Origin of the sequence: Desulfocicer vacuolatum DSM 3385 (assembly GCF_900176365.1) — a bacterium.
Lineage (GTDB): Bacteria > Desulfobacterota > Desulfobacteria > Desulfobacterales > Desulfobacteraceae > Desulfocicer > Desulfocicer vacuolatum.
Map to the genome: position 1 here is coordinate 57,672 of NZ_FWXY01000007.1, position 57,671 is coordinate 115,342.

A 57,671-nucleotide genomic window follows, 5' to 3' on the forward strand; every position below is an offset into this window, starting at 1 on the left:
CCGGCGTAGTATCCGGTGACAGCCAGGGACACTGCGGGGTTATCTTTTTCCACCAGCTCAATGTTCAGATTGAACTCCCGGTGAAGCAGGTTGTAGCAAATTTTTCCCACAAAAAAGAGAATGAAAAAAGCAATAAAATAAATTATCCCCAGAATCAGTCCGTCAATGGTCATTTTCCAGATCCCCCTGCTCTACTTCTAAGACCGGTTTTGGTTCGGCCGATTTTTTGACTTACCTTGTTGGAAAAGGAAGATTTCTTGGCATTCACCGAGGACATCCGGGAGGAATAAAAAGTGGGGCGTGTGGCTTTTACAATTTTTCCCGAGGATCCATATTGTTTGCTGCTGCCGAAAAAGGGTTTTCTTTTGGATCGATAACTTTGGTAGCTTCTGTAATCATGGCGGTGAATGGGGCTGTACCAGCCGCCAAACAGACTGGAAATCAGGGCGTATTTGCCGTAAAATTCCCAAAAGGAGCCGCCGTTGCCGTCATCCCGCCATCTGCCGTAATTTTCATCCCCCACAAACCCGTATCCCGGCGGGGAAACCGCATCGTCATATGCGCCCTCTTTTTTTGTCAACAGTGTCATTCCCAGGAAATCTATGTTCTTGTTATAATACTCCTTGGGCACCTGGAACCACTGGGTTTTGGAAGATTCATCGGGTAATACCACAAGATAACGATGAAAATAATTTTTTACAAAGGTTCCCTCTTCTTTCATGTCGTCAAGGAGCACGGAGAAAGTGGGTTGGTCCCTTAGTGTTTTTTTCAATGTTTCCAAAGGGATCTCGCCGGTTCCCCCGCCGCATCCGGCAAAGAGAATGCAAAACAGCATGACAAGGGAAAGCTTTACTGAAAAATCAATTATTTTGAGGGGAATGTATGATTTCATAATGTTTAAATTTACCAGAAAGCTTTTTACCGGGCAAGCACTTATTTTGAAATATATGTGATCTACACTAAGTAGTGCATAGTCAAGGCTAAGATTTAGGATGATACATCTTCCAGACCAGTGTGGCTCCGGCCTGTTCAGAAGCAGTTATCCTAAAATTAAGATTTGACGTTGCAGTAGATATGTTTCACAATATCATCGCTAAATTTTAAGTCAGTTTAAAACCAGAGATAGAGAACTCTATATAGTGTCTTTAAGGGCTATTTAAATATCTATATATGCAATACATATTATAAACTCAACTTTCGGTGTTCGCATTTCGTGGTGGGGTCAGGCCTTCGTTATTGACATTATCGAGGCTTTTTTCGTTGGCAAAGGCCTTGGTCGATAACATCAATAACAAAAGCCTGACCCCATCGGCACACTGACCCCATCGGTACATTTAAAAATGCCGGTTTTGAAATGAAGCCCGAAAGTTGAGTTATAAATTAAAACAAAATTGGCGAAGGTATTATTTCATAATGGTCTTTTTTTTATAAAAAACGCGTGCAAAGCATAGCTTTGTATGCTTTGTTGTGGGTGTGCAAGGTCAAAATACGATCCGCCCGTGGCGGTGATGCGTTAATTCTGTAAAATTAAAAAGGAGACACTGATGTATACATTGGACAATACAGTCTTATTGGTTATTGATATCCAGGGAAAACTGGCCACCATGATGCATGAAAGTGATGCCTTGTTTTCATCTGTTTCCACCTTGATTCAGGGGATGAAAGCCATGGATGTACCCATTGTCTGGATGGAGCAGCTTCCTGATAAGCTGGGATCGTCCATTTCCCAGGTTTCAGATTTATTGACACCTGATATTGAACCCATTTCCAAACATACCTTTAGTTGCTGTAAAAATTCCCAGTTCATGGATCGGTTTAATGCTATTAATAGGAAACAGGTATTGTTGGCCGGTATTGAGTCCCATATCTGTGTGTACCAAACCGGGGTGGACCTTTTGGATCAGGGCTGTGAAGTCCAGATGGTGGCAGATTGTGTCTCATCCCGGACCCCGGAAAATCGGCAGCTGGGCATTGATCGTATCTGCCAGGCCGGGGGAGGGGTGACCAGTGTGGAGATGATTTTCTTTGAATTGCTCCAGAAGGCCGAAGGCGATTTGTTTCGTCAGGTCGTTAAATTAATAAAATAATTGTTTTGTTGTGGGCAGACCAAGGTCAAAATATGGTCTGCCCGGGGCAGTTTTATATGAAATACTCCGTAAATATGTGGAGAATTTCTATCTTTGTTGTGGGCGGAACGAGGTCAGAATAAGAACCGCCCGTGGCGGTTTATATACAATGCAGCCTCCAAGGCAACCTCAGCAGAGCCGCCCCCCGACGGGCAATAGGAACCGGACAATTGAGCTGTCTACAGTTCCGGTCCGGGCCCATTGCCCGTCGGGGGGCGGCGGTATAATACCATTTGGCTCCGCGTCTACGACCCTATATTTGTTGTATCCCACAGGACATGCCCGTTATATACAAAGCAGGTGCTGGGTATTCACAGCAACTACTTTTTCATTGTTCGTTGTGGCTGGAGGTTACAGCCATGTGGGTTTATATGAAACTCCGTCCAAGAACCTGTAATAATTAGAGTTTCATTTTTCGTTGTGGGCAGGTCAAATCCCAATATGATCTGCCCGTGGCAGTTATATTGATCCCTGGAGTTTTTCAAGATTTGTCCTGGCAAATTCCAGGCCGGGATCAATGGCCAGTGCCATTTCATAAAAATCCATGGCTTTTTCCTTTTCTCCCATTTCCCGGTAATTGGATGCAATGCTGGCATGGTCAATGGCAGATCCGGGCTTCAGCTCCAGAACCCTGCGAAAACAGTCAATGGATTGGGGGTGCTGCTTGAGCATGAAATGGCAAAAACCCATGAGATTGAAAATGTCTTCCCGCTCATCATCAATATCAATGCCCTTTTTAAGAATGGTCAGGGCCTCTTCATATTGCTCCATTTCTTTAAGGCACACCCCGGCATAGGAGCAGATGCTGGGGATATCCTGGCGTGTGGGATTTTCTGTCAAAGCTTGTTTTAAATATCCCAGGGCTTTATCAGGAACTCCCATGGCAAGGTGACACAAACCCTGGTAAAATGAGATAAAATATTGGCCGGGGAGCATGCCAGATATTTTGTCAAGCTGGGACAAGGCCGCCACGGGGGCATTGTTTTCATAAATATGCTTGGCACAGAACATCACAATGCTGCTGTTTTCTGCCCGTTCTCTAAAACAGGTGCCCGGCACAATGGTGTAACAGGCAGGCACTTTAAGCTGGGGGTCTGTGGTGTCCAGAACCATGAGCTCAAATCCTAAACGTGACAGTTCCCGTGTGAGTGCTTTTATTTCATCCCGGATATTGGCACTGGAAATATCGGGAAGGGCTGAAAGGGGTATTGTCTCTCCTGTGTTGGTGTCAAGGGGGGTGATGATATAGTCGGCCTGGTGAAGATTGGTGAATTTGGGCAGCCCGCTGGCCACATAATTGGAAGGGGTGTTAAAATCCCCGGCCAGCTGAGCCACTTCGGTGAGAGCCCGGCTCAGGGCTTTGTCCGGGCTGGAGGCGGTGCCTGCGGTCCATACAATTTCACTGGTTTCAGGAAAAGTGGCCGGGTCGTAGGCCAGTACCCCCACTGTGGGAATTCCTGTGTTTAATGAAAAATCATTTATATAAAGCTTGATGCCTGCGGATTCAAATTTGGCAATGAGTTCCCGGGTTGAAGGATTGGTCACCGATTGTGGATCAATGTATGGAACGGATTTTTTTTCCTTGCATATGATGGCGCACACGTGGCGTTCCACAATTTCACACCCTCCTTGTAAAACCGCTTCCTCAAGACAGTTTCCCGCTGATGATCCATTGAACTCATTGATCATGAAAAACCAGTCCAGGGGAATACTCATCTCTTTGTCCCGGGTGACATTGTATGCCTTGACCCATTGAAATGGCAGTTTTGAAAAAAATTCCCTGGAGACAGCCATGGTCTCTTCCGATCGGTCATCCAGGACAGATGCGGCAATAAGGGAAAAGGGCAGGGGGGATGAAGCGTTCTCTTGTGTTTCTTTTTTGATGTTTTCCGGGGCCGTTTTAAAGCGATAAAGACTGAAGCGTTCAGCAAGCTCCATAACTGCACTGGCTTCGGCAAGGATGGGGGAAACGCCTTTGCCCATCTGTTTCTTTGTGCCGGTGAGGACGTGGGCGTCGTGGCCGCATACGCTGAAATACACTGGAATGTCCAGACGTCCGTTATCAATGCGCCGGGTTTCTTTGAGAATGTTCAGTCCTGCTTTTGCCGTGTTGTTTTTAAAATTTTCAATGGTTGCTTCGGGAGATATTATTTTATCATGATCTTGTTTTTCAAGCTTGTAAGCATCGGATAATTTTGATGTCATCGTAGTAAGAAACCTCATTTGTTGTGTGCCGTAACCCCAAAACTGCATTTTAGTACAAGCCTTACCGTTGCAAGGCTTTAGTATTTTGGACTACATATTCAAATATCCAGTATGTTTGAATATTGTACTGCATATACAGGCGTTGAACATGAATTTTAACATTTCATTGTAATGTCAACGTGTCCATGAATTGCCCTGGACGGTTAAGATCAGAATGAATGATGTTAAAAAACCGTTTGACACAATGTTATCTTTTTTTGTACATTTAAAGACTCTGTGAATTTAATGGAGATAACGGCAATAAAAATAAAGAAGTAAATATATTATAACCACTAATGCTTTGCAAGGTTAAATTAAATGGTTCGTACGGCATCACTGACAAGGGAAACCAGAGAAACAAAAATAGGTATTGAGATCAATATTGACGGAACAGGAAAATCCCGTGTGTCCACAGGGATTGGTTTTTTTGATCATATGCTCACACTTTTCACCGTCCATGGCTTTTTTGATCTTACTCTTACAGTGCAGGGAGACCTGGAGGTGGATTATCATCACACTGTGGAAGATACCGGTCTGGTGCTGGGTCAGGCAATTTCCAAGGCCCTGGGGGATCGGCATGGCATTGCCCGATATGGGGCCGGGGCTGTTCCCATGGATGAAGCGTTCAGCCGGGTCAATGTTGACCTTTCCAATCGGCCGTACCTGGTATATCATCTTCCTGAAACCATTCGATCTGTGGGGCCCTTTGATGCATATCTTGCCAAGGAGTTTTTCCGGGCATTCAGTGTTCAGGCAGGACTGAATCTTCATATCAGTTGTGATTATGGTGAAAATGAACATCATATCATTGAATCTATTTTCAAGGCCCTGGGACGTGCAATGAACGCGGCCTGCTGTCTGGATGAAAGGGTCGTAGGTGCTCTTTCCAGTAAAGGGGCACTCTAAATTCGAACAATTCCAATGGTTCAGCTGCACAAAACATGGGCTTTGGAGTGCTTTTGTATTTGTGTGGTGTATTGACATCCGGTGACCAGTAATTATTTTTAAAGTTTTGTGATGCTCCCGGTGAACCCCCCTGGGGCATTTTCGGAGTGTGTCTTGGTGCGCATTTTGTTTGCGCACATGAAACACATATCCTTACCATGATACTTAAAGATTAGTTTTTTGGAGCCTGGCCCATTCCATGCGTATTCCCGAAGAAATTATCTCCCGAATTTCAGCTGCCACAGATATTGTTTCCGTGATATCTGAATCTGTTATGCTGAAAAAATCAGGGATGAATTTTTTTGGACTATGCCCATTTCATTCTGAGAAAACATCCTCTTTTTCCGTAAGCCCCCATAAGCAGATTTTTTATTGTTTTGGGTGCGGTGCCGGAGGAAATGTGTTTTCTTATTTGATGAAATACCATGGTATCTCTTTTCCTGAGGCCGTGAAAATGGCAGGAAATAAGTGTGGCATTGCCATCGAGACCGAACCTTTAAGCCCGGAAAAAGAAAGACACATGATGCTTCGGGAGGGGCTTTATCGATTAAATCAACAGGCCATGCTTCATTATACTCATCTTTTGACCCAGACACCGTCCGGTGAACATGCCCGGAATTATCTTGAACAACGGGGTATCACCCGTGACACCATTAAAGAACTTAACCTTGGATATTCTCCCAATCGTTGGGACGACATGGTTCTGTTCTTAAAACAACACAAAGTGACAAAGGCAATGGCCCAGGCCTCGGGGTTTGTGCTCAGCCGCAGGGAAACCAAAGGGTACTATGACCGATTCCGCAACAGGATTATGTTTCCCATTTTTGATGTTACACGCCAGGTGGCAGGGTTTGGCGGCAGGGTGATGGATGATGCTGTTCCCAAGTATTTAAATTCCCCGGAAACCCCGGTATACAGCAAGGGAAGAATTCTTTACGGCCTTCATTTATCAAAAATCCATTGCAGGCAGGAAGATACTGTTTATATTGTTGAAGGATATTTTGATTTTATTTCCCTTTATCAATGCGGCATTAAAAATTGTGTGGCCACCCTTGGAACGGCATTGTCAGACTCCCATGTCAGACTCCTGAAAGGGGCGGCTTCCAGGGCCTTTTTGGTGTTTGATTCAGACATGGCCGGTATTAATGCGGCAAAAAGAAGTATTGGTACCTTCTTAAAAGAGGGGCTGGATGTTCGGATTATTATTTTACCCCAGGGCCAGGATCCTGATTCCTTTGTGCAGCAGAATGGAAAGTCAGGATTTGAGGCGTGTGCCAAAAAGGCCATGTCTGTTATTCCTTTTTTGACCCGGGCCGCCGTGGATCAGTTCGGACTTTCCGTGGAGGGGAAAATAAAGATTATCCAGGAAATGAAAGAGCACCTTGCCCGGGTGGATGACCCTGCGGCGCGCTCCCTTTATATCCATGAGCTGTCACAAACCTTGAACATTGATGAAACCGCTGTTCTGGAAAAGGTGAGGACGGCGTTTCTGGAGTCAGCCGGTGTGTCCGACATCGCTTACCTCCCCCGTCAGGATGGAGATACAGCGCCGGAAACGGGCATGGAAAAGGAGAGCGCGCGTAGAGAAAAGCAGATGATTTCCATGATGTTGCAGTTTCCTCATATCAGGAAAAAGATAGAACAAATGAGGGTCCTGGAGCGTTTTTATTCCCGGGAATTGAAAAAAATAGGTGGGTATGTGCTTGATATGGAAGGGGATGAAAATATGGTCCCCCGGCTCATGGAGGTGCTTGAAACCGATACCCAGCGACGTTTGGTGGCATCCCTTTCCATGGAGGAGGTTCCCCATGTGGATCATGTGGATGCAAAAGTGGAATTTTTGATAAATAGAATTGTAAAGATCTGGAACAAAAACGAAAACAGTCTTACAACTAAAATAAAAATAGCAGAACAGGACAGTGATTCCAGTCTTTCCTTTGACTTGCTTGCCAGGCGACAAAGGGAAATCCGGAAATTACGTGGCTATGAATAATAAAAAGACTTGGCTCCAAGGTTGGAATCCAGTCTATAAAAAGCCTTTGGGGGGCATTTTTTATGGCAGCAGCGTCGGTTAAATCCAGTGGAAAAGAGACAATATCCAGAGAAGCACTGAAGCAGTTGATTGAAAAAGGAAAAAATGAGGGGTCTCTCTCCTATGCCGAAATAAATGAGGCCATTTCAGATGATATAAAATCATCAGATCAGATTGATAACATTTTAACTATGTTTAAAAAACTGGGCATTGAACTGGTTGATCTGGAAAAAGAAAAATCAAAGCCCCGTACTGTTAAGGGGAAAAAAGGAGCCACAAAGAGCCCTTCCCGGGAAAAAACGGCCACATCTTCATCCGGTAATTCCAAGGATTCGAAACCGGCAACGGCAAAGGAAAAAACTGCACGAAAAACCTCCTTTTCCGCCGGAGGCACCGATGCTGATATGGAGTTTGGTGCGGTGACGGACCCCGTTAAAATGTATCTCCGGGAAATGGGCATGGTGACGCTGCTCAGCCGTGAGGGAGAGATTGTTATTGCCAAAAAAATCGAGGTGGGAGAACGGGAAGTTCTAAAGGTGATGCTGGCAAGTCCACTCACCGTTGTGAAACTCCTTGGTATTGGTGATAAAATGGAGGGGCAAAAGCTTCGTCCCAAGCATATTCTCCGGGATGTGGATGAAGGGGACGGCATCGCTGATGAAGCGGCCAAGCTTGAAAAATTTTTAAGCACTGTCAGTGGTATCCGGGAAATTCATTTTGAGAATCAGAAAAAAAGGGATTTGCTCATGGCCGGGGAGCAACCACCGGCATCTGTTCGGAAACTGAGAGAAGAGATCCGTAACAATAATGAAAAAATTTATGACTATCTCAAAGGCTGGCGTTTTGAATCCGGTATTTTGGACAACATTGAAAAAAGTCTCAGGGCTAATATCAAGTGGTTTGATACCATGGATGGCCTGTTAAAACGCTGTTCCGGTACTTTTAAAGCCAAACGGGATGATATGTGCCAGTTGCTGGTAGATGGTGACGAGTTTGTGGCCTGGGCCATGGATCGATCCAATATCACCCGGGAACGCGCTGTGATACTACATCAGGATCTGTCTGCCATTGTTGCCCAGATTGAAAAACGAAAGGATGATCTCAAGGGAGATGCAAGTTCCCTTCGTAAAATTATAAAAGGGGTGGACAAGGGCAGGGCCAAGGCTAAATATGCCAAAAGTGAATTGGTCCGTGCCAATTTAAGGCTGGTGGTGAGTATTGCCAAGAAATATACCAATCGGGGCCTTCAGTTCCTGGATTTGATCCAGGAGGGTAACATCGGTTTAATGAAAGCGGTGGATAAATTTGAGTACCGCCGGGGGTATAAATTCAGCACCTATGCCACCTGGTGGATTCGCCAGGCCATCACCCGGGCCATTGCAGATCAGGCAAGAACCATTCGTATTCCGGTTCACATGATTGAGACCATCAATAAATTGATCAGAACTTCCCGGTACCTTGTTCAGGAGATGGGGAAAGAACCCTCCCCGGAGGAAATTGCCGAAAAAATGGAAATTCCCCTGGATAAAGTGCGGCGGGTGTTGAAAATTGCAAGGGAACCCATCTCCCTTGAGACACCCATTGGAGAGGAAGAGGACAGTCATCTTGGTGATTTTATTGAGGATAAAAAGTTTTCTCTGCCTTCGGAAGCGGCCATTAATCTGAATCTGGCTGAACAGACCCGGAAGGTCTTGGCCACCTTGACTCCCAGGGAAGAAAAGGTGCTTCGCATGCGCTTTGGCATAGGAGAAAAAGCAGATCATACCCTGGAAGAGGTGGGGCGGGATTTTACGGTGACCCGGGAGCGTATCCGTCAGATTGAAGCCAAGGCATTACGAAAACTGCGGCATCCCACACGGAGTAAAAAATTAAAGAGTTTTATCGAAATTTAATCCTTGACAATATGAATGAAAATTATATAATTGTCGAGTTCTCCAAATCGGAGGGGCCCATAGCTCAGTCTGGTAGAGCCACCGGCTCATAACCGGTCGGTCCCTGGTTCGAATCCAGGTGGGCCCACCAAATTTTGGTTGGCAATGGATGTTAATGGTGGATTTTACCCGGGGAGCAGGCTGGGTGAGAAAAAATAAAAACAGGATATATACACTTATATGACTGTGGCAACACCTGAAAATGATGATTTTAAAAGCGTGGTATTTAAATACCACGCTTTTTTTGTTTTGGTAACCTGACAGCCTGATTAGAAAAAGATGAAGTGGTTGCAACTTTATGAGAACGATTCTCAATTTTCCCAGACTTTCGGTCACAATTCCGGCTCTTAACAGAAAATTTGAGAAAATTGGTTCTTGTTTTCATGAGATTTTATTTCGATTTTTTGATTTTTAAACAGGTTTTGACGGTTAGAAATGTAAAGAATCTGATCAGAAACTCATTTTTTAAGATTCCAGGGGGAGATGTATGACCTCTACAGTTTATGATTTTCTTGGACACCTTGATGGTATTGCTCCCTTTACCCTTGCCGAAAGCTGGGATAATTGCGGCCTCCAGGCAGGTGATGCAGATGGCCCTGTGACACGGGTCATGGTGGCACTGGATGTTACCATGGATGTGATGAATGCCGCCTTAAAATGGGGGGCGGACCTGGTATTAACCCATCACCCCCTGATGATTAAACCCCTGGCCCGGCTTAATTTTAATAAAATGCCGGGATCAGCCATTGCCATGGCAGCCACGCATCAGATAGCCATTGTTTCACTGCACACCAATCTTGATAAGGCCCGGGGGGGATTAAATGATCGGTTCGCCGCCATACTGGGCCTGGAAAACCTTTCTTGTCTTCAGCCATCCAGCCATAAAGACATGTCGGATGACTCTCTGGAAGGGCTCGGCAGGGTGGGAAACCTTTCCCGGGTCATGACATTGGAAGCACTTGCAGAACGGGTGAAATCTGTGTTTAAAATCCCCCATGTCAGGATGGTGGGGGATTTGAATATGATGGTTAAGACCGTTGCCGTGTGCACAGGCAGTGGAGAGTCTTTACTGAATGATGTCTTTTCTTCCGGTGCCCAGGCTTATATCACCGGAGATATGAAGTATCATGGTGCCCGAGACATTGAAATGTCAGGAATGGGGGGGATTGATGTGGGGCATTTTGCTTCAGAGCACATTGCCATTGACCTTCTGGTGGAAAAAGTCAAAGCGCTTTCTGTTCAGGAGCATCTGGGTCTTGAAGTGAAAGGTTATATTGGGGAAACTGATCCGTTTGTTGTAAAGTAGTCAAGCCTGTGAACCCTTGGAATATCTGGGGTGTCGGGTTTGTATCGTTGAATTATTGATTCTAAATATAGATGGTTGGCAAAAGTCAAAACAGCACAAGCCTGATCCCGATGTGACATCCGGTTAAAGGGATGGTCACATTAAAAACGGGCGTCAGTCGTTGGCTTTGTCACGCCGACGTCGCAGGGGAAAAATTATGGCAGCAATTACTAAAAACGAGATGGATGTGCTTATTCGGCTCCAGAAAGCTGAGACAGAAACCGTTCGCATACTGTCTTATCTTGAGAGTATTGATAAAGAAAAAGATGCTCTGGAATCAAAATTGACCACCTTTGTCAGGGCTTTGGACAGAAAAAAAAATACCCTTGACGCTGTTAGCAAAGAGATCAAGGATATAGAAATTGAAATCCAGACCACAGATGATCGCATTCAAAAAAGCAATGATACTTTGAGGCAGGTTAAGACCGACAAGGAATATCAGGTACTTCAGCGTGAAATAGATAATAATAAAAAGCGCCTGGAAACTCTGGAAAGTGAACTTTTGAAAAAATTTGAAGACAAAGATATCCAGGAAAAAATTGTCCAGGAGCAGATGGTTGATGTTGAACAGGCAACTGCAAAAATCAGATCTGATCAGGCAGCCATTGATAAAAAGTGCGAAGATGATCGGGAATTGCTTGAGACATATAAACTGCAACGGGAAGATATCGGAGCCTCTTTGTCCCCTGAATTTTTAAGGGTTTTTAATGAAATTTCCGACGCCAGCGGCGGTCTTGCCGTGGTGGAAGTCAAAAAAGAGGTGTGTCGGGGATGTTTCATGAATATTCCTCCCCAGCTTTACATTGAGGTGCAACGTGGGAAAGACTTGATTTTATGCCCGCAATGCAATAGAATCCTCTATTTTAATGATGCAGATGAAGCGGAATAAAAAATATACGGTGGAAGTAGACTATGCGATCGCTGGATCTTAACTGATCTGGAGGAAAGTCCGAACACTACAGGGCAGGACGCTCCATAACGTGGAGTCGCGGCAACGTGAAGGAAAGTGCAGCAGAGAATAGACCGCCCTGTTGTTTCTTCGGAAACGGCAGGGTAAGGGTGAAACGGTGCGGTAAGAGCGCACCAGTTCTCCGGGTGACCGGAGAAGCTTGGTAAACCCCGTCCAGTGCAAGACCAAATAGAGAAGCGTTTGAGGGCTGCCCGTCCGAGCTTCCGGGTAGGTTGCATGAGGTGTGCGGCAACGTACATCCAAGATGAATGATCGTGGCCCTGTGGCAGGCAACTGCCCCGGGGTACAAAATTCGGCTTACTGGCTGCTTTCACCGTATATTTTTTAACTCAACTTTCGGGCTTCATTTCAATGCCGGCATTTTTAAATGTACCGATGGGCTCAGTGTGCCGACGGGGTCAGGCTTTTGTTATTGATGTTATCGATCAAGGCCTTTGCCAACGAAAAAAGCCTCGATAATGTCAATAACGAAAGCCTGACCCCACCACGAAATGCGAATACCGAAAGTTGAGTTTTTTAAACTATATTTGTGCCATGTTTCATTCCCGTTTTACATTTTTCATGGCAATGGTTTCCATTTGGGAGTATTTTCAAAAAAGTGCAAGCTGCTTTTGGGATCTAACTATGGATATCACATTTGTTTGATTGTTTGTTGTGTCGGTGCTCGGCATGATTGACTGTAGGAAAGGACATATACATGCTACTGATTGAAGAGCTTAAGGTGGAGGTGGGAGATAAAGAGATTCTCCAGAATGTCAATCTTCATGTGCCGCCCGGAGAGACCCATATCCTTTTTGGACCCAACGGGTCCGGTAAAACAAGTCTGATGATGACCATCATGGGTTTTTCCGGATATCGAATCACCCGGGGAAAAATCACTTTTAAAGGTGAGGATGTAACCCATATGCCTCTCCATGAGCGGGCACGCTTGGGCATTGGCGTACTTTTTCAACGCCCCCCCACCATTAACGGATTGACCACCCGTCGCATGGTGGAGTTGTGTGCCGGGGATCGCTGTGTGGATGTGGATCAGCTCTCTTCCCATCTTCAATTTGACAATTTTCTGGAACGGGATGTGAACCACAATCTTTCCGGCGGAGAGATTAAACGTTCGGAAATGCTTCAGCTCATGGCCCAGGAACCGGACATGGTGCTGCTGGATGAACCGGAATCCGGTGTGGACCTGGAGTCCATTGCCCTTTTAGGAGAAAGTATCAATACTGTTTTGAACAGGGGCATTAAAAGAAACCCTTCCTGCCAAAAAGGAATTATTTCAGAGAAACCCAAATCGGCCCTGGTCATTACCCACACCGGTCATATTCTGGACTATATCACAGCAGACAGAGGACAGGTGCTCTATAAAGGACAGCTACGCTGCTCTCGAAATGCAAGGGAAATTTTAAAGTGGATTCATGAATATGGTTATGAGGAGTGTGTTGGATGCACAGTGTAAATGATAAAACCATTGTTAATTTATCTGATTTTAACAGCCGGGCCGAAAAAAACGAATATGCTTATATTGACAGCCTTGAGGCCATGGAAAAAACCGATGCAGACGAATTTGTCAAGGTGGGCATTGAAACCGATGCATCCCTGAGGGCCGGTACATTTATCCAGAAAGATAACGCGGTTGTTCACTGTAGCAACTCCTCAGACGGGACAGACGTCATGGGTATTGCCGGGGCACTGGAGGCTTTTCCCTGGCTTGAATCCCATGTGTGGAAACTGTTATCCCCTGAAAAGGATGACATGACACGGGAAGCTGCCCAAAGCCCCCTCCAGGGATTTTTCATTCGCAGTCACAAAGATGTAAAAATAGAAAAACCTCTGCAAACCTGTCTTCACATTGCCCAGGATAAATTTTCCCAGAAGGTTCACAATATTGTCATTGCCGAAGAGAATTCTGAGGTACATATCATTGCAGGGTGTTCCACCTCCCCGCACTTGACCACGGGTCTTCACATCGGTGTGTCTGAATTTTATGTAAAAAAGGGAGCCACCCTGAAATACACCATGATCCATGACTGGGGGGAGAATGTCTTTGTTCGTCCCAGAACCGCGGTGCATGTGGAAGAGGGCGGCGTTTTTATTTCAAATTACATTTCCCTGAAACCGGTGGGATCCTTAGAATCCAACCCTGTTACATATCTGGAAAAGAATGCAACAGCCACCATGAACAGTATCCTTGTGGCCGGTGAAGGCGCTCATATGGATGTGGGATCTGTGGTGGAACTCAACGGTGAAGGTGCCCGGGCGGAAATTATTTCCCGGGCCATTGTTGCCGGGGGGACCATTATTTCCAGGGGGCATCTCAAAGGCAATGTCCATGGGGTAAAAGGACATCTTGAATGCAAGGGGCTTATCTTAAAAGATGGGCTTCTCCATGCCATTCCAGAGCTTTCAGGGGCAGTGCCCGGTGTTGAAATGTCCCATGAAGCCGCAGTGGGCAAAATTGACAGGCGGGAGATAGAGTATCTCATGGCCCGGGGCCTCACCGAAGATGATGCCGTCTCCACCATTGTACGCGGTTTTCTCAATGTGGACATTGAAGGATTGCCCGAAGAGCTGGCCCAAAAGATGGACCAGGCTGTAAAAGACACAGAACAGGATATGATGTAAGGAAAGACAGGAACGAGACCATATGAGCCTTTCGTGCGATATCTCATTCAGGGAAAAAGCCAAACAGTTTTCATTTGAGTACTTGAAGTGCCTGATGTCTGTGGCAGAAATGGAATCCGAAGCCTATCTTCTGACCAAAAAACTTTATTCAAAATTGATCACTTCTTCTCATCTGCTGGAAGATTTTCTGGATTTCCACGGTGCTAAAAATAATCGAGAGTGGGTGTTCTACAGAGAACTCACCGCTGCGGTGCGGCATCTTTCCCTGGCCGGTTACTCCCAGAAACATATTTATAATCGCATAGGGTTTTATGAATTTGAAAAAAATTATGACACCTTTGCACTGGAGGCCAGGGATACACTTTTAATGATCCAGGGCTCGTTACAACTGGCAGCCCCGGTGATTCTTCAGGAGGCGGTAAAACTTGGCATAGATATTCCGTCCATGGGGTATGAACCGGGCTATTTCCCGGGTATTGCCACGGGAGAACAGCTGGAACATAATATTGATGACCAGGAAAGTCGACAGCATCAGCAGCAGAAAAACCTCACCATCATTGCCAGTGATTTTCTGGCCCTGGTGGATCGATTTGAACAGTTCGCCTTTTATGAAAGATATCCAAGCACCCAGATTCGAAAAATTGTGCCGGATAAAGTCAATGAGGTGGAGATTCGCCGATTTGAAATGCTTTTGCATAATCTCCAATCCTCCTTTGACTCCTATGTAATCCATGGCGGTTTTTTCCATGGTAACCGCAAGTTAAAACAGCTTCGGAGTCACTTTTCCATTGTATTTCATATCCTCCAGGTCATGGGACGTTTACTTCATTTCTATGAGCGACATCTCCATGATGTGGAGTACAAAGATGTGTATAAAAGTGTCAGCGAGGCCCTCACAGAACTTATTGATCCCGATGTATTACTGGACAGGGCCGTGAATTATTGTCTGTTTTATGCCTGGCAGTTTTTATCGTCGGGAAAACGTCTGGCATCTGAAGTACTCAATGAGAATATTGATCGTGACTCCATCACTGTGGGGATTCCCCAGGAAAGGGGGTTCCATTCCCGTCCCAGCCTTTTGGTGGCTAAAATTGTACAGTATTACGGCGGTGAGGTGGAATTACTGGTGGGGCCGGATCGCTTTGATGCTTCAAGTGTTCTGGATATTCAGTGGGCCGGGGGGAAAATTAAAAAAGAAGAGGTGGAGCAGGTGGTTTTTGAAGGGGATACCCGGGCGCTTGCTGATATCAAAATCCTTGCCGGTGTTAACTATGGGGAAGATCACATTGGAAAGGGCGTTCCCCTTCCCAAAGAACTGTCTTATTTGAGGTAGGTGCAAAATATGGCTCAACCCAGGGTGGCTGTTATTGTTGTGGCCGGAGGAAGCGGGCAGCGCATGAACGCTTCCATACGAAAACAGTACATGAGCCTGGCCGGTCTGCCTGTTCTGGTGAGAACTTTAAATGTATTTGCCCCCATGAACGTTCCCATTTTTCTTGTGATTCCCCAGGGGGATATGGCCTTTTGTGAAGAAACGATTTTGGCCCCCCACCTCCTTGACAAGCAAGTTCAGTTGGTCCATGGGGGCAAAGAGCGCCAGGCATCGGTTAAAAATGGTCTTGACGCTCTTCACAGTACAGGATTTTCCCGCAATGGCATTGTATTGATCCATGACGGGGTCCGGCCTTTTGTGGAAAAATCCATGCTTGATCGATGCATTGAAGGGGCTTTTACCCATGGTGCCTGCATTCCGGCGGTGGCGGTGGTGGATACTTTAAAAAGGGTGGATCATCAGGGAAAAATCGTGTCCACTGTGTCCAGGGACAATCTTTATCAAGTACAGACCCCCCAGGCCTTTCGGTTTGATTTGGTCATCAAGGCCCATGAACATGCCCTGGTCCGGGGGATCAAAGGAACCGATGACGCCTCCCTTGTGGAGGCCATGGGGGAAGCTGTGTATTTTACCCCGGGAAGTGTGGATAATATAAAGCTCACCACCCCCGGAGACCTGGAAAGAGGAGAATTTATTGCCACCCGGTTTTGAATTCTTTAACAAAGCTTGAAATATGCTTTTGATTTTCATGCGTTGTGTGTGGGAGAGCCATTACAATTTCGGCATGGCAGTGAAGAGTAGCACACGGGAGTAATTTTGAAGATTGATTCAATAATACATCATGATTTTTTCCGCTGTTTAAACGTCTTTCATACCCTTTGGGATCACTTTAAATATTGTCTGGGTATTTTTCTGACCGTATTTTTTGCCTCCATGTTTCTGTTTTTGCCATGGCAGGTATGTGCAAATGAGACCACCCTTGATCCCTTGGCATCGGCAATGGCCGAATATCTGGAATGCTATCCCCTTGAATTGTTGACATTGAAAGATCAGTTACCCTCTGCCGCATCCCAGAATTTATGTTTGGCCACCATTTACCATAAAAAAGGATTGGTCCCGCTGTGGGTGACCTCCCGGGGCCCCGGTGCCCGGGCAGCCATTATTCTTGATGTGCTGGGAAAGGCCCATGAAGAAGGGCTGAACCCTGATGATTATGAGGTGGCGCAAATCCGCGGACTGTGGCGTTCCCTGGAACCGTCGTCCCTGGCCCGTCTGGATACATTGATTACCTTTAATCTCATTAAATATATTCATGATGTGAGTCGGGGGCAGATCAAGCTTCGCCACATGGACCCGATATTGTTTGCCGAGGCCGGAGATGTTGATTTTGATCCCCTGGCCACTGTGGATGAGTCACTTGGGGTTGTGGATCTTGCTGTACACCTGGCCTCATTGCCCCCGGCCCATCGACATTACACTGATTTAAAAAAGGCTTTGAGGTTTTATCGTATCCTTGCCACGCGGGGGGGCTGGGAAAAAATTCCAACGGGTAAAACCATTCGACCCGGTGATGTGGACCATCGAATTCCTGCCATTATAAAACGGCTTGCCGTTACCAAAGATTTAGAGCTGCCCCTGGATGGAGATAAAGATGTTTATGTCCCGGAATTGATACCTTCTGTGAAAAAATTTCAGACCCGGCATGGCCTGAAAACCGATGGTGTTGTGGGACCAAACACCCTGAAAGCTCTAAATATTCCAGTACACCGAGCCATCCGAAAAATTATGATCAACATGGCTCGGTGGCGGTGGCAGGAGCACGCTCTGGGTGAGAAATATATTTTGGTGAACATCGCAGGATTTGATCTGGCCGGATTTGAAAGGGGGGAGATGAAAATTCATTTTCCTGTCATTGTGGGTAAGTTACAGCACCAGACTCCTGTGTTCAGTGATAAGGTCATGTATATTGATTTTAATCCCTATTGGAATATTACGCCCAGTATTGCCCGCAATGAAGAATTGCCTGCGCTCCGCAAAGACCCCACCCATTTGATGAAACGACATATCCGGCTGTTTTCCAGCTGGAAAGCCAATGCTGTGGAACTGGATTCCACCACCATGGACTGGCATGCAATTTCCCCGGGGAAGATGGCCGGGTTCAAACTTCGCCAGGATCCGGGACCCTGGAATGCCCTGGGAAAAGTTAAATTTATTTTTCCCAACAAATATGATGTATATATGCATGACACCCCCACCCAGCATCTTTTCAACCGCAATAAAAGAAATTTCAGCCACGGATGCATCCGGGTGAGCGATCCCCCGGGCCTTGCCCTGTTTATTCTTTCCCATGAAAACAGTGGATGGGATCGGGAAAAAATCGATGCCATTTTAAAATCAAGGAAACGAAAAGTGGTACGTCCGGATGCTCTTATCCCTGTTCACATTACCTATCAAACAGCATGGGTTGACAAAGATAAATTGGTTTGTTTTAACAGGGACATCTATGGTCGGGACAGAAAACTGGGTAGGGCCCTTTTCCCGGAAGATGTAGTGGACTGACCTTTGATAGGGCGTTTCAAATTTCGTTGTGTCCGCCGGGACATGTGGATTATAAGATAATTTAAACTTAAGGTAACCAAAAGACCTCACTCTTATGAAAATCAAAACAACTCGACGTCAATTCCTCCGGTTTTCCGCCACTGCCATGGCCGGTTTTTTTATCAGCTCACCCCTGGCTGCCATGGCAACCACCCACAGGCAACGCTCCCTTACTTTTTTTCATACCCACACCGAAGAGTATCTTAAAATTCGCCATGCCCCGGGAGTCAGGTCCATTGCCAATCAACGGAAAATAAATAAATTTCTCAGGGATTTTCGCACAGAGACAGTCCATCCCATTGATCCCGGGTTGCTTGATATCATCTGTGCCGTTCAAAATCGAGCAAGCAGTAATGGTGTCATTGAAGTGATTTCTGCCTATCGTTCCCCCCAGACCAACCGGGCATTGCGGAAAAAAAGTCGGGGGGTGGCCAAGAAAAGTCTGCACATGGAGGGCCGGGCCATTGATATCAGGATTCGGGATCTTTCCACCCGTCATCTCAGAGATGTGGCCGCTTACCTGGGTGCCGGGGGGGTGGGCTATTATTCCAAATCAGATTTTGTTCATCTGGATACCGGAGATCGTAGAACCTGGTAAACATTGGGGTTAAGTGAAGAGAAATTTTTATTTGTAACTTTTTTGTCCGTTAATTTATTGTTGTTGATTTACCATTTTGTACCCACGGGCGGATTTTATTGTGATTCCAGTCCGCCCACATCAAAACATACAAATGTTGAGACCTCTCCCGGCGCATTGCATCTTCGGTGTAGCCAAAATCAATGATTTTAAAATCAAGCGATGAAATTACTCAATTTTTTCGCAGAATTATCGTCAAATATCTCCAAAGAAGTCATTTTCCATCGCTGTTTCTCCCCATTGATCCATAATTTTTTTTGAGGGGTTTCTGATTCCTTTTTTTATTTTAAACCGCTTCAATATATTATAAAATTACGGCATTCTTTATATGAATGTTTTTTTGTTTAAGAATTTAACTGTTTAAAAATAAACAATTTTATTGATAGATCAAAATTTGATTTTATATGTAATTGACCATAATGGATATTGTATTTTAAAGGCACATATCCATGTGTGATTATCCCTTTTAGTTCAACGGTAAAACAGGCTGGCTTTAATCTCACCATGCCCCTTGCATCAATGATTGAAGAAAAATCGTGGTAGGCTGTTTTTTTGCGATACTATTTGACACTTATATATGACATTGTTATTATTTATATAACTGCCACGGGCGGACCGTATTCTGACCTCGTTCCGCCCACAACAAAGCTTGAAATACCCCCCTGTTTTGAGGTGTATTTCTTACAAAACTAAATTCAATGGGTTATGTGTTTTTCGCAAAGCACCGTCATTGAGGATAAACGTCCAAGATTCCACTACAGAGTCCCACACAATTTTCATCAAACAGGTTTTCCGTGATTTACTTTATATATGATCGGCAGCAAAAACCTCGATGCTGCCCAGGGAGGGAACAATGGATGATAACAGCACGTCAAAATCGTTTTCCAATCACATTCAACTTGTAAAAACTGAAAAAAGGACCTTTGAAGATTGCTTCCAGGGTGTTTCCCGCATGATTTTGAGCAGCGGGGTGGATAAAATCAGTGTCAAAGGCCGGACCACCTATCATTTTGATCTGTTCAGCAAAGGGAAAAAGCATCTTGTGGGGATGTACGACGAAATCAATAGTTTTGTTTCTTTTGTAAAAGATGCCTCCGAAGGGGGCTCTTCCAGGGAGATGGCTTTTGTGCTGGTGGGTGAGCCGGGGAACGGTAAAACATTTTTTGTGGATTACCTTTGTGAAGCTTATCGCAATTTTATTTTTCAGCCGGAAAATCGTAAATTTACCTTTCGATTTAAAGGGTTGGACCATTTGGAAGGATATGGGAAAATTACCAGTGTGGAATCCCAGACCTATGAAGATCCCATGATTCTTGCCATGGCCCTTGATGAAACAAGGGCAGCTTCCCTGGAATACCTGGGTGAAAAATTTGGTTTTTCAGACAGGGAGCTGGAAGTGCTCATTGGAAAATACCGTCCGTTGGGAGCTTGTTCTTCCTATATTTGGAACCAGATCCGGGAGTATTGTAATGGCGACATTGAAAAAATGCTTTCCTTTGTGGAGGTGGTTCCGGTGCCCATGATTGAAAGCATGGGTACACTGACCGGTAAATATCCGGCCAAGGATAAAATAACTTCCTCTGCCGTGGATCTTCTGGGGGAAGAGTCCATACAGCGCCTGCTCCATATCACAGACACCAATAACCCTTATCGATTTGATTTGAGGCGGGGGGCCCTTGCCCGGGTGGCCGGTGGCGGCATTCATTTCAGTGATGAGATTTATAAGAATAAAAAAGATCTGGTCCAGGTGTATCTTGGGGTGATCCAGAACAGAAATATTGAAATTGACGGGTATAAGTGGCCCATTGATACTCTTATTGTGGCCACCAGCAATAACTCTGAGTTTAATACGTTTCTTGCAGAAAAGGAAGAAGCACCCATTGTGGATCGCTGTCGCATCTGTTATGTGGCCCATAACACCGATTATAAACTCCAGAATGAATTGACTTCATATGCCATTGGGGGGGACACCAAAAGTACCTTAAACATGGAAAAACTACACCAGGACCCCAACCTGAACTATGCGGCATCCGTGGGTGTGGTGCTCACCCGTCTGCCCCGGTCGGAAAAGCTGACCCCGGTGGAGACCATGAAACTGGCTGCAGGGGAGGTGGCAGGTGAAAAAAGCCTTAAAACCCTTTCTGAACTCATTGACACTTTAAATCAGGATACAGATATCACCAAACGGTTTGGTCAAAAGGGGCTGGGCCAGAGAAATCTGGGCCGGGCCATTCAGTTGCTGCTGGAAAGTTCCGAAACCAATGAGGGCACCTGCATGTTTGCCCTGGATATTTTTACCACCCTGGAGAAAGTGGTGCTGGATTATGTAACAGAGCCTTCTGACCGTACCAAGTTCATGGAAGACCTTCACACAGCCCGGGGGCTTTACCGTGAACGCATCATGACCGAAATTTTCAATGCCTATATGGATGAACCCCTGGCCATTAAAAAAGATGTCATGAACTATGTGAATATGATCATCGGCATTGATGCCGAACATCTGGGGCCGGACATGATGTGGAAGTATAAAGATCCCCAGTCCAATGAGCTTAAATCCATGAAGATAGATGAGCGTTATATTAAAAATGTTGAAGAGCGACTGGGCCTTAAAACCGATGAGCAGCGCTCTTCTTTTCGGAACACCATTCGAAAAATTTACGGACAGAAAATCTCCGTGGATCCCAACTATGATTTCATGGACAACCTGGAACTTGTCAAGGCCATCACCGATGTGCGGCTTAAATCTGATATCGCCGGTGCCGGCAGTCTTGTGGGTGCCCTTGCCAATCGCACCAACGAGGAGAATAAAAAGCTCCATGACCGGATGATCAATACCATGATGGATAAACTGGGATATTGCAGCACCTGTGCCCAGAAGACCATTGAATACTTTTGCAGTCAGGAGGATGATAAATAATGATAACCCTGGATGAACTCCTGGAAAAGGACCGGAAGCGGGAAGAGGACGGATTTAAACGAAAAATCCGTATTGGCCGTATTGTGAAACCTGTCCAGGGCGGCAGGGAAAGGATCATTGTTGTACCCACCACGGTGGAGGAAAAGTTAGTTCATGATGAAATCGTTCTGGATGAAGAGGGTGAAGCCCAGCCCACCGGAGGCACCGGCACCGGAGAAGAGGGTGAAGTGATCGGTGAAGAACCCATTCGCCCCGAGGAAGGAGAAGGTGAAGGCACCGGAGAAGGTGATGGTGAGGGCCCGGGGGAGGGCAGTGGAGGTGAGCATGAGTTTGAATCCAATGCCTATGATCTGGGAAGAACCTTGGCCGAGGATTTTGAGTTGCCCAACCTGGTGGACAAGGGGGGGAAAAGAACCCTGGTGCGGTATGTCTATGACATGACCGACCGCAATCGCGGGTTTGGCCAGATTCTTGACAAAAAAGCCACCATGAAAAGAATTGTCCAGACCAATATCAGCCTTGGGAATATCCCGGATGTTTCCAATATTGATGCGGAAAAATTCCTGGTGGCACCTTCGGACATGATTTACCGGGTGCTCTCCAGGGAAAAACATTATGAATCCCAGGCCCTGGTCTTTTTTCTAAGGGATTATTCTGGGTCCATGGGGGGCAAACCCACCCAGACCGTGGTGTCCCAGCATGTCATGATTTATTCCTGGCTGCTGTATCAGTATGAAAAGCAGGTGGAGACCCGTTTTATCCTCCATGACACCGATGCACGGGAGGTGGCGGATTTCTATAAATACTACTCTTATAAGGTGGCCGGGGGCACCAAGGTGGTGTCTGCCTTTCGCATGGTCAATGAAATTGTGGAAAGGGAAAACCTTGCAAGGGATTACAATATTTATGTTTTCCACGGCACCGATGGGGATGACTGGGACACCGACGGCAAAGAGGCCCTGGTGGAGCTTGAAAAAATGGTCACCTATGCCGCCAGGATCGGTATCACCGTTGCCAAGCACAGTTATGCCAGAAACAAAGAGACAGAAGTGGAAAAATACATTACTGCCTCGGGGCTCCTTGAGAAACAGAAGAATCATATTCGCATGGACGTGATGCCCGAGGATGCAGAAGACAGCCGGATAATTGAAGGAATTAAAAATCTTCTGGGCAGTTAAACCCCAACCTTAACAAGGGGGGAGGTTCACCATGGAAATAGTTGATCAGCACGTAAAATCCATTATGGAGGGATGTAAAGAGCGGGCCAGGGATGCGGGCCTCTCCTTTGAAGATGAAACCCTGGAATATGTTGTCACCAATCGGGATATGGTGGAGCTGAGTCCCAAGGTGATGATGCCCACCTTGTACGATTACTGGGTGCATGATGTCCGGGTTCTTTCGGGTAAGGGAATGTATGAACTGTATCCAAATAATCCCTATGAGACTGTCATCAACACCCGCCCTGCCATCTCGTTTTACAATGATAATAATCCTGACTGGCTCAATGTGATGATTTTTTATCATGTGCTTGGACACATTGATTTCTTCCAGAATAATTTGTTTTTCAAGCACACCTGGGACATTGATTTCAATGGGCAGGCCCTGGCAGATAAAAGACTCATTGCCAGGTACCGTTCAGAAAAGGGGCGATGGGTGGATTATGTCATTGAATTTGCCCGGGGCATTGATAATCTGGTGGGATACCATGACACCATTTCCCGTACCACCCGGGAAGGCAGTCCCAGATATTTAAGCTCGCTTGATTATTATTTTGATATTTTTCTTCAAAGCGAAAAAGGGTTTTCCCAGAATGAGTATTTAAAAGAGATAGAACGGTACAATGAGATCCTTGCCACCCACCGGAATGACACAGAGGATCAATTTTTCATTGATGTGAAGATAAAATTTCCCGAATTTGATGCTTTTTATAAACGCTATCTGGACAAAAAAGAGCAGGGTCGACCGGATGTGCTCCAGTTTATCATGGATCATTCCTCCTTTTTAAACAAAGAGGAAAATAAGTGGATGAAGTCTGTGATATCGGTGGTGAGAAAGACTTCGTTGTTTTTTCAACCCCAGATTCGCACCAAGATCATGAATGAGGGATGGGCCAGTTACTGGCATGAAACGTTGTTCATGGGGGATGACAGAATTAAGGGACATGAAGTTGATTTTGCCAAGGTCAACGCCGGTGTTACGGCCATGCCCAAGGTGGGACTCAATCCCTATGCCCTTGGTATGCGGCTTTTGTATCACATTGAAGATATGGAAAACAGGGGATGCTACTCCCTGGAATATGATCAGATCAAGGATGAAGTAAAACAGAAAAACTACGATAGGAACCTTTCCATTGGCCGGAAGCGTATTTTCTCCATTCGGGAAAATTTGTGCGACTTTACTTTTATCAACACTTACATTGATCAGGAATTCATGAAACGTCATAATCTGTTTGTTACGGGCAAACGCTTGAATCCCCAACGCAAATCCTGGGAGTATTATGTAAAGTCCAGAAGTGCAGATGCCTACCGGGAGATGGTGGCAGATACCCTGTACCATCCCCCGGTCATAAAAATTAATAAAGAAAAAACCGACCAGGGGCCCCTTTATCTGGAACATGTTTTTGAAGGCAAACCCCTGAAAACCGACTTCATAGAAAATACCCTGGTGGGAATTGAATACCTCTGGGGACGCTCGGTGCGACTTGAAACCAGTGAACCCGTAAAGGCTTCCTCGCCCCAGCAGCGCTACATTGATTTTTGGAGTCCGCCCTCTCCGGCCCCTTTGGATCAAGAAAAAAAGACGGACAATTTGGAGTGGAAACGGGTATTGTATGTGATGGAAGACAGAAAGCTTCTTAAAAGGGGGGTGTGACCCATGAATAAAAAATCCCTTGGAATCACCATTGATAATAAGGAACGTGCCCGGGAAGCCCTTGCCTTTTTAAGTGATAATATCGGCGAATATGAAAAATTCAAACCCATTGATTTTGCGCAATACCTGGAAATGATCGCTCAAGACCCGGTTAAGATGATTCGTAATATTTTCCAGGTATTCCATGATATGATGACCTCCCATGTGAAACGCCTGGAAGACGCTGATGAGCAGGACGAACTCGACAGGATTGATTATGACTGCACCCGGCTTTTTGTGGAGGGATCGGAAAATCCCTATTTTACGGATCGGTTGTTTGCCAATCGCCTCATGAAACACATGGAAGGGTTGCGCCATGGTGCCCAGCAGAACCAGATCTATATTTTCCACGGTCCCCATGGGTGCGGTAAAAGCACCTTTTTAAATAACATGCTCAAAAAATTTGAAAGCTATGCCAACAGTGACGCCGGGATGCGATACGAAATTGTGTGGCGCCTTGACATGGCCAAGCTGGGGGAGGGGCGCAAGGTGGAATCTGTATCTGCCATTGAACGCCTGGTTAATTTCATTGAACACCCCCATGGGGATGTCTCCAAAAAGGTCACCGAGGCGTGCATATCACCGGCATTCCATTCGGACTTTATAGAGATTCCCTGTATATCCCATGATAATCCCATTTTGCTTATTCCTAAGAAACATCGGCGTAAAGTGCTGGATAAACTGGTTCCCAACGATAAGGTGAAATGGAAAATTTTCACTGAAAAGGAATATGAATGGGTTTTCAGCCATGAACCCTGCACCATTTGTGAGTCCATCTACCAGGCATTGCTGGAACGGCTGGGTTCCCCGGAAAAGGTGTTTGATATGGTGTATGCCAGACCCTATTCTTTTAATCGGCGGCTGGGAAACGGGATTTCGGTTTTTAACCCCGGGGATGTGCCGTTAAAACAAAATGTCATGGGCAATCAGATGCTCCAGCATCGTATTAACAATCTGTTCCGGGACAGTAACTTGATCAATTATACCTATTCCCGTTTTTCCAAAACCAATAACGGGATCTATGCGTTGATGGATATTAAATCCCACAATGTTGAACGTATGGTGGAGCTTCACAATATCATCAGTGAGGCGGTGCACAAGGTGGAAGACATTGAAGAAAATGTCAATTCCCTTTTTCTGGCTTTGATGAACCCGGAAGATAAAAAAAATATTCGTGATTTTCCCTCTTTTACCGATCGGATTCGATATATTAATATTCCCTATGTGCTGGATATTGAAACTGAGATGAAGATTTACAATAATATTTTCGGTCGACATGTCAGGGATGCGTTTTTACCCATGGTCATGGATAATTTTGCAAGGATCATTGTCTCCTCCCGGCTTAAACCCAAATCTGATGCTCTTCTGGAGTGGATCAAAGATCCTTCAAAGTATCGTTTATATTGTGATGAACTGCTTATGTTACTGAAAATGGAAATTTATTCAGGCCATATACCCGACTGGCTGGATGATGCAGACCGCAAGGCCCTTGACGGCAAAATGTGGAAAAGAATTTTCAATGAGTCGGAAAATGAAGGAAATTACGGGTTTTCCGGCCGGGATTCCATTCGTATTTTTGATCGGTTTTACTCCATGTATGCAAGGGAAAACCGTTTGATTAACATGCCTGTCTTGTGCTCGTTTTTTAAAGGGGTGATGAAGGACTATCCTAAGATGGTGCCAGGAGGGTTTCTTGAGTCCCTTTTGCGCATGTATGATTACAATGTGCTTCAGCAGGTAAAAGAGTCTCTTTATTATTATAATGAAGAGCAGATTGCCAAAGATATTAAAAATTATATCTCTGCCCTCACCTTTGAATTGGGTGCCCAGGGAAAATGCCTTTTCACCGGTGAAGAAATTCATGTGACAGAATCCTTTTTAAGCTCCATTGAAAGTCGCCTTTTCACCGAAGGTATCACCATGGAACGGCGCATGGAGATGCGCAGTGATGTTTTAAATCAATACACCACCTACGCCCTTCCCCGGGAGATGATGGTGGAAGAGAAAGATATCACTGAAACCAAACTTTTTTTATCCCTGTATGAGCGCTATGTTTATAATCTTAAAAAAAGGGTTCTGGAACCCTTTTTAAGCAATGAAAATTTCAGGCGGGCCATACGGGATTTTGACACCGCTGATTTTAAAACCTATGACAAGCGCATCAGAAGTGATGTGAAATTCCTTATTAAGAATATGGCTGATAAATTTGAATATACTGAACAGGGAGCCAAGGAGGTTTGTATTTACGTCATTGATTCCAATCTGGCCGGTAAGTTCAAATAGGGGTCTGATTACACCATCAAACCGTTGGTCCCGGATGATGAAAAATGATCAGGCAAATAGCCTTAAACAGGTGTGTCCGGGGACAGGGCAATTTTCATGGCTTCAAGGGCCGCAATGTAGCCAAAGATTCCGCTGATCATGGGTAGACTGCCCATGGGATTGCGTTGCCTGCCGCTGTTAAAGAAGTTTTCTTCTGTCTCCCGGGATACAGAGCTTTTCTCCACCACCTCTGTGGAATAAACCGTGTGGATGCCCGAGGTTACCCCCATGCGCCTTAATCGTTTTCTCACCGACCGTGCCAGGGGGCAGGCTGAAGTCTGGGAAATATCCCCGGTGGTGATGGCCGTGGGGTCCATGCGTCTTGCCGCCCCCATGCTGGATACCACCGGCATATGACGCTGCACCAGCTCAAACAGAATATTGACCTTTGGGTTCAGACTATCAATGGCATCCACCACCACATGGGTGGGGTGTTCAAAAACTTCATCAAAGGTATCTTTGTGACATAATGTATTGAATACCTCCACTGTCATGTCCGGGTTAATCTGAAGCAGACGTTCCCGGGCCGCATGGGTTTTTAATCGCCCCACATTGGATTCAACAGCCAGAAGCTGTCGATTGAAATTGCTGATACCCACCTCATCAAAATCCACAATTCTTAATGTGCCCACCCCGCTCCTTGCCAGGGCTTCAATGGCATGGGAACCCACCGCACCCAGACCGATGACGGTGATGTTTGATTTTTCCAGGCGGTCCATGGCATCTTTGCCCAGGAGCAGTTCTGTTCGTTTAAATTTTTCTCTGTTAAATCCCATGAATTTCCTTGTATATGTTGTTTTATATGAAACTCTGTCCAACGCAGCGTAATAAGTAGAGCTTCAAATTTCGTTGTGGGCAGGTCAGATCCCCAATAAAATCTGCTCATGGCAGTTATATGAAAAGGTAGCCTCCAAGTTTACCTCAGCAGAGCCCCCCCCGAGGGGCAATAGGAACCGGCCAATTGAGCTGTCTACAGTTCCGGCCGGGTCCATTGCCCCTCGGGGGGGCGGCATAATACTCTTTTCAATATTCGTTGTGTCCGGCAGGACGTGCCCGTTGATCTGAAATACTCCGCAAATCAGGGGCGTATGTAAGCTTTGTTGTGGGCAGAGCTGGATCAAAATACGGTTTGCCCGTGGCAGTTTAACAAAAATTGATTTTGTTTAAGATCAGACCGGAGGAAGGCGCAATAAATCTCAATGGCTGCATTGCTTTATTATTCAGCGTTTCTTTTATTTTATTTAAAGTGGTTTCTCCCCGTCCAAGGCAAAAAAGCTGTCCCATGACCAAACGGACCTGATATCGCAGAAACCCCTTGGCATGGATATGATAGACATAGCTCTTTTCGGGGAAAAAATTGGCTTTTAAAATGGTGTTTTCCTCAATTTTACTCTCCAGAATTTCCCGGTCAAAAGTGGTTTGGGAGCCGGGTTTTGTGCAATAGTTGATAAAGCTGTGCTTTCCTTTAAAGAGGCGGGCTCCCTGTTTCATCAATTCAATGTCAAGAAGCTTTATGGATGAGTGCATAAAAGGGGCGCAAAAGGGATGCATTTTTTCTCCATGTGAAAATAGATATAGATATTCCTTTGTTCTGGGAGTCTGGATGATATTAAATGTTTTATCCACGCTTTCAATTTTTAAAATTTTAATATCATTGGGTAAATTTTTATTGAAGTTTAAAAAAAATATTTTCGGGTCCAGGGGTTCATTTACAAACAATTCAAATGCAGAGTGGTTGGCTGACACCTTTGCATCTGTTCGACTGCTTCCCAGGATTTTAAAATCATTGTGGCCTAAAACAAATTTTATTGTTTTTTCCACCATGGATTCAACGGTTCTCAATCCCGGCTGTTTAAGCCAGCCGTGGTAGCGAAATCCCAGGTATTGGATGTGAACCAGGTAACGGTATTGTGTCATGGAGTTGTCTCTTTATGTGTATATGTCATTTTTTATATTTTATAAATCGGTAAAAATGAGAAGGGCCGTCCCGGTTGTGAAGCCCACAATGACGGAATTATCCGCAGCGGAAGTTCCTTAAAGGGAAGTTCCGGGGGGGATGCGGTTTTCATAGGGCAGCTCCTGGTATGATTTTCCAATGTTCCGGGCAGTAGCATCTGGAGATGCTGCCGGGCGCTTTGATACTACTTTTTTTATATGAAATACTCCGCAATTCAGAGGCGTATTTCAAGCTTTGTTGTGGGCAAAGCCGTGGATCATAATACGGTCTGCCCATGGCAGTTACATGAAGAAATATTATCATTGATTTTTGTGAAACGCCACAGCCTTTTGCCATGTGAAATGATCCTGCTTTACCATTTTTTAAAAATTTATGTCCCTATTTTAAAGGAATGGCTGGAAAAATGCGCGGCATATTGCACTATTTATTTATTTAGGTTAACATCTTGCCATGTTTAATATAAAGCAACTAAATGCCATTGATAATATTCTCAAAAAAAATCTGATATCCTCTGGAATTGACCATGTCATTTTTATGGATATGGGGGGCAATGCCATTGCCAAACTTGATAACGGCACTGCCAAATTTGACTCCACCGCATTTGCTGCCCTTGCTGCCGGTAATTTTGCCGCAGTGGATGCCATGGCAAAACTTGTGGGGGAATCTGAATTTTCCTTATTGTTTCACAAGGGTGAAAAGTCCAGTATTCATTTCAATAAAGTAAATGATGACATGCTGCTTATTTCCATGTTTAATAAAGATATTTCCCTGGGTTTGGTTCGGTTGAAAGTTGCCGCAACCATAAAGGAACTCAATGAGATTTTATAGATGAAACCATGGCCGGAAAGGTAGCTGTTTTTACCTTTCATTGCATATTTGTTCATGGTCATGCAGGGAATTATAGTTATTCATGTATGGATTTTAAAATTTTAAACCCACGAATCCGAAAAAAGGCTTGGGGAGGGCGGATTTGGCGCTCATCAATGTAAAAACCAAAGAAATTCAGATTAAAATTGTTTACTATGGCCCGGGGCGGGGCGGTAAAACCACCAATCTGGAATATATAAATCATAATTACAGGGATCGGATCAAAACAGAGATGGTCAGCTTGAAAACCCATGATGACCGAACGCTTTTTTTTGATTTTTTACCCTTTGATGTGGGTAAGATAAAAGGGTTTGAGGTCACCATACAATTGTATACCGTTCCCGGACAGGCCAAATATAATGCAACCAGACGATTGGTGCTAAGGGGCGTTGACGGCATCGTATTTGTGGCAGATGTCCAAAAAGAGCAGCGTAAAAAAAATATTGAATCCCTGAACCAGTTGTACGAAAATCTTAAAACCTACGATCTTAATATCTTTAAAATTCCCCTTGTCATGCAATATAATAAAATAGATTTAAAAGAGTTGGATATCCCCATCCTGTCTTCTAAAATCATGCAGAAAGACTTAAACTCTCAATTGAGAGTTCCCGCATTTGAGGCCAGTGCCCTGACCGGGGGAAACGTTATTCCCACTTTGAAAAAAGTGATAACCATGACATTGGCATCCATCCAGGATCAGTTCTTTTAAGGAGGCTTTTTTGAATTCAACCATGGATCTTGAACAAGTCATTGGTGCCTTGAAATCCAATGTTCAAAAAAATGAGATTGACCTATTTCAAAAGCAGCTTTTAAATTTTAAAGATCAGTTTCAAGGCAATACCCGGGTGGCATCCATTATTAAAATGATGCAATCCATTGGAAAATATATTGCAGCCCGGAAAGACAGCGCCCATAAAGATGCGTTGCCTGTTTTAGATTTCATCACCGGTCAGCTTGAAAAAATATCCCAGAATCCGAACCTTAAAAAAGAACAGGCCGATGAAATTTTATCCCGGTGTGCTCAACATTTCAATCGCCTGAAAAAGTCCATTGCCGACGGTCCCGGGGTTTCAAATAAAGAAATACAGGATTTAAAGTCTGTTATTTTTGCCATTGACTGGGAAATCTCCCCCTCAACCTTAAAGGGCTTAAATGACGTGGTCACCCGGTTGATGGTAAAATTTAAATCCCATAAAATTCATTATACTTTTTTAAAAATCATCAATAATGTCGGGCAGTATATTGCCAGGGAAAAGGCCCATGCCCATACAGATTCCATCCCTTTTTTGCATTCTGTTTTTGAGCATTTTGAAAAGGTCGTTCAAACCCCTGAAATGCCGTTGAATGAGAAAAAAACGCTTTTAAAAAAGGATATGATACGGTTCAAGAGCTTTAGCCGGACAACAGAGCAACCGGATCATCAGATATCACCCCGGTCCGGGGATGGGGAGCAGGAGGAATCTATTCAACCGGCCTTGTTCCATCTTGGATCGTCCCCCTCCCAGTCATCTGATGATATTCCGGAATTGAACCTTCTTTCTGAAAATGAGTCCAGGTTGACGGCAAAAAAAGCGGCACCGGCACCCTTGACATCTGCATTGGCGGATAAAGAAAAGATGCCTTCGACACCACGGGATGTCATGGATGATCTTTTCACCGTTAAAAAAACATCTGCAGATGATTTGCTGGATGCCATTCATCTGGGTAATGGTCATGAAAGTGAAATAGCCGCACAATTAGATGCTGATGCTGAGATCGAGGGGGTAAAAAAAATTATTCCCCGTCGTTTGGACAATGAACCCATACCGGAGATCGGCAGCCGTTTGGATCAATTTTTTAATCTTGAGGATGATTCTGAAGTTGAAACACCCGGAGCGTTGTCAGACAGGGAAAAGGTCCTTGAAAATGATCCAGAGGAAGGCATTGTGCCATTTCAATATGAAGATGAAATTTCAGAGGCTATTCCAAGGGATATGGGTTCGTCCCAGGGTGCAATGGATGATCTGATAAATATCTTGAAAGAGCCGGGCAATTGTCTGGATCATGAAGTCGTTAAGAAAATTAATGAAGAGATACATAAACTTGAGACCCTGTGGGAAAATGATTCTGATAAGCTTCTTTTATTGAAGAGCATCTCTTGCCTGGTTCAGTTCATCAATGAGTCCAATGCTCCGGAACCTTTCCCCATGGAACCGACAGATGATGCGGCCATGGCTTCTGAATCTGATCATGGAAAGTTAACGGATTCTGGATTAATTGATGTAAAATCAGCAGCGTCTGAAATCACTGGGACAGAGGATATAACGATTCCCGGACCAGATGATTCTCAAACCACAACTTCCGGGGCAACAGATTCTGATGGGACAGCCATGGAAACGCCTTCCCCGGTATCCCCGGTATCACAAGGGGCTTCCAAAGGAATATGGCAGAAAATTAAATCCGTTTTTATTAAATAGAATGATTTTATTTTGTGAAGATTGTGGGCAAAAAAATGAATTAAAAGAGGGGTATGCCCGGAAAAAGCATGTTGTCTTTCGATGTGCTCATTGTAATTATCTCAATTCTTATCCGATTCCGGTATCCGCAAAAAAACACACTCTCACGGGGGATGAATTTTTAAAAAAACTTAAAACATTTCCCGAAATAATTGGTGTTTTTTTATACCATGAAAAAAAAGGTGTCATTGAAAATCAAATGCCGGGAATCTTGCAGGATGAAGATATTGATATATTGGGACGCTATTTAAGTGATAGCTTTATCACGGGGCAGGCTTTTGATGCAAATATCCATCAGATGATGGCGGTGATATCAGATAAATATATTACAATTCAAAGGGTTGAGCCCCATGTGTTTATTCTTTTTGCCGGCAAAACCCCTTCTTTGCCCCAAAAAATACAGGATCTTTTGGAAATAAGATGGTCGCTTTAAGAGATTTTTTGCAAATTGCCGGGGTGGAAGGGGTGGATAAATATATTTTTCTGGACAGCCGGGGAAAAATTTTAGTCAATACCATGAAACATCCCGCCACATCTTCCACCATGGTTTTTAATTGTGGCCGGAACCTGTCACTCATTGGCCGGAGCAATTTTAAATATGTTGTTTTTTCAAAAAGAGACGGAAAAAATATTTTAATTTTTCCGGTTGGCAAGTATACTCTTGGGGTGGTAAAACAACAAGGTATCAAAAATCAAGTTGTGGCAGATGCTGTTTTGGTATTTTTAAATATTCTAAGAAAAAAGGCATATACTAAAGGAGAAGATTCATGACCGCACAGATGACCATCTCGGTTTTCACCCTGGTGATATATCTCATTATTATATTTGTATTTAATAACGCTCGAATTAAATATGCCGGTGGGAAAGTTGGAAAGGTTATTAATCTTATTCTGGTAACGGTGTGCCTTTTGTTTGTTGCTGATTATGTTGAAATTTTTCATCCGTTTGTAAATCCGGAAATTCTGGATATCATCAAGGCGTTGTTCAGAACTGCGGCACTTTCCTTTCTGGCCTATGGCGGAGCCAAGGTGGCGGAATCATAAAAAAAGCTGTTAAAAAAAAGAGAACCACCCTTTTTTGTTTTTTTTCGATTTTTTGTCAATATTAAAATGTGACCGTAAAAGTTCGATGATTCGTGTCATATCATTAACTATTTTTTCCTTTCCCTTTGAGTCAGTTTGATAGGTTGCCACGTAATCCAGGATTTTTTCGATGTCCTTTAAGGAGTTGTTCAAAGGCTGAGTGCCTAAGAGATCACCGGTGGCCTGTAAAACCAGACCACAATATTCTGAGAATCCTGAAATTAAAAAGTTATTTGTTTTTTCAATGTGCGGCATTGCTTCCAGGGCAGATTCAATGGCCTGCAAATTTGTATTTTCATCATTATCCGGATGATAATTTTTAAATACTGTTTTAAGCTCCATGACAAGCTTTTGTTTACTTTCCTTAAATAGAGACTCTGATCGGTTAGCACCTATTTCCTCCACAATGTTTTTTTTTATGGCTTGAAATATATCGTTGAAGATAATTATTGCTTCGGAATAATTTTCAGATGTCTCCCCATGGGAAGCGGTTGTTGTTTCTTCCTTTTGTTCAATCAACCCCGAGGAGATCACAGAAAATAAAATCTTGTACACAGCAAACTCATCATAACCGCTTTCAGTGGTAATCTGACCTACTGTTCGAATGCCGTCAATCAGGGAAAGGACTCTCCATTCATTGGCATTGAGCTTTATTTCTTCATTACTCTGAACCTTTCCGGATATTTTAAATACCAGTTCATCGCTGGGGATTAGCTCCCTGAGAACAGAAAGTTCGTCAATTCTTCGGGATGCTTCAAGAATCAGCTTCATGGGATTGAGCTGAATGATGATCATGCCTTTTAAATTCAGTTGTGCATCCTGGTATTTAAATTTGCCCTTTTTCCAGAAAAAAATATTGTAGAGTATGGTTTCTGCTTGTTTGGTACTGTATTTTTTCAAGGTATCAATGGAAATATATCCCTTGTCCACCAATATTTTTCCCAGATGAACCCTTGTTTCTTTTCCAGTGGCGATGGATTCCTTGAGTTGCCGGGCCGATGTGACGTTGTCATTTCGCAGCAAAAATCCAAGCCGGGTTTCCTTGAGAGATGATGATGCGTAAACAATGGTTCCATGTTCAAAAAATACACGGCTTTTTTCATTCTCACAGGTTACAGTGAGCACACCTGTTTTTTGTTCATTGCATAAAAGCTGAAGAACGCTTGCAAGCGTCAGGCCTTCGAAATCACCCTGGAGATTCATAGTACCCTTTCAGTCACATATGGTGGCTTTTAGTTTAAACTGTTTTTTATAACTGCCACGGGTAGACCGATGTGCAGTATGAACTCCTCCCATGGCAATTATAAAAATAATGCCATATTATGTCATATTCTTTTTTTCAATACAACCATCAAAAATATGGATATAATTCATTTAAATTAAACCTGAAAATTATCATTTCAGCAAGTGGAATATTTTGCAAAAAGAACGTGGAAAATCGGGAAATTCAACGCTGGCTTTTAATGGGTTGACACTTGATGGAAACCCTGCGATAAATCCTCTTTTTAAAAAAGAGGGGATAAAAATGTTTAAAAAAGGGCAGCGGTGGATCAGCCGCATGGAGCCGGAACTGGGCTTGGGCACACTCCGTGCGGTGGAAAACAACGGGAGAAGGGTGTGCATTCAATTTGAGGCAAGCGATTTGGTCCGGCATTATTCCATGGAGAGTGCCCCCCTTGAAAGGGCCTGCTTTTCTCCGGGGGATGTTGTTTTCTTAAGGGATTCAAGCACGTTTACAGTGACCAAAGTGGAAACCAAAGACGGGCTTTTTCATTACCATGGCAAGGGCAATGTTGTTTCAGAGGAGAAGCTTTCCGACACCATGTCCTTTTCCACGCCTAAGGAACGTCTGGGGGCCGGGTTATTTGATGCCACATCCACCTTTGATTTGAGACTGCAGGCCAGAAATCTTTTGCATCAATACCACCGTTCCAGCGTTATGGGGTTTCTTGGGGGACGTGTGGAATTGATTCCCCACCAGTTTTATATTGCAGGGGCGGTTGCATCCCGCTATCTTCCCCGTGTTTTACTGGCCGATGAAACAGGGCTTGGCAAGACCATTGAGGCCAGTCTGATCATGCATCGCCTTTTGTTGAGCGAGCGAATTTCCCGGGTATTGATTCTGGTGCCGGACTCTCTGGTGCACCAGTGGTTTGTGGAGATGTACCGTCGCTTTAATCTCTCTTTTTCCATTGTAAATGAGTCGTTTTTGGCCTGCATAAAAAAAACCGACAACCTTTTTCTGGAAGAACAGCTGTTCATCTGTCCCATGCACTGCATGGAGGAAAATTTCTTTTTAAAACAGCGGGCCCTTGATGCCCCATGGGACATGGTGGTGGTGGATGAGGCCCATCATGTGGATCCTTGTGGTGAGACCCATGGGTTTTTAAAACACATTGGCCACGGATCTGCCGGAATGATGCTTCTTACAGCCACCCCGGAACAATTGGGTGTTGAACGTCACTTTGCCCATTTAAAACTTCTTGATCCCCACAGATATACCACCCTTGATGCCCATCGGAAGGAAGCAGCCGCCTATGAGAAAACCGTTCAGGAACTGAGCGCGCACATGGAAAAGCAGGTGGGTAGGGATGGAACATTGGGTAAATCCCTTGAAATGCGCTTGGATTGTTATGGACCGGGCCGCTCAATTTTTAGAAATACCCGGGCCGTGATTAAAGGCTTTCCTGTTCGAAAAGGTGAAATTTATCCTCTGTTGTCCCCCCATGACGAGATAAGGTGGCTTGCCCGGCTGTTAAAACAGTTGAAATCGGAAAAAGTGCTTTTGATTTGCAGCACCAGAGAGCGTGCAATGGCCATTGGCAAGGTATTAAGGGAGGTAATGACACTAAAATTCACCCAGTTTGATGAGTCCATGACCCTTCTCCAGCGGGATCGCAGCGCTGCCTGGTTTTCGGAAAAAGAGGGTGCCAGACTCATGATTTGCTCCGAAATCGGGTCTGAAGGTCGAAATTTCCAATTTTGCCATCATCTGGTGTTGTTTGATCTTCCCCGCAATCCAGAGCTTCTGGAGCAGCGCATCGGACGGCTGGATCGCATTGGCCAGGCCCGGGACATAGAAATCCATGTCCCCTTTTTAAAGGGCAGTTCCCAGGAGGTGCTGGCCCGGTGGTACAAAGACGGCACCGGTATTTTTCACGGTCATGTCAGCGGGCTTTGCCAGATCCATGGGCGTTTTAAGTCCACATTAAATTCTCTTTGCAATGCCTGTGACCAGGGGAATACCCTGGATGGCCGGGCCCTTGATGAACTTATTAAGGAAACCCACATCCACACCCGGGCAATTGAAGCGTCCCTGTCCCGGGGAAAAGATCGACTTCTGGAGCTTAATTCCTTCCGGCCCCAACCGGCCAGGGCCCTTATCAAGTCCATTGAGGCCCAGGACAATGACACCACCCTGGAGATGTTTTTATTATCTGTTTTTGATTTTTTCAATGTATTCCATGATGAAGTCATGCCACGGACACACACCCTTACCTTTGACATGGCCCATCCCGGCTTTCCTGTACCGGCCCTGAAGCAGGACGGCATGACCGTTACCTTTGACAGAAACATTGCCGTCACCCGGGGGGAGATGGACTTTATCACCTGGGATCACCCCCTGGTCCATGGTGCCATGGAATTGTTGCTGGGAACGGAAAAAGGAAATTGTGCCTTTGTTCAATACCGGTCCGATGGAGAGTTTTCATTGTTTTTGGAAGCAATTTATCTGTTGGAATGTGTGGTTCCGGCACATCTTCACATGGACAGATTTCTGCCGGTCACCCCCATCCGGGTGGTGGTGAATCATCGCCTTGAAGATGTAACAAAGGAATATGTCGGGCAAATTTTTTCAAAAAGACTCATGGATGGAACAGGGGCATTTTTACGCGAATATCCTGAAATAAAAGAGGTGTTGCTGCCGGGGATGATCCGGGCATGTGCTGACCTGGCTGAAAAGCAATCAAAGCAGATCATGGCAACGGCCGGTGAAGAGATGGGCCTTGTACTGGGAAAAGAGGTGGAGCGCCTGACCCGGCTTCAACAGAAAAACCCCGCAGTGGGTGGAGATGAAGTTGACCTGGCCCGCACCCATCTTCAAGATCTTAAAAAAGGCCTTGCAACGGCCAGGCCCAGGCTGGATGCCCTTCGCATGATCTACCAGTCAGTTTGACCCATCCAACACTTCACGCACCGCAGTGGCCAGCTCATGTCGATCCAGAGGTTTGGCAAGAAATCGCCTGATCCCCAGACTTGCGGCATCCAGGGCATTTATTTTTTCGGTGAATCCGGTACACAAAATAATGGGAATCTCCGGTCGAATTTCAAGAAGATTCCGGGCCAGTTCATCTCCGGAAAGATCTGCCATGGTCATGTCGGTGATCACCAGATCAAAGTCCCGGGGGGTTGTTGTAAATTGTGCCAGTGCATTCCGGGGGGTATTATGACAGGTCACCTTGTAACCCAGTCGTTCCAGCATTTTATGGGCCAGTTTCAACAAAGAGGGCTCATCATCCACAAACAAAATATGCTCATTTCCCCCTGGGATTGCATGATCCGTGGCCGGGACTGTTCCGGGACCATGGGGCACTGCCGGAAAAATAACATGCACTTTGGTTCCTTTTTCCGGTGAGGAATCAATGGCAATGGCACCATCATGGTTGCTCACAATACCGTGGACAACGGCTAGCCCAAGCCCTGTGCCCTTTCCCACATCCTTGGTGGTAAAATAAGGATCAAATATTTTTTCCATGATTGCAGGATCAATTCCCCCACCGGTGTCATGCACAGTTAACCGCACATACTCCCCGGGGGGCATTTTTTTAAAGTGCTGAGATAATTGAAATTCTTTTTGAAGATGCATTGTATCAAGGGAGATGGTCAGTGTGCCCTGACGGTTTTCCATGGCATGGGCACCGTTGGTACTTAAATTAAGAATAATCTGCTGAATCTGGGTGGCATCGGCATCAATGGCCGGTAGGGTTTCCGGGATTTTTGATTTTATTTCAATGGTGGTGGGAATGGATGCCCGTAACAGCGCCACAGATTCCCCGGCAAGGGCATTGATTGCAATGGGCTTACGATTGACTTCTGTTTTGCGACTGAAACTTAAAAGTTGCCGAACCACATCCTTGGCCCTGAGGGTGGCTGTTTTGATTTCCTGCAAATTAAGCCGGGCCGGATTCCAGTCCGGTACATCATCCATGGCAAGTTCCATATTTCCCAGAATAATACCCAGGATATTATTAAAATCATGGGCAATTCCCCCACTCAGGGTGCCAATGGCCTCCATTTTATGGGCATGCTGGAGCTGGGCCTCCATGTCTTTTTCCCTGGTGATGTCCATGATAAACCCTTCTATGCAGTCAATGCCTTCAGAATCATCATCCGTCATCACCCCGATCCCCTTTTCCCATACCCATCGGGTTCTCCCGTTTTTATCAATAAGGGGGTACTTGATTTGAAAATGATCTTTTACACCCAGGGCCGCTTGAACTTCATCCCAGACTTTTTTTCGATGGGATGCTGCAATAAGATCCCCAAAGGCAACCACCCGATTGTTTTCCACTTCATCCCGGTTATAACCGGTGAGTTGCCGGCACCCTTCACTGACAAATTCCATGCTCCATTTGAAATCATTTTTACATCGATAGGCCATGCCCGGCAGGTTGGAGAGCAACCGTTTCAAAGCCACCCTGTTTTCCCGGACTTCCTGCTGGGCTTTTTTCCGCGCGGCCACCTGATAAACAAATGATAAAAGACGATCCATGTTCACCGGTTTAATTTCATATCCAATGACCTGGGGGACCTTCACCGATTCAATGGCACTTTCCAGGGAGGCGTTGCCGGTTATCATGATAAACTCAGTGGCAGGGGCCGGTAAGGTGAGTTTTTTCACCAGCTCCTGCCCTGCTGTGTCAGGAAGTTTCACATCCACAAAGGCAAGATCAAACGGCTCTTGTTTAAAAAGCACAAGTGCTTCTTTACCACTATTGGCAACAGCCACCTGATAGGAAGCCAGTTCAAAAATATCTTTTATATTTTCTGCCAGATGTTTGTCATCATCCACCACAGCAATTTTAAAAATGCCGGCCATATTATCCTCTTTGCTTTTTTTATGCATCTTCTGCCCGACCCACAATGGGAAGTGTTATGAGAAAAGTGGCGCCATTGTCCTTTTCCGATGTCACGGTGATATCGCCATGGTGTTTTTCAATGACATTGTGGGTAATGGAAAGCCCAAATCCCATTCCTTTGGCCCGGGTGGTAAAAAGGGGTTCAAACACCCGGTGAAGAATGGCCTTGTCAATGCCCGGGCCTGTATCTGAAAAGTAAATATAAAGATAATCAGTATCTTTATATTTTCCTCTAATATCAAGTGTGCCATGGCCCTCCATGGACAACACAGCGTTTTTTATAATATTTTTAAAGGCCAGCAGCAACGCCTCCTTATCCCCGTCAACCGTGATATCGTCATCTGGGAAATTTATAGTCACTGCCACGTCCAGAAGATCTGATGTTTCAATGGCGTTGCCAATGAGGGAAACCACATTTAATAATTTAAACTCAAGGGTGGTTACCTGGGTGAGATTGGCAAGGCTTCGAATGACGCTGTCTCCTGCCCCCACTGCAGATTTAATGCGATCCAGGTGGGTTTTTACCTTTTCATCGGCATCAACCAATACCATACTGAGAAAATATGCCGAGCTGTCAATTACCCCAAGGGAGTTTTTCAACTCATGGGAGATATTGCCGGACAATTCCCCAATGGTTGCAAGTTTTTCTTTTCTCAACAGCGATTCCTGGGCAAGATTTAACTCTCTGGTTCTTTTCTTAACAATTTCTTCCAGGTGATTCCTGTGCGCCTGTAGGGCCTTTTCTGCCTTTATCCGTTGAGTAATTTCATGATCCAGTTCATCCCGTGATGCTGTAACTGCTTTGATATTTTGAATCATCTGACGAAATGTCCGGGCCAGATTTCCAATTTCGTTTGTTGCGGTTACATCAATGGTGGCATTAAAATTTCCCATGGAAATTTTTCTGGCCGATCGTTCCAGACTGGATAGCGGCGTAAAAAAATATTTCCGGGAAAGCCAGAAAACAGTAAAAACAATGGAGGTCACAAGGGTAATTAATAAGAAAACAGTCATAAAGCTGGTGAATAAAATCTGTTTTTTTACGCGGTCCAATGTCATTGCAATGAAAATTTCACCAATGGGGGTGGCATCATTTAAAATAGACACGGTTTTGTGGATAAATCGATGGTCTGTTTTAAAAAATTCAGTGTTTTCCCCCCGGTACCGGGGGATTGCCCGGGTTTTGATGTTTTGATGATCATCCCTGACATTGACATACACAATATCTTCATAGAAAAAAAGGGAATCAACATAGTCATTGACATATTCGTGATTGTACTGCCACAAGGCAATGACAAGGCTTTTTTCGGCTCGGGAGGCGATTTTATTGAGCTGCGCGTATAATTTTTTTTCAATGGCCTGAATATTGTAAAGCGTCAGGCCACACGAAAAAAGAATAATAATCACAGTGACCACCGTCACCAGCCCAAAGGTGAACTGGCTACGGATACTGCCTCTATCCGGTAAAATGTTCATGATGGCCGCTCCGGGAAAAGCAAATAATTGAGGGAGGCAATTTTTTACCATGTATCATCTTACATGTTTTTCACGTTTTTTCAACGCAATACCGCCAAAATTTAAAAAACAGCGTCATCAGTGGGCATTGGCAAGGAAAATTGCCCGCACCGGGGCCGGATAACCTTCAACGGTTTTACCGGGGTCTGCCGGGTCCAGGAAATCATCCAGGGATTCTGTTTGAATCCATGGGGTTTTTCGCTGCTCCCCAGGGGTGGTGGCAGAGACATCCACACACCGAATATTGTGAAACCCGGTGCGCTTGAGCCAAGAAGTCATGGCTTTAATACTGGGGATGAAAAACACATTTCGCATCTTGGCGTATCTATTTTCAGGAAAAAGACAAACATCATCGGTGGAATCAATAATGAGGTTTTCCAATACCAGTTCTCCCCCTTTTTTAAGGGAGTCATGGATTTTTTTCAACATATCCAGGGGAGATTTGCGGTGGTAAAGGACACCCATGCAAAAAACAGTATCAAAATAGTGATCTGCCACGGGAAATTCATCAAAGGTAAAGGGAAGATTGGCCACCCGGGGCAATTTTAAATATTTTTGCAGGGCAAGATATTGAAAGTAAAAGGTGTGCTGGGGTTCCAGCCCCACCACCAGGGATGGATCAAAGGCGGCCATGCGAAACATATAATAACCGTTGCTTGCGCCTATATCTAAAATGCGCCTGCGATGAAGGGGGGCAATGTGTGGAATAAACCGGTCCCATTTGATGAAACTTTGCCATTCAGTATCAATAAAGGTGCCAAACAGTTCAAAGGGGCCCTTGCGCCAGGGGCACATGCGGTACAAGGCTGCTTCCAGCCCAGACTTCTGGGTCTGGGAAATATCTCCACACCCGCCCCCTGTAACGGTTTGGGATGCAAGATCACAGCTTGAAGGTATAATGTCGGGAAGGGTATCAATGGCTGTGGCGTATTTTAAAATATTTCCCCGGGGTGTTTCAAAAAGAGATCTTTTTTGTTCCAGGGCTTTATTGAGCTGATCTTTAAAAGGGGGTTCATTTAACTGCTCAATCAGTACTTTGTTAAATTCATCAACAATTTCAGGAATCATGAATTTTCTATCCTATTTAACGGCAAGCATGGCAGCAAAATTAAACCATTTAAGCCAGGTGTCCATTTTTGTGAATCCGGCCAGCATCAATCGATCCCGGTGCTGTTCCAAAGTGTCCGGCACCAGAACATCCTCCAGTGCATCCCGTTTCTGGCTTATTTCAAGGTCTGAGTAACCGTTTTCCCGTTTGAATTTTCTATAAAATTTTTGCTGGAGCAAATCAATATCAACGGTGTCATGAATAACTTTTTCCGTAAGGAGCAAAATCCCCCCGGGGTTAAGCCCTTGATAAATTGATTGAATGAGCCCATCTCTTTTGTCCGGGGAGATAAACTGAAGGGTAAGGTTGAGCACCACCACCGAGGCATTTGCAATGGGAATATTTTCCACAAAGTCACACACCAGTGATAAAGAGGTGTTGAACTCTTTTTTCTTTAATCGCTTTTGATATTGATCCAGCATGGGTTGAGAACTGTCCACTGCCACCATATTAAAGGCTGTCTCTTTCATATTATGATGAAACTGCATCCCAAAATTACCGTGGGAACACCCAAGATCATAAATCCGGGTTCCTTTTTGATAAAAGCCAGCAGCCAGTTGGGCCTGACGTCGGACACACTCCTTATATAAAGGTACAGAGCGTGTTATCATATCATCAAATACATGGACCACCTTTTCATTGAATTCAAAGGGCGGTACCAGATCTTTTTTTTCTTTAAACAATGTGTCTTTTTTCATAAAAAATCGGCAAAAGAACTCCCGGGGCTTTAGGCCCGGGGAGGAATTGCCGCTTCCATTTTGTAATTGTCGTTTGTATGGAAAACTGTTTAATACTCCCGTCAAATATGGCGGGTTTCCTTTTTTTGTCAACCAGACATCATACATTATCCGGCCAATTTAGTTAAGTGCTTTTTCATTATAACTACCATGGGTAGACCGTATTGTTACCGATTCTGACCGGCGGCACTGTTCAACAACGTTTTATCAATAATCCCGCTTACCGAAACCAACGATTCAGTAATAACGAAGGATTTTAGAAAATCTCATTGCCTTGTCTTCTCTGTGGGCGGGACTATTGATAAAACGCTTTTAGTTACAAGGATGGCGAGAGCAGTGATGGACAATCGTTCGATAATATGTCAGCACCGTGATTTTGCAATGCGGCCGCTTAACATGCTTTAACCCTGTCTCCTGAATCCTGGGCTTTGACATGTTGTGCTGGCTTACCCGGAGACCAGGCCTTATATGCTGTTTCTGTTCGTCGGCTCATAGTTTTGCGCTCCAACTTCCTTTAGACGGTTCCGCCCTTGTTTTCGGCTAATACTTGTGTTAACTGTAGCTCGGTTAACAGAATTCACGTATAGGGGACTTGCACCCCATAAGTTCATGCCCATGCCGGGCGTACACAAAGCACTACAGCGAACATAGTCGCTGAATTAAGAGTTATTATAATCTATACCGGTACTCAAAAAATTTGCCCCCATTTTTTTGAGAAAGTTCCGGATGCAGTAATTGTTTTATTAAAAATTCCGAGATGTAATTATCAGCTTCAATATATTGATTTTAAAGTTGATTAAAAAATAAAATGTTGTAGGACTTTTGATGGAGTCTTACATTCTTCTGAGATATTATTAATTCTGACTTACAGGAGCTTTCTATGAATCTGACTGAAAATCTGGGTAAAAAATTTGTTATCACCACCGAACTCGGGCCGGTAAAAGGTGTCCTTGCAGATAAATCTCTGGAAAAAGCCGGTGAGTATCTTTCATTGGACGGTATCAATATTCACGACTGCCCGATGGGTAATCTGCGGATAAATTCGGTTGCTATGGCGAGCCTGGTTCAGAATAAACTCGGTATAGAAGCCGTACCTCATTTCACATGCAGAGACCGGAGTCTTCTGGGTACTCAGGCCGATCTGCTCGGTGCTCACGCTCTGGGTATACGCAATATTCTGGTGACAACCGGTGACCCCCCGAAACACGGGCCTTATCCGTCTAAACCGGTTTATGACTACAGCACCTTCGAGCTTATCCGGCTTATCAGAAAAATGAACAGCGGGCTGGACTACAATGAAAAGGAATTCGGAGGGAAAACAGATTTTAAAATCGCATGTACGGCCATGCCGACAGCAAGAAATCCCGAACGCGAACTGGAAAGAATGAAAAAGAAAATATCAGCCGGAGCGGATTTTTTTCAGAGCCAGGTTGTGTATGATTCCGAAAAAGCTGTAAGTTTTCTAAGAGAAGCCCGGAAGCTTGGTAAACCTATACTGACAGGGGTGATGCCTTTAAAAAGTGTGAAGATGGCAAGGTTTATGAATAAGAATGTGGAAGGCATTGATGTTCCCGAAGAGGTTATCTCCCGCATGGAAAATGACGGGGCAGACGGAATTGAAATCACCTGTGATTTTATAAAAGAAATCGCCGAACATACTGACGGTATTCATATTATGGCAATGGGTGATGTGAAAGGCACAAACCGTATTATCGAATTTGTAAATACACTGGTCGGCAGATAATAGAAGATAGAGTTTCAGAAAGATAAGAATACCGGAAATGCTCACAAGGGCTAACCCGGCGCTGCACACGGACACAGATGGCCGGCTCCTCCGCCCTCTGTGCCGGTGATCTTGACGTTATCTTCCAAAAACAACGTTGAAAACATAAATAATTGGTTCAAAAAATAATTATTTTTTTCTAAAACGGAGCAACTATGGTTACTTGTTATTTAAAATACGTAATTGATCCCTATAAAATTGAAGAGTTCGAAGTTTATGCAAAAATGTGGATACCTTTGGTAAACAAATTTGGTGGAACTCACCATGGATATTTTCTACCGCATGAAGGAGCGAATAACATTGCGGTTGCTTTATTCAGCTTTCCATCTTTGGCAGATTATGAGACCTACCGAAATAAAATGTGGAAAGATCCAGACTGTATGAAAGCATTTGAACATTCTGAAAAAACCAGATGTATCGTAAGTTATGAACGTAGTTTTATGAATCCGATTTTTGAATAAAAAAACAAAGGGTTTAGGTGTCCTTGTCAAGGATTTTAAAAGGTTAATTCCTGACACTTAAAGATACCGCAGATTCCCAGTCATCCCCCGTGTAGTCTGACTCAGTCTCTATGATGAGAAGAGTCCTCAATTGTTTCATTCAGATTTAAAGAGTTTGAAAAACGGATTACAGTCTTCCATATAACCGCCACGGGTGGACCGCATTCTGACCTCGCTCCGCCCACAACAAAGTTAGAAATACTCCCCTGGTTAACGGAGTATTTCATATAAAAAACGTATAGTGGCCCAGCTTATGATTAACCCCAAACTTCAATTTGCGTAAATTGCCGAATCTAAGGCTTAACCAGACCGCGAGAATCTCTACTGCTTTTCTGGAGGTTGGTGGCGCGGCTGATTAGTTTTGCATTCACGGCGGCTCCGCCGCCGTGTTAAAAGCACAAACATTGTTTACAATAGATTTTGTTCCAGCAGGTGTTTTTCCCATCCTTTTCCCCAAAGATCCGGAACGGTCTCTTCAACGGGCAGAATAGATTCATAGCTTACATTAAACCCATCGAAAATTTTGATTAACACATCTTTGTCCTGTGCAAGCCAGATACAATACCGTATCCCCTCCTTCTCATTAAAGTATGTCCGTACCCAGGTTGCTGACTCCACCTTTGCCATTTTTTGCCAATTGGACTGCACCACCTTTAAATCCATATCTAAATTTTTGTGGACAGTCATAAATTGTCTCATCTTAGCCATTTTCAGCCTCCCTTAGGAATGGGTTATAAATAACTTACCCATTTCAGAACACAGATCTGTTGAACCACGGAACATGTAGATTTTAAGATGGGAATGTTATTTCGTGCTCATTCCTTAATATTACAATGGTTCGATAATCATTGTGCTACCGCAGCACTCCGAAAATTAAGGCGTTAGTTATAGAATTAAGGTAGGTTTTAATTTAGTATATAGTGTTGTGGACCCCCTTGGCAAGACAAAATTTCATGGTTCCATTCTCTATCTTCATGGTGACAGGATGCTCTGCCATGTGGGTTAAACGGAAGGCCTGGGAAGGACTCGGCATCGTTCCGCGATTTCAGGCACCATATGTTCCCACTCAATGGCCATCATATGGACCCCGGCAATGCCCTCCATCTCTTTAAATTCCTCCACCTGTTCTATCGCAAATTTGATGCCCTCCTCTGCCTGGTCTTTTTTTTCAACCCCTTTGAGACGTTTAATAACACTGTCCGGCACATCCATACCGGGAACAAATTTTTTCATGAAATTTGCCATGCCCACATTTTTCATGGGGGTCACCCCGGCAAGGATATAACATTTTTCGTGGAGTCCCATGTCCACGGCCCGGCGCATGAATTCCCTGAATTTATCCATGTTGTAAATGCACTGGGTCTGGATAAAATCTGCCCCTGCGTTTATCTTGGCTGCCAGGCGGTATACCCTGTAATCAAAGGGATCTGCAAAGGGGTTGCAGGCGGCCCCCACAAACAGCCGGGGGGGGACATCAATCTCTTCACCGTTGGCAAAGGTGCCCTCATCCCGCATGGTGGTCACAAGTTTAATTAACTGCATGGAATCAATGTCATGGACGTTTTTGGCCTGGGGATGGTTCCCAAAGGTTTGATGATCCCCGGAAAGACAGAGCATGTTTTTAATGCCCAATGCCTGGGCTCCCAGTATGTCAGCGGTGATGGCCAGGCGGTTTCTGTCCCGGCACACCATTTGGAAATTGGGTTCCATGCCTTCATGCACCATGAGGTGGGATGCGGCAAGGCTGGACATTCTCACCACAGCTGTTTGATTGTCTGTGATGTTCACAGCATCCACATTGCCTTTAAGATGTTGAAATTTTTCCACAAGATGTTCCACATTGGCCCCTTTGGGGGGGCCGCATTCGCCGGTGAAGGCAAAATGTCCGGCAGTGAGCACTTTTTCAAGATTGCTTCCTGATTTCAGATCACTCATGGGTTATTCTCCTTATTTGCATTTTTTGGCATGTTTCATTTATGGTTTACACTTTCCAGAACAATGTTCCCATTTTGAGGATAAATTTTCAAAAAAGTGTAAACTACTTTTGAAGTTGTATGAAAGATGCCTATTTTTTTATTAACAATAAAATTTCCGGCTAACCTCAGCAGAGCCCCCCCCCGAGGGGTAATAGGAACCGGCCAATGGAGCTGTCTACAGTTCCGGGCCGGGACCATTACCCCTCGGGGGGGCGGCGTAATGCCGTTTTTTATATTCGTGATGGTCAAACCGAGCTGGGATATGAGTTCTGCCCGGGCCGGTTATTGGGTTAATTCTTCCCGGATGCTTTGCCGGGGACCGCCGTCCCTGGCAGAGCGCCAGTCCCTTAGCTCCCTAACCTTCATAAGGTCCTCCAGTTTTCCCAGCTCCATTTTTCTTGCAACAATGTGATCCCAGATGCACTGGGTGTCAGGATTGATTTCACATTTGGTTTGGGATGATCCGCCGCAGGGACCGTGGAGAAGGCTTTTGGCACACCGGGCAATGGGACAAAGGCCTTCAAAATCGTGGATAATACAGGTGCCGCAACCGGCGCACCGCTCTTCCCAGATGCCATGGGCCACTGCCCCGCCGTAAAAGGTGGTGTTCACAGCGGGATAAAACTTCTGGCCGGGGTAGGCCTCGGACAGAAATTGGGGACCCACTCCGCAGGCCATGGAGAGTACAGCGTCATAATCGTTGACTTTATCCCTTAATTGCTCAACATATTCGTTGTCGCACTGGCGTTCAATGATGGTGGTGTCTATGGTCAAAGGGCGATTTTCTTTTTTTCGGGCAATGCCCAGGGAGGATGCCAGGATTTCCACCTCCTTGAGTCCACCGGTGTTGCAAACGGTGACGCACCCTTTACATCCCACAATGAGAATTTTTTCTTGGGCCTCTATCATTGTCAATATTTCCGTTAATGGCTTACGATCGGCAACTATCATGGTTCACCTCTATTTTTATTTTTTTATGGGTGTGGGACCGAGTTTATGGATTTTTTCGGTCATTTCATGGGCAATCTCTGCAAATCGTCCCCCTTGGGCCGAGGAGAGATTATACATTTCCACCCGATCTGGATTCATGCCGATTTCTTCAAGTATTTTTTTTACATAGATTACTTTTTTTTTGGTTTTTATATTCCCGGTGAGAAAGTGACACTCTCCTTCCAGACATCCTGCCACATAGACACCGTCTGCACCGTCTTCAATGGCTTTGAGCAGATGGAGAATATCCACCCTGCCGGTGCACGGCACCTGCAGCACCTTTACTTCACTGGGATAGTTTAATCTCATGGAACCTGCCAGGTCCCCGGCTGCATAGGCTCAGTATTGACAGCAAAACGCAATGATGCGGGGTTCAAAGGAATCTGTCATGGCGCTCCTCCTTATGCCACATTGAACAGGGCATGGGTTTTGGCAAGTATCTGCCGATCGGTGAAATGGTTCAGGGTGATGGCCTTGGCCGGACATTCTGACACACATAGTCCACAGCCGTGGCACTCTCCGGGATCAATGACAGCATACCCCTCTTCATGGATGTAGGGGATTTCATAGGGACAGGTTCTCACACAGGTGAGACACACAGCACATTGATCCTGCTCCACCGTTGCCACAATGCCCCCCACCATGATGTCATCCCGGGAGATGATGCGCATGGCCCTTGCCGCCGCAGCCAGTGCCTGGGCAATGGTCTCTTCAACGGGTTTGGGAAAGTGGGCCAGACCTGCCACAAATAGACCATCCGAGGCAAAATCAACCGGCCTTAGTTTTGCATGGGCCTCCACCAGAAAGCCCTCTTCATTTACCGGAATTTTACAGGTTCCAAAGAGCTGTTTATTTTCATGGGGAACAATGCCCGATGCCAGCACCAGAAAATCAGGACGGATGGTGACGGGCATTTTGAGCACATGGTCTTCCACAATTAACTTCAAGCTATTGGTATCATCAATTTTAACCATGGGCTTTTTTTCAAGGTCATACCGGATGAAAACGATGCCCATTTCCCGGGCTTTTTGATAGAGATCCTCTCGGAATCCATAGGCCCTGATATCCCGGTAGAGAATATACACCCGGGCCTGGGGAGACAGGGTTTTCACCTCCATGGCACTTTTCAGGCTGTGGGTGCAGCATACCTTGCTGCAATAGGGGTTTTCATTGTTCCGGGAGCCCACACACTGGATGAACACCACGGATCGGCTTTTTTGAATGCGGGGTGTTTCGTTTTCAAGGACCTTGTCCATTTCAAGGTGGGTGAGAACATGGGGATGTTCACCATGGCAGTACTCCTTGGGCCGGTATTCCTTTCCGCCGGTGGCAATGACGGTGGCCCCATGTTCCACGGCTTCCCCAGAGGAGAGGGTGGTGATAAAATTACCCAGACTGCCCGTGGTTGATTTCACCTGGGTGTTTAAGAAAACTTTGATGTGCTCATGGCTTTCAACCTGGGTGATCCTTTCTTTAAGGTAGGGTTGAATGGGCTCTCCCTGCCAGGTGGATCTTAGCTCCCGGGCCACACCGCCCAGGCAATCCTCCCTTTCCACCAGCCATACCTGGAACCCCTGCCGGGCCACGGACAGGGCAGCCTCCATACCTGCAATACCGCCTCCCACCACCAACAGCGCTTTTTTAATGGAAAGTTTCACCTGATGCAGGGGTTCCACATGGGCCGCCTTGGCCACGGCCATGCGCACCAGATCCTTGGCTTTCTGGGTGGCTTTTTCCGGTTGGTTCATGTGGACCCAGGTGTTCTGGTCCCTTATGTTGGCCATTTCAAAGAGGTATTTGTTCAGGCCTGCGTCCCTTATGGTTTCCTGGAACAGGGCTTCATGGGTACGGGGGGAGCACGAGGCCACCACCACCCGGTTGATCTCCTTTTCCAGGATGATCTCTTTAATCTGTTCCTGGGTATCCTGGGAACAGGTGAACAGATTCTCCTCCACATGCACCACATAGGGCAGGGTGACGGCATAGTCCCGCACCGCAGGTACATCAGCAATGCCGCCGATGTTAATGCCGCAGTTGCACACAAATACACCAATGCGCGGAGCCATGCCGGAAAAGTCTCGTTCCGGCGGCAGTTCCCGGGTCCGGGTGAGGCGCCAGCGCTCCTGGGCCAGCAGGGTGGCGGCCATGGTGGCTGCTGCCGAGGCTTCCATGACAGACATGGGAATATCCTTGGGTTCCTGGAATGCGCCGCACACAAAAATTCCTTCCCGGGTGGTGTTCACAGGGGTCAGGTCCCGTGTGGATGCAAATTGATGACGGTTGAGGTCAATGTCCATTACCCTTGCCAGTTCCCGGGCGTTGCTGCAAGGGGCAAGGCCCACGGAAAGCACCACCATGTCAAAAATCTCCTGGGCTGTGGAGCCCGATTCTGTGGCATAATCAATGCGCAGTCTTTGATCTTTCATGGGAAAAATGGAGTGGATTCTGGAGCGAATAAAACGCACACCGTTTTCGTCTTCGGCCCGGATATTGTATTTGTCAAACTCCTTGCCATGGGTTCGCATGTCCATGAAGAAAATGGCGGTGTCCAGGGGGTGCTCACTGTGCTCCTTGGCAATCACCGCCTGTTTGTTGGCATACATGCAGCACACACCGGAGCAGTAACTGTGATCCCCCTGGTTGATGTCCCGGGAGCCCACGCACTGGAGCCAGGCAATTTTTCTGGGTTCTGTCTCATCCGAGGGGCATATTAGATGGCCTTCATGGGGGCCGGAGGCAGACAAAAGACGTTCAAACTCAATGCTGGTGACAATGTTGGGACAGGTGCCGTACCCATAGGTTTGATAAGGTGATGGATCAAAGGGGGTAAAACCCGGAGATAAAATCACGGCCCCCACCTGGATCTTCTGGACCACCGGGGTCATGGTGTGATCCACAGCTCCGGCAAGGCAGGCATCCACGCAGGCCATGCATTCCGAGCAATAGCCGCAGTTGAGACAGCGTTCGGCCTCCTTTTGCCCTTGTGTTTCCTCAAACCCCAGTTCCACTTCCTCAAAGTTGCCCCGGCGCTGTGCCAGGGGCAATTCCTGGATTTTGTGACGACGGGTTGGTGGAATCTCCTTGGAAAGCGGGGTATAGTCGCTTGCTTCTTCCATCTGATCATGGGCTGGGGTGGCCATGCTTCTACCGGCTTTCATATCTTTTCCTGCAAGGTATCTTGCAATGGATTCTGCTGTTTCCATGCCTGCGGCAATGGCAGAAATGGCCACACCGGGACCGGTTTGCACATCTCCTGCGGCAAAGACACCCTTTTGTCGTGTTTCAAAGGTGATCCCGTCCACCTCGGTGGTGCCCCACCGGGTGAGGGATATTTTTTCATTGGGGGAGATGGCCGACGTATCCGGTGTCTGGCCAATGGCCAGGATTAATTGATCAATGGAAATGTCATGATCACTACCCGGGATGGGAACGGGACGTCGTCGTCCGGATTTATCGGGTTCTCCAAGTTCCATATCAATGCATTTCAGTCCGGTGAGGACCTCATTGTGGCTTAACACTTCCCGGGGAGCACACAGATAAACGATTTCAACCCCTTCGGCTTGGGCAGCAGCTATCTCCTCTTCCCAGGCGGGCATCTCCTCCCGGGTTCTCCGGTAAAGGATGGTGGTCTTTTCTGCCCCCAGTCTCACTGCACTTCTTGCCACGTCAATGGCCACATTACCGCCGCCGATGATGGCCACATTTTTGCCCACACGGGTGGTGCCGGTTAAATTCAATTCCCTTAAAAAATCAACCCCCTGGCGCACATTATCAAGATTTTCACCGGGGATGCCAAGTTCAATGCCCTTGTGGGCACCCAGGCCCAGAAAAATAGCATCAAATCCCTCTGCCAGAAGGGAATCAACGGTGAGATTCTTTCCCAGGGGTGTGTTGAGCTTTATCTCAACCCCCAGCCGGGTGATCACCTCAATGTCTTTATCCAGGACATCCGGTGGCAGGCGATGGTCAGGAATCCCCACCCGGAGCATGCCGCCCGGTTTGGAAAGGGCCTCAAATATGGTGGCTTTTATACCCTTTCTGGCCAGGTGATAGGCACAGGAGAGACCGGCAGGGCCGGACCCGATGACAGCCACTTTTTTGCCTGTGTCCGGGGCACATTTAATGTCAATGTCCCTGGCATCATATTGATCTGCGGCCAGTCGCTTCAGGTCCCGGATGGCAATGGGCTCATCCACCTCGCACCGGCGGCAGGCATCTTCGCATTCATGGGGGCAGATCCGTCCCAGAACCCCGGGCAGGGGCAGCTGTTCCATTATGATTTCAAGGGCTTTTTTGTAATTACCCTGTTTTACCATTTGAACATAGCCCTGGACATTGAGGCCGGCAGGGCAGGTGAGGGTGCAGGGTGCCCGGTCCCCCTTGTCAATGGCAAATGCACTGGGCATGGCCTGGGGATAGAGTTTAAATGCAGCCCTTTTGGATGACAGACCTTCATCAAAGGCATTGGGCAGATCCACCGGACATACGGTGTGACACTCGCCACAGGCGGTGCATTTTTCCAAATCAACGAACCGGGGAGCCTTTGTGAGGGTCACTGTGAAATCTCCGGCACTGCCGTTAACGGCATTCACCGTGGTCATGGGCATCAATTCAATGTTGAGATGACGTCCTGCCTCCACAAGTTTCGGAGAGATGATACACATGGAGCAGTCATTGGTGGGAAAGGTTTTATCCAGTTGCGCCATTACGCCGCCAATGGCGGTGTCCTTTTCCACAAGATAGACAAGATAGCCTGCATCGGCAAGGTCCAGGGAGGCTTGAATCCCTGCAATGCCGGCGCCGACAACCATTACGGAGCCTGTTGTGTTTCCGGTCATTATGCGTCCTCCTTTTCAAGGCCATGGTCTGCCAGGTCCGGGCCAAGATAGGTGCGTTCATTTTCACCCAGAATACCCATGGCAAGACAGATGATGGTCCAGAGGTGGACCGTATGGTAAGAACCGCCGTAGTGGTGGCACATGTCTTCAATCTGAGCATGGCAGTTGTGGCAGGGGGTGATGACATAATCTGCCCCGGTTTCAATGATTTGATCAAATTTTATTTTTCCATAGGCCCGTCGCTGTTCTGTGTGACCTGCCTGGAGGGCACCGCCGCCACCGCCGCAGCAAAAATTGTTGGATCGGTTGGGAACCATGTCTATGAAATTTTCTTCACCCACCACTGTTTTAATGACAAATCTTAAGTCATTCACAATGTGATCAGATTCAATTTTTCTGGCGATGTTACAAGGGTCCTGCACAGTGAATTTTATTTTAAGATCCTTGTTCCAGTCTGAATTGACTTTCAAGGTGCCTTGTTTGATCCAAAGGGCAAACAGTTCAATGATGCTTTTTAACTCAAAGGTGTGGGGGATGTTGAATTTTCTCAATCCTTCCAGGATTGAATAGTAAGAATGTCCTCATTCCGTGTTGACCACCACTTTGGCCTTGATGTTATGTTCAATGTGGTGGGCAAACTCCTCCATGATATATCGCCACCCCTCATCATCGGCCAGGAACATGCAGTAATTTTCCCCTCCCCACATCACCGTGGGATAGGTCCAGTCCACACCGGTGAGGTGAAGCACTTTCCACAAAGGGCTCATCTCATCGGGTTCGGTGACCGGTTCCCGGGAGTTCTGGTTCAGCACCATATGGGCACCGGGACGGTCTGCGGTGATATTGAGGCCTTTAAAATCAGGTTGTTCCTCTTTGATTTCTTCTGCCACATCTTCAATGGTAAATACAAAATCTTCCTTGGGAACGCCCATGGCATTACCCGATCTGATGTGCTGGTCACAGGAGCCCCGGATGCCTTTGGGTCTTTTTTCCCGGGGCCAGGCTGCCCTGACATTGAAAATAAATTTGGGAATATTAATTTTCATGGGGCAGGCCGTTACACAGCGGCCGCACATGGTACACACCCAGGCCCAGGGATTTTTAACAATCTCTTCATCCATGCCTAAGAGGAGCATGCGTAAAAATTTTCTGGGGTCCATGTCATATTGTCCGCTGGCCGGACACCCGCCGGTGCAGGCCCCACAGGTGAGACACAGATCAAGATTTGCATCGGGCACACGGCTTGCCACCTGGTTTTTCAGTTCACAGGTGAGCTCATCAAGCGCAATTGAATCAGTCATTTTTTATTATCCCTCCTTAAAAATCAGGATATTTAAAGTGCTTGCGGCAATGATTTCTCTATTTTCCACCTTGCTTTTAATGAAAAAGCCGGTAGCATGTACTGGGTACTGGGTACTGGGTACTGGGTACATAAAAAATAGAGCGTGCCGTGCACACAGACTTATCGTAATTTAGCGGCATCAAGATATTCGCCAAGCTTTTCTTCTCCGCCAATGGTGATGATGTGTACCCCCTGGCACAGATCTTTAAGCCCTTTAATTGTATCGGCAAACAGCTCAATGCTTGCCCGGGTTTTATCCGGGGCCTTTAAAAGTTTTTGAACGGCCCATTCCGGCACCAGTCCGGATTTGAAATGGCGGTTGAGAAATTTCGCCATGCCCCCGGTGCGAAGGATCATAACCTCGGCGATGACCGGTACCCCAAAGGTGTTCACCTGTTTAATGAATTTTTCAAATTGATCCAGGTCAAAGATGGGGGTGGTGAGAAAATAGCCTGTTCCCACATTGATCATATCTTCCATTTCCTCCATGCCCCGTTTGGGAAGATTTTTCCCCCAGGGGGTTTCCACCCCGGAACCCAGCATAAAATCCACCTTTTTATCCAGGGCATTACCGTCAATGGTCTGGCCCTGTTTCATGTGGTCCAGTACGGATGAAAGTTTTCCTGAATCCACATGGAAAAACATGGACTCCTGGAGGCTGTCCCCGGAGATACGATAATCTTCGGTGAATACCAGAAGATTTTCAACACCTGCTTCGTGGGCCAGGGTGAGATCCCGCTGCAGTTGAAATCGGTTTTTATCCCTTGTGGTGGTCTGATAAATGGCGTTGAAACGATTTTTACGAAGTAAATCACAGGTTTGAATACTGTCTCCCACCACCCCTTCAAGTTCAACCTCAGACAAAGATACGCCATCCACCCGGCCCTTAACCCTGTTCAGACTTTTGATCAGTTCCTGGGGATCATCATCTCCCATGGGGGCCTGTATTTCCGAAGTTACAACAAATTTCTTTTTTTTCAGTGAATCTTTCAAGTTCATGATCGGCCTCCTATTCTTTAAGTCCAAGCAGCCTTGCCACTTCATTTTTTAACTGGGACAGTGGCAATGGTTTTGACAGGCACATGTCCGCACCGTTATCCTTCATCTGCTGAAATTTTTCATCGTCAAGATAGGCAGAAAGGACAATGATTTTGATGTGGGCGGTTTCTTCTGTTGATTTTATTTTTTTACACACCTCATAGCCCTTGATGTCAGGCATCATGATGTCAAGGATGAGCAGGTCCGGTTTAAAATGGTTGACCTGGAGCCCTGCTTCAAATCCGTCCGAGGCTGAAATGACTTCATAATCATATTCGTCCTCCTCCAGGGACTGGACAATGGATTCCACAATGATCATGTCGTCATCCACCACCAGGATTTTTTTTCCGGTGCCGTTTTCCCGTTTGTCAGGAATGGGGATGCCCTGGACCTCCATGAATTCTTCAAGGTCTGCTTTTTTGATTCTGCGGTGGCCCCCCACGGTTTTGTAAGCCTTGATGTGACCGGCCTCCACCCAGTTGATGATGGTTTTTGATGATACATTGCAATGTTTACTTGCGGTAAATACGGTCATGGTGTCTTCCATGAATCGACCCTCCTTTTTTATTGATGACATTCGCCTTGGGCTGTGGTGCGAAATATGAGAGGTCTGGGTGGATTAAGTGATCTTTATTCTGTGTCACTCTCCGGGGAACAGGAAAAAATGAATAAACCCAAGATTTTTTATAACTGCCATGGGCAGATCATATTGGGATTTGACCTGTCCACAACGAATATAGGCTCGTAGACGCGGAGCCAAATGGTATTATACCGCCGCCCCCCGACGGACAATGGGCCCGGACCGGAACTGTAGACAGCTCAATTGTCCGGTTCCTATTGCCCGTCGGGGGGCGGCTCTGCTGAGGTTAACTTGGAAGATGCTTTTTCATATAACGGTCATGATGCGCTGCATCACAACAAATAATGAAAGTCTATTATAAAAATATCCGAATGGTTCTACCGTTCTGTATGTGTCTGAAATTATGATATTTAAAATTACTTTCTTATAAACCGCCACGGGCGGACCTTATTCTGGCTCGATCCCCCACAATAAAGCTTAAAACTCCCATGATTACAGCATTTTGGGCAGAATTTTATATAACTCAGCTTTCGGGCTTCATTTCAAAGCCGGCATTTTTAAATGTACCGATGGGGTCAGGCTTTTGTTATTGATGTTATCGACCAAGGCCTTTGCCAACGAAAAAAGCCTCGATAATGTCAATAACGAAAGCCTGACCCCACCACGAAATGCGAACACCGAAAGTTGAGTTATATAAAATAACATACATGGCTCTAACCTCCAGCTGCGATCAGTCGGGGTGGATAAAACATTAGCGTGAACGAATTTCCATGGGGGGTGCCGGGTGAGGAGTGTTCTGTGATCAAAAAAATCGCGGATCAAAATAGGCTGGGGAGGATTGTAAAATTAATTATCTATAGTTATTTTATTTATTGCATTTTTTATTGGTTGTCAATAGTTAATTTGTTTTAAATATAAATAAAATAACTATAATAAATAAAATAAATGAAATATGTTTATTATAAATTGGTTCAATATGATGGGCCAAAGCGCGGGTTCACCGCCATGAAGTCCCATATTCAGGGCTTGATCATAAGCTGGGCCATTATACGTGAGATAAAATTTTATTGGCGGTATAATACCATTTGGATCCGCGTTTACGACCCTATATTTGTTGTGTCCGAGAGGACATGCCCGTTTATATAAAACTCCATCCAAAGCTCTGTAATAGTTAGAGTTTCATTTTTCGTTGTGGGCAGGTCAAACCCCAATATGATCTGCCCATGGCAGTTATATAAAAAAATTATGATAAAGCATGGTTTTTATTTTTAGATAGAATGTCTTGACAACTTGACATATTTACTGCATGCTGGTTTCAGGTTTATCGTGGATAAAAAATAAAAATACCGGGTAAAACAATGTTGAATACAGAATCTCCTCTGCCGCTGTACCATCAGTTGGCAGAGATTTTAATATCAAAAATAAGATCAGGAGAGTATGCCTCCGGAACCCGTATCCCGGCGGAAACGGCCCTTGCCAAAACCTACGGCATTGGACGTCCCACAGCCCGGCAGGCCGTGGATATTTTAACGAGAAAAGGATTGGTCAAGAGACGACGGGGGGCGGGTACCTTTGTGGCGGAACAAAGGGATGATGTGGACCTTTTTTCCCTTGCAGGTACTTCATCCGCTTTTCATCGCAAGGGCATTGACATTGATATTCAAATGCTGGCACCCGTGAGCCTTAAATCAGTTTCAGGTGAGCATGAAAACCCCTTTTCCGGGGGGGAGGCCTATTGCATCATCCGGTTAACCATGGCAAGGAAGTTGCCGGTGCTTTTAGAAACAATTTATCTTC

The 57,671-nt window shown here is 45.6% G+C and carries 46 protein-coding genes, 1 tRNA gene and 1 other RNA gene (2 of these 48 cut by a window edge); 29 read left to right on the forward strand and 19 right to left on the reverse strand.

Annotation, left to right across the window (positions count from 1 at the left end):
* Together B9A32_RS08040 and B9A32_RS08045 are read right to left on the reverse strand one after the other, a co-directional pair.
* Window positions 1-173, reverse strand: the 5' end (the start) of a protein-coding gene (locus B9A32_RS08040) for a DUF350 domain-containing protein (RefSeq protein WP_084068281.1). The gene continues 697 nt to the left of window position 1, outside the view; only the first 173 of its 870 coding nucleotides appear in the window; it begins with the start codon at window positions 171-173; its stop codon lies off the left edge, out of view.
* Window positions 170-892 carry a hypothetical protein gene (locus tag B9A32_RS08045; protein ID WP_084068282.1) on the reverse strand — a complete coding sequence of 241 codons (723 nt, stop codon included), beginning with the start codon at window positions 890-892 and terminating at the stop codon, window positions 170-172. The genes B9A32_RS08040 and B9A32_RS08045 overlap by 4 nt, the downstream gene beginning before the upstream one ends.
* 652 nt (window positions 893-1,544) lie before the next feature.
* Here B9A32_RS08045 and B9A32_RS08050 point away from each other — a divergent pair.
* Complete coding sequence (locus tag B9A32_RS08050) at window positions 1,545-2,087, forward strand: isochorismatase family protein (RefSeq protein ID WP_084068283.1); 543 nt, start codon at window positions 1,545-1,547, stop codon at window positions 2,085-2,087.
* Between the two features lie 498 nt (window positions 2,088-2,585).
* On the opposite strand, the gene B9A32_RS08055 is transcribed toward B9A32_RS08050, so the two are convergent.
* Window positions 2,586-4,331, reverse strand: coding sequence for a YcaO-like family protein (locus tag B9A32_RS08055; protein WP_084068284.1), 1,746 nt, complete (start codon window positions 4,329-4,331; stop codon window positions 2,586-2,588).
* Window positions 4,332-4,688: 357 nt separating this feature from the next.
* On the opposite strand from B9A32_RS08055, the gene hisB reads away from it, so the two are divergent.
* The 17 genes from hisB to B9A32_RS08140 all read left to right on the forward strand — a co-directional run bounded on the left by hisB (window position 4,689) and on the right by B9A32_RS08140 (window position 26,890).
* A complete protein-coding gene (gene hisB, locus B9A32_RS08060; RefSeq protein WP_084068285.1) occupies window positions 4,689-5,276 on the forward strand; it encodes an imidazoleglycerol-phosphate dehydratase HisB in 588 nt (195 codons plus the stop codon).
* A 238-nt stretch (window positions 5,277-5,514) separates the two neighbouring features.
* Complete coding sequence (dnaG, locus tag B9A32_RS08065) at window positions 5,515-7,308, forward strand: DNA primase (RefSeq protein WP_084068286.1); 1,794 nt, start codon at window positions 5,515-5,517, stop codon at window positions 7,306-7,308.
* 62 nt (window positions 7,309-7,370) lie between these two features.
* On the forward strand, window positions 7,371-9,239 hold the full coding sequence (gene rpoD / locus B9A32_RS08070; protein WP_084068287.1) for an RNA polymerase sigma factor RpoD: 1,869 nt from the start codon (window positions 7,371-7,373) through the stop codon (window positions 9,237-9,239).
* Window positions 9,240-9,292: 53 nt separating this feature from the next.
* Window positions 9,293-9,369, forward strand: a tRNA-Ile gene (locus tag B9A32_RS08075).
* Window positions 9,370-9,765: 396 nt separating this feature from the next.
* Entirely contained in the window at window positions 9,766-10,584 is an 819-nt protein-coding gene (locus tag B9A32_RS08080) for a Nif3-like dinuclear metal center hexameric protein (RefSeq protein ID WP_084068288.1), read from the forward strand.
* Between the two features lie 196 nt (window positions 10,585-10,780).
* Entirely contained in the window at window positions 10,781-11,512 is a 732-nt protein-coding gene (locus B9A32_RS08085) for a zinc ribbon domain-containing protein (protein WP_084068289.1), read from the forward strand.
* Between the two features lie 12 nt (window positions 11,513-11,524).
* An RNA gene (rnpB, locus tag B9A32_RS08090) (RNase P RNA component class A) lies at window positions 11,525-11,909 on the forward strand.
* A 381-nt stretch (window positions 11,910-12,290) separates the two neighbouring features.
* Window positions 12,291-13,046 carry an ABC transporter ATP-binding protein gene (locus tag B9A32_RS08095; protein WP_084068290.1) on the forward strand — a complete coding sequence of 252 codons (756 nt, stop codon included), beginning with the start codon at window positions 12,291-12,293 and terminating at the stop codon, window positions 13,044-13,046.
* Window positions 13,034-14,212 (forward strand): SufB/SufD family protein, encoded by a 1,179-nt coding sequence (locus tag B9A32_RS08100; RefSeq protein WP_084068291.1) that lies wholly within the window; start codon window positions 13,034-13,036, stop codon window positions 14,210-14,212. The genes B9A32_RS08095 and B9A32_RS08100 overlap by 13 nt, the downstream gene beginning before the upstream one ends.
* Window positions 14,213-14,234: 22 nt before the next feature.
* Window positions 14,235-15,545 carry an HPr family phosphocarrier protein gene (locus tag B9A32_RS08105; RefSeq protein WP_084068292.1) on the forward strand — a complete coding sequence of 437 codons (1,311 nt, stop codon included), beginning with the start codon at window positions 14,235-14,237 and terminating at the stop codon, window positions 15,543-15,545.
* Between the two features lie 9 nt (window positions 15,546-15,554).
* Window positions 15,555-16,256 carry a 2-C-methyl-D-erythritol 4-phosphate cytidylyltransferase gene (gene ispD, locus B9A32_RS08110; RefSeq protein ID WP_084068293.1) on the forward strand — a complete coding sequence of 234 codons (702 nt, stop codon included), beginning with the start codon at window positions 15,555-15,557 and terminating at the stop codon, window positions 16,254-16,256.
* 222 nt (window positions 16,257-16,478) lie between these two features.
* On the forward strand, window positions 16,479-18,104 hold the full coding sequence (locus B9A32_RS08115) for a L,D-transpeptidase family protein (protein ID WP_084068396.1): 1,626 nt from the start codon (window positions 16,479-16,481) through the stop codon (window positions 18,102-18,104).
* 94 nt (window positions 18,105-18,198) lie between these two features.
* Complete coding sequence (locus tag B9A32_RS08120; RefSeq protein WP_084068294.1) at window positions 18,199-18,741, forward strand: YcbK family protein; 543 nt, start codon at window positions 18,199-18,201, stop codon at window positions 18,739-18,741.
* A gap of 892 nt (window positions 18,742-19,633) precedes the next feature.
* Entirely contained in the window at window positions 19,634-21,697 is a 2,064-nt protein-coding gene (locus tag B9A32_RS08125) for a serine protein kinase (RefSeq protein ID WP_084068295.1), read from the forward strand.
* The gene (locus tag B9A32_RS08130) at window positions 21,697-22,875 is read left to right on the forward strand and encodes a DUF444 family protein (RefSeq protein WP_084068296.1); all 1,179 of its coding nucleotides are present in this window, start codon (window positions 21,697-21,699) and stop codon (window positions 22,873-22,875) included. The genes B9A32_RS08125 and B9A32_RS08130 overlap by 1 nt, the downstream gene beginning before the upstream one ends.
* A 31-nt stretch (window positions 22,876-22,906) precedes the next feature.
* Complete coding sequence (locus tag B9A32_RS08135) at window positions 22,907-24,568, forward strand: SpoVR family protein (RefSeq protein ID WP_084068297.1); 1,662 nt, start codon at window positions 22,907-22,909, stop codon at window positions 24,566-24,568.
* A 3-nt stretch (window positions 24,569-24,571) separates the two neighbouring features.
* Window positions 24,572-26,890 carry a serine protein kinase PrkA gene (locus B9A32_RS08140; protein WP_084068298.1) on the forward strand — a complete coding sequence of 773 codons (2,319 nt, stop codon included), beginning with the start codon at window positions 24,572-24,574 and terminating at the stop codon, window positions 26,888-26,890.
* A 62-nt stretch (window positions 26,891-26,952) separates the two neighbouring features.
* On the opposite strand, the gene B9A32_RS08145 is transcribed toward B9A32_RS08140, so the two are convergent.
* Window positions 26,953-27,705, reverse strand: coding sequence for a tRNA threonylcarbamoyladenosine dehydratase (locus B9A32_RS08145; RefSeq protein WP_084068299.1), 753 nt, complete (start codon window positions 27,703-27,705; stop codon window positions 26,953-26,955).
* Between the two features lie 367 nt (window positions 27,706-28,072).
* The gene (locus B9A32_RS08150; RefSeq protein ID WP_084068300.1) at window positions 28,073-28,846 is read right to left on the reverse strand and encodes a tRNA pseudouridine synthase A; all 774 of its coding nucleotides are present in this window, start codon (window positions 28,844-28,846) and stop codon (window positions 28,073-28,075) included.
* 237 nt (window positions 28,847-29,083) lie between these two features.
* Between B9A32_RS08150 and B9A32_RS21635 the strand changes: the two genes are divergently transcribed.
* From B9A32_RS21635 to B9A32_RS08185, 7 genes are all read left to right on the forward strand, one after another.
* Entirely contained in the window at window positions 29,084-29,344 is a 261-nt protein-coding gene (locus B9A32_RS21635) for a hypothetical protein (protein ID WP_084068301.1), read from the forward strand.
* Window positions 29,337-29,714, forward strand: a complete 378-nt coding sequence (locus tag B9A32_RS08160) for a roadblock/LC7 domain-containing protein (RefSeq protein WP_084068302.1) — start codon at window positions 29,337-29,339, stop codon at window positions 29,712-29,714. The genes B9A32_RS21635 and B9A32_RS08160 overlap by 8 nt, the downstream gene beginning before the upstream one ends.
* 142 nt (window positions 29,715-29,856) lie before the next feature.
* A complete protein-coding gene (locus tag B9A32_RS08165) occupies window positions 29,857-30,462 on the forward strand; it encodes a GTP-binding protein (RefSeq protein ID WP_084068303.1) in 606 nt (201 codons plus the stop codon).
* 10 nt (window positions 30,463-30,472) lie between these two features.
* A complete protein-coding gene (locus B9A32_RS08170; protein WP_084068304.1) occupies window positions 30,473-32,209 on the forward strand; it encodes a hypothetical protein in 1,737 nt (578 codons plus the stop codon).
* 1 nt (window position 32,210) lies between these two features.
* Entirely contained in the window at window positions 32,211-32,681 is a 471-nt protein-coding gene (locus tag B9A32_RS21640; RefSeq protein WP_084068305.1) for a hypothetical protein, read from the forward strand.
* Window positions 32,669-33,019: a hypothetical protein gene (locus tag B9A32_RS08180; protein ID WP_084068306.1), complete on the forward strand. Its 351-nt coding sequence runs from the start codon at window positions 32,669-32,671 to the stop codon at window positions 33,017-33,019. Before B9A32_RS21640 ends, B9A32_RS08180 begins: the two co-directional genes overlap by 13 nt.
* On the forward strand, window positions 33,016-33,291 hold the full coding sequence (locus B9A32_RS08185; protein ID WP_084068307.1) for a hypothetical protein: 276 nt from the start codon (window positions 33,016-33,018) through the stop codon (window positions 33,289-33,291). Before B9A32_RS08180 ends, B9A32_RS08185 begins: the two co-directional genes overlap by 4 nt.
* A gap of 9 nt (window positions 33,292-33,300) precedes the next feature.
* Here the strand turns inward: B9A32_RS08185 and B9A32_RS08190 are convergent, their stop codons facing one another.
* Window positions 33,301-34,533, reverse strand: a complete 1,233-nt coding sequence (locus B9A32_RS08190; RefSeq protein ID WP_084068308.1) for a DUF4388 domain-containing protein — start codon at window positions 34,531-34,533, stop codon at window positions 33,301-33,303.
* A 322-nt stretch (window positions 34,534-34,855) separates the two neighbouring features.
* On the opposite strand from B9A32_RS08190, the gene B9A32_RS08195 reads away from it, so the two are divergent.
* A complete protein-coding gene (locus B9A32_RS08195) occupies window positions 34,856-37,504 on the forward strand; it encodes a helicase-related protein (protein WP_139795760.1) in 2,649 nt (882 codons plus the stop codon).
* Here B9A32_RS08195 and B9A32_RS08200 read toward each other — a convergent pair.
* The 4 genes from B9A32_RS08200 to cmoA form a co-directional block, all read right to left on the reverse strand.
* Window positions 37,496-39,454, reverse strand: coding sequence for a response regulator (locus B9A32_RS08200; RefSeq protein WP_084068310.1), 1,959 nt, complete (start codon window positions 39,452-39,454; stop codon window positions 37,496-37,498). The genes B9A32_RS08195 and B9A32_RS08200 overlap by 9 nt on opposite strands.
* Window positions 39,447-40,943 carry a sensor histidine kinase gene (locus B9A32_RS08205; protein ID WP_084068311.1) on the reverse strand — a complete coding sequence of 499 codons (1,497 nt, stop codon included), beginning with the start codon at window positions 40,941-40,943 and terminating at the stop codon, window positions 39,447-39,449. The genes B9A32_RS08200 and B9A32_RS08205 overlap by 8 nt, the downstream gene beginning before the upstream one ends.
* A 117-nt stretch (window positions 40,944-41,060) precedes the next feature.
* Window positions 41,061-42,050: a tRNA 5-methoxyuridine(34)/uridine 5-oxyacetic acid(34) synthase CmoB gene (cmoB, locus tag B9A32_RS08210; protein WP_084068312.1), complete on the reverse strand. Its 990-nt coding sequence runs from the start codon at window positions 42,048-42,050 to the stop codon at window positions 41,061-41,063.
* 12 nt (window positions 42,051-42,062) lie between these two features.
* Window positions 42,063-42,773 (reverse strand): carboxy-S-adenosyl-L-methionine synthase CmoA, encoded by a 711-nt coding sequence (cmoA, locus tag B9A32_RS08215; protein ID WP_232367085.1) that lies wholly within the window; start codon window positions 42,771-42,773, stop codon window positions 42,063-42,065.
* Between the two features lie 934 nt (window positions 42,774-43,707).
* Between cmoA and B9A32_RS08220 the strand changes: the two genes are divergently transcribed.
* Complete coding sequence (locus tag B9A32_RS08220) at window positions 43,708-44,571, forward strand: methylenetetrahydrofolate reductase (RefSeq protein WP_084068313.1); 864 nt, start codon at window positions 43,708-43,710, stop codon at window positions 44,569-44,571.
* Window positions 44,572-44,765: 194 nt separating this feature from the next.
* On the forward strand, window positions 44,766-45,071 hold the full coding sequence (locus tag B9A32_RS08225) for an NIPSNAP family protein (RefSeq protein WP_084068314.1): 306 nt from the start codon (window positions 44,766-44,768) through the stop codon (window positions 45,069-45,071).
* A 101-nt stretch (window positions 45,072-45,172) separates the two neighbouring features.
* Here the strand turns inward: B9A32_RS08225 and B9A32_RS21645 are convergent, their stop codons facing one another.
* The 9 genes from B9A32_RS21645 to B9A32_RS08265 all read right to left on the reverse strand — a co-directional run bounded on the left by B9A32_RS21645 (window position 45,173) and on the right by B9A32_RS08265 (window position 55,829).
* Window positions 45,173-45,337, reverse strand: a complete 165-nt coding sequence (locus B9A32_RS21645; protein WP_212637861.1) for a hypothetical protein — start codon at window positions 45,335-45,337, stop codon at window positions 45,173-45,175.
* 181 nt (window positions 45,338-45,518) lie between these two features.
* Complete coding sequence (locus tag B9A32_RS08230) at window positions 45,519-45,797, reverse strand: nickel-binding protein (RefSeq protein ID WP_232367086.1); 279 nt, start codon at window positions 45,795-45,797, stop codon at window positions 45,519-45,521.
* A gap of 315 nt (window positions 45,798-46,112) precedes the next feature.
* Window positions 46,113-47,045 (reverse strand): methylenetetrahydrofolate reductase, encoded by a 933-nt coding sequence (locus B9A32_RS08235; protein ID WP_084068316.1) that lies wholly within the window; start codon window positions 47,043-47,045, stop codon window positions 46,113-46,115.
* A gap of 323 nt (window positions 47,046-47,368) precedes the next feature.
* Window positions 47,369-48,037 (reverse strand): methylenetetrahydrofolate reductase C-terminal domain-containing protein, encoded by a 669-nt coding sequence (locus B9A32_RS08240; RefSeq protein ID WP_084068317.1) that lies wholly within the window; start codon window positions 48,035-48,037, stop codon window positions 47,369-47,371.
* Between the two features lie 15 nt (window positions 48,038-48,052).
* The gene (locus B9A32_RS08245) at window positions 48,053-48,466 is read right to left on the reverse strand and encodes a hydrogenase iron-sulfur subunit (RefSeq protein WP_139795762.1); all 414 of its coding nucleotides are present in this window, start codon (window positions 48,464-48,466) and stop codon (window positions 48,053-48,055) included.
* Window positions 48,467-48,477: 11 nt separating this feature from the next.
* Window positions 48,478-52,914: an FAD-dependent oxidoreductase gene (locus B9A32_RS08250; protein WP_084068319.1), complete on the reverse strand. Its 4,437-nt coding sequence runs from the start codon at window positions 52,912-52,914 to the stop codon at window positions 48,478-48,480.
* A complete protein-coding gene (locus B9A32_RS08255) occupies window positions 52,914-54,215 on the reverse strand; it encodes a (Fe-S)-binding protein (RefSeq protein WP_084068320.1) in 1,302 nt (433 codons plus the stop codon). The genes B9A32_RS08250 and B9A32_RS08255 overlap by 1 nt, the downstream gene beginning before the upstream one ends.
* Before the next feature lie 161 nt (window positions 54,216-54,376).
* Entirely contained in the window at window positions 54,377-55,255 is an 879-nt protein-coding gene (locus tag B9A32_RS08260) for a methylenetetrahydrofolate reductase (protein WP_084068321.1), read from the reverse strand.
* 10 nt (window positions 55,256-55,265) lie between these two features.
* A complete protein-coding gene (locus B9A32_RS08265; protein ID WP_232367087.1) occupies window positions 55,266-55,829 on the reverse strand; it encodes a response regulator in 564 nt (187 codons plus the stop codon).
* A 1,403-nt stretch (window positions 55,830-57,232) separates the two neighbouring features.
* Here B9A32_RS08265 and B9A32_RS08270 point away from each other — a divergent pair.
* On the forward strand, window positions 57,233-57,671 hold the 5' portion of the coding sequence (locus B9A32_RS08270; RefSeq protein WP_084068323.1) for a GntR family transcriptional regulator. The gene runs 293 nt beyond the window's last position; only the first 439 of its 732 coding nucleotides appear in the window; its start codon is at window positions 57,233-57,235; its stop codon lies beyond the right edge, outside the window.

Bases quoted from the DNA above. Each gene is read 5' to 3' on its own strand.
- B9A32_RS08195 (WP_139795760.1), top strand. From the start codon at position 34,856: ATGTTTAAAAAAGGGCAGCGGTGGATCAGCCGCATGGAGCCGGAACTG.
- dnaG (WP_084068286.1), top strand. From the start codon at position 5,515: ATGCGTATTCCCGAAGAAATTATCTCCCGAATTTCAGCTGCCACAGAT.
- B9A32_RS08115 (WP_084068396.1), top strand. From the start codon at position 16,479: ATGTTTCTGTTTTTGCCATGGCAGGTATGTGCAAATGAGACCACCCTT.
- B9A32_RS21635 (WP_084068301.1), top strand. From the start codon at position 29,084: ATGAAATACTCCGCAATTCAGAGGCGTATTTCAAGCTTTGTTGTGGGC.
- B9A32_RS08105 (WP_084068292.1), top strand. From the start codon at position 14,235: ATGAGCCTTTCGTGCGATATCTCATTCAGGGAAAAAGCCAAACAGTTT.
- B9A32_RS21645 (WP_212637861.1), bottom strand. From the start codon at position 45,337: ATGAAATACTCCGTTAACCAGGGGAGTATTTCTAACTTTGTTGTGGGC.
- B9A32_RS08220 (WP_084068313.1), top strand. From the start codon at position 43,708: ATGAATCTGACTGAAAATCTGGGTAAAAAATTTGTTATCACCACCGAA.
- B9A32_RS08050 (WP_084068283.1), top strand. From the start codon at position 1,545: ATGTATACATTGGACAATACAGTCTTATTGGTTATTGATATCCAGGGA.
- B9A32_RS08260 (WP_084068321.1), bottom strand. From the start codon at position 55,255: ATGAACTTGAAAGATTCACTGAAAAAAAAGAAATTTGTTGTAACTTCG.
- B9A32_RS08080 (WP_084068288.1), top strand. From the start codon at position 9,766: ATGACCTCTACAGTTTATGATTTTCTTGGACACCTTGATGGTATTGCT.
- B9A32_RS08055 (WP_084068284.1), bottom strand. From the start codon at position 4,331: ATGACATCAAAATTATCCGATGCTTACAAGCTTGAAAAACAAGATCAT.
- B9A32_RS08235 (WP_084068316.1), bottom strand. From the start codon at position 47,045: ATGAGTGATCTGAAATCAGGAAGCAATCTTGAAAAAGTGCTCACTGCC.
- B9A32_RS08240 (WP_084068317.1), bottom strand. From the start codon at position 48,037: ATGATAGTTGCCGATCGTAAGCCATTAACGGAAATATTGACAATGATA.
- B9A32_RS08160 (WP_084068302.1), top strand. From the start codon at position 29,337: ATGTTTAATATAAAGCAACTAAATGCCATTGATAATATTCTCAAAAAA.
- B9A32_RS08185 (WP_084068307.1), top strand. From the start codon at position 33,016: ATGACCGCACAGATGACCATCTCGGTTTTCACCCTGGTGATATATCTC.
- B9A32_RS08125 (WP_084068295.1), top strand. From the start codon at position 19,634: ATGGATGATAACAGCACGTCAAAATCGTTTTCCAATCACATTCAACTT.
- B9A32_RS08200 (WP_084068310.1), bottom strand. From the start codon at position 39,454: ATGCATAAAAAAAGCAAAGAGGATAATATGGCCGGCATTTTTAAAATT.
- B9A32_RS08205 (WP_084068311.1), bottom strand. From the start codon at position 40,943: ATGAACATTTTACCGGATAGAGGCAGTATCCGTAGCCAGTTCACCTTT.
- B9A32_RS08150 (WP_084068300.1), bottom strand. From the start codon at position 28,846: ATGACACAATACCGTTACCTGGTTCACATCCAATACCTGGGATTTCGC.
- B9A32_RS08180 (WP_084068306.1), top strand. From the start codon at position 32,669: ATGGTCGCTTTAAGAGATTTTTTGCAAATTGCCGGGGTGGAAGGGGTG.
- rpoD (WP_084068287.1), top strand. From the start codon at position 7,371: ATGGCAGCAGCGTCGGTTAAATCCAGTGGAAAAGAGACAATATCCAGA.
- B9A32_RS21640 (WP_084068305.1), top strand. From the start codon at position 32,211: ATGATTTTATTTTGTGAAGATTGTGGGCAAAAAAATGAATTAAAAGAG.
- B9A32_RS08130 (WP_084068296.1), top strand. From the start codon at position 21,697: ATGATAACCCTGGATGAACTCCTGGAAAAGGACCGGAAGCGGGAAGAG.
- B9A32_RS08100 (WP_084068291.1), top strand. From the start codon at position 13,034: ATGCACAGTGTAAATGATAAAACCATTGTTAATTTATCTGATTTTAAC.
- B9A32_RS08140 (WP_084068298.1), top strand. From the start codon at position 24,572: ATGAATAAAAAATCCCTTGGAATCACCATTGATAATAAGGAACGTGCC.
- cmoB (WP_084068312.1), bottom strand. From the start codon at position 42,050: ATGATTCCTGAAATTGTTGATGAATTTAACAAAGTACTGATTGAGCAG.
- B9A32_RS08145 (WP_084068299.1), bottom strand. From the start codon at position 27,705: ATGGGATTTAACAGAGAAAAATTTAAACGAACAGAACTGCTCCTGGGC.
- B9A32_RS08190 (WP_084068308.1), bottom strand. From the start codon at position 34,533: ATGAATCTCCAGGGTGATTTCGAAGGCCTGACGCTTGCAAGCGTTCTT.
- B9A32_RS08120 (WP_084068294.1), top strand. From the start codon at position 18,199: ATGAAAATCAAAACAACTCGACGTCAATTCCTCCGGTTTTCCGCCACT.
- B9A32_RS08045 (WP_084068282.1), bottom strand. From the start codon at position 892: ATGAAATCATACATTCCCCTCAAAATAATTGATTTTTCAGTAAAGCTT.
- B9A32_RS08135 (WP_084068297.1), top strand. From the start codon at position 22,907: ATGGAAATAGTTGATCAGCACGTAAAATCCATTATGGAGGGATGTAAA.
- B9A32_RS08225 (WP_084068314.1), top strand. From the start codon at position 44,766: ATGGTTACTTGTTATTTAAAATACGTAATTGATCCCTATAAAATTGAA.
- B9A32_RS08085 (WP_084068289.1), top strand. From the start codon at position 10,781: ATGGCAGCAATTACTAAAAACGAGATGGATGTGCTTATTCGGCTCCAG.
- B9A32_RS08250 (WP_084068319.1), bottom strand. From the start codon at position 52,914: ATGACCGGAAACACAACAGGCTCCGTAATGGTTGTCGGCGCCGGCATT.
- ispD (WP_084068293.1), top strand. From the start codon at position 15,555: ATGGCTCAACCCAGGGTGGCTGTTATTGTTGTGGCCGGAGGAAGCGGG.
- B9A32_RS08265 (WP_232367087.1), bottom strand. From the start codon at position 55,829: ATGACCGTATTTACCGCAAGTAAACATTGCAATGTATCATCAAAAACC.
- hisB (WP_084068285.1), top strand. From the start codon at position 4,689: ATGGTTCGTACGGCATCACTGACAAGGGAAACCAGAGAAACAAAAATA.
- B9A32_RS08095 (WP_084068290.1), top strand. From the start codon at position 12,291: ATGCTACTGATTGAAGAGCTTAAGGTGGAGGTGGGAGATAAAGAGATT.
- B9A32_RS08230 (WP_232367086.1), bottom strand. From the start codon at position 45,797: ATGACTGTCCACAAAAATTTAGATATGGATTTAAAGGTGGTGCAGTCC.